This window comes from Nitratiruptor tergarcus DSM 16512, from assembly GCF_027946175.1.
Lineage (GTDB): Bacteria > Campylobacterota > Campylobacteria > Campylobacterales > Nitratiruptoraceae > Nitratiruptor > Nitratiruptor tergarcus.
The window spans coordinates 57,672-114,130 of record NZ_AP026671.1; the positions used below are offsets into that span (position 1 = coordinate 57,672).

Below are 56,459 nucleotides of genomic sequence, written 5' to 3' on the forward strand. Positions count from 1 at the left end.
GTTTATGATCTGATAAGACTCTTTGACATTATCAAGTTTTAGCTCTTGTGCTATCCAGTCTGGCATAAAAGAGAGTATATACTTTTGAGCACTTGCCCACCACATTTTTATTCTTGCGATACGGTGTGCAGAAATATTTATAAAGAGAATAAAAACAGCAAAAGCAATTCCCAATAAAAGTATAAAAAGCTTGAAACTCCTTCCAGCGAAAAAAAACAGAATCACAAAGGTAAGCCCAAGTACAATGACCTGTCCTATATCATTTTGAAAAATGGCAATAGAGACGGCTGCCAGGAGAAAAACAGTGAGATAAGGAATGACGAGAATTAATTCATGCAGAAACTTTTTTGGAGAATTTTTTTCAAATTTTCTTGAAAAGCTCCATGCTAAAAAGAAAACAAATCCTACTTTGAAAAACTCTACGGGAGCTAAAGAGAAAAAAGGAAACTTAATCCATCTCTTTGCTCCGCCAACTGCTGTGACTAAAGATTGAGGGAGAAAGTTCATTAAAAACATGAGTAAAAAAAAGATTATAAAAAGTCCTAGTCCCAGAGCTTTTGCATATTTTGGATGTAAATTTGCAATAAACCACATAACTCCAATTGCTGCAAAGCCAAAAAGTGCTTGGCGAATAAAAAAATGGTATTGGTCATATCCAAAATAGAGTGTTGTATAGACTGTAAGTGAATAAGATGTGAAGATACTTACTGTAATGATAGCTGTTGCGATAAGAAAAATCGATTTTTGCATAATTCTCTTTTAAGTCAATATTTATTGCACTAGGAGTATTATTTTAACCATATTTAGCCCAAAACAATGTTAAGAAACAATATATGCAGATTCCAACAAAATTCTATAAAATTATCGCTATCTTTTCCCTCTTTTTTTTGGGGATTCTCATTTTTTTAGGCGTTGTTTTTAAAATTATAGTTGAAAAAAGAAAGCTGCCGCGCCTGTACATAGAAGAGAAAAATAGAGCCTTAAGAGGATCGATTATAAGTGCGGAAGGCTATCAAGTAGCATACTCTAATAAGCTCTATAAAGTAGCAGTCAATACAAGATGTATTGATCCTCAAAAAAAAGAGCTTTTTGTACGCCTTTTTAGTATTTATAGTAAGATCCCTCCACACGAAGTTAGGCAAAAACTGCGGCAAAAAAGAGGGTATGTAGTTCTTTCATACACAATTGATACTAAAACTGCATATCAGCTCAAGATACTCTCTCGCAAACTCAATGCATTAGATATTTTTATACCATATAAGGTTGGGCAAAGAGTCATAAAACAGGGACTAACCATATTAGAGAGTGGAGAGACGCGTAATTTTCCCTATGGAGATACTCTAACTCCTGCTATAGGATATGTGAGTAAATATGAAGATTCTGGATATACAAAAATCAAAGGTATCAAGGGATTAGAGAAGTATTATGAGAGTAAAATATCTCCCAAGCAAGATGGAGTGATTCGAGGTAAACGAGATATAGGCAATAATATTATTCTCAATAAAGAGGCTTTTATAAAAAAACGTCTTGATGGATACAACCTTCATCTCAATGTCAATATGCTTTTGCAAAAAAATATAGAAAATATACTTGATACACAAAAGGCAGATCTAGAAGCTAAAGAGATAATAGCTGCAGTAATGGAGTCAAATTCAGGTAAAATTTTAGCTATAGCAAGTTCTAATCGCTATGATCCAAAAAATATACAAAAAAGAGATCTCCCCTCACTCAATCCAAAATTTACCGAATATCCGTTCGAGCCGGGTTCTGTTATGAAGCCTATGACTTTTTCACTTCTTTTAGAGCATGGCCTCGTTTCGCCACTTGAAGTAGTAAGAGGTTACAATGGACGTATGAAACTGGGGAGAAAATATATTACAGATGAGCATAAGTTTGATTGGTTGAGTGCTGAAAATGTCATTGTGCATTCAAGCAATATTGGTATTGCCCAACTGGCACAGAGATTGAGTTATCTGCAATTTTCTCAGGGCCTAAAGATGTTGGGATTTGGGAAGCCCACAGGAGTCGATCTTCCTTATGAAAAGGGTGGCAAATTGCTACCTCCATATAAACTTAAAAGTGAAATTTACAAAGCGACCGTAGGCTATGGATATGGGATGACAGTGACATTTATGCAGTTGCTCAGTGCTTATAATCTTTTTAATAATGATGGATACAAGGTAACTCCAAGAATTGCTGCATTTATCACTTTAGAAAATGGTAAAAGAATATTTTTGAAAAAGAGTAAAAAACGTAAAATTCTTTCGAGTAAAACAGTGGCCACTATGCACAATATCTTACAAAAAGTAGTCGAAAAAGGTACAGGGACAGTAGCAAAAATTGATGGATTAGAAATTGGTGGTAAAACTGGTACTGCGCATATATCACGGGGAGGAAGATACCAAAATGCATATATCACCTCATTTTTCGGTTTTGCAAATGATGCAAAACATCGTTATACGATTGGTGTCACTGTATTTGAGCCAAAGACAAAACATTTTGCTTCCCAAACTGCAGCGCCTATCTTTCGCAATATAGTTATTGAACTCATCAACGAAGGTTATCTCATTCCAAAAAACGAACAATAATTTTGATAAAATATCGGTTAAACTACTATAGAGGATTTCTATGGATATACGAAAAGCGTTTTTAGACTATTTTGCAAGCAAAAATCATACTATCTATCCAAGTGCCCCGTTGGTGCCAGAAGATCCAACTCTGCTTTTTACCAATGCTGGGATGGTACCATTTAAAAAGATCTTTACTGGTGAGATACCAGCTGAAGTTCCAAGAGCGACGAGCTGCCAAACCTGTATCAGAGCAGGTGGTAAGCATAATGATCTTGAAAATGTGGGCTATACCGCAAGGCACCATACCTTTTTTGAGATGCTTGGAAACTTTAGTTTTGGGGACTATTTTAAAGAGGAAGCCATTGCCTATGCCTGGGAGTTTGTGACAGAAGTTTTAGAGCTTCCGGTTGAAAGACTTTGGGTAACAGTGCATGAAAGCGATGATGAAGCTGAAAAAATATGGCAGAAGTTTGTAAAAAAAGATCGCATTAGACGCTTTGGAGACAAAGATAATTTTTGGCAGATGGGCGATACGGGCCCATGTGGACCATGTAGCGAAATCTTTTATGATCAAGGCGAAGAGCATTTTAATGGCCCAGAAGACTATCTTGGCGGAGATGGGGATCGTTTTTTGGAGATATGGAACCTTGTTTTTATGCAGTATGAGAGAAATGAAGCTGGCGAGCTTCTGCCGCTTCCAAAACCAAGTATCGATACCGGTATGGGGCTGGAGCGTATTACGGCAATCAAAGAGGGTGTTTTTAGCAACTACGATAGCTCACTCTTTATGCCAATTATCAATGCTATTAGCGAACTAGCAAATAAAAAATATATTTATAAAGAGGGTGCAAGCTTTCGTGTCATCGCCGATCATATTAGAGCTGTTACCTTTTTGCTCGCGCAAGGAGTGATGTTTAGCAATGAGGGGCGTGGATATGTTCTCAGAAGAATTTTGCGAAGAGGTGTACGCCACGGCTATTTGTTGGGACTTAAAGAGCCATTTATGTATAAACTCGCTTCCAATGTAGCTGATCTCATGGGCAAGCACTATGACTATCTTCCGCAAAAATTGCCAACTGTTCAAGAGCAGATACGAGCAGAAGAGGAGCGCTTCTATCAAACAATAGAAGCAGGAATGAAACTTTTTGAAGAGGAGTTATCTCAAACAAAAGAGACCTTTAGCGGTGATGTGGCATTTAAACTCTACGATACTTATGGTTTCCCGCTCGATTTAACTGAAGATATGTTAAGAGAAAAGGGACTAAAGCTTGATAAGAGCCGCTTTGAAGCGCTTATGCAAGAGCAGCGGCAGCGTGCTAAAGCAGCCTGGAAGGGAAGTGGTGATGTGGCTTTAAGTGGAGATTTCAAAGAGCTTTTGGGTCTGAAAAACGAGTTTGTAGGATATGAAAAGCTTAAAGCCCATACTATTATCACAGGCCTTTTGGATGAAAACTTTAAAAAGTGTAATGCTTTGCAACCTGGCCAAAAAGGGTGGATTTTACTAGAAGAGACTCCATTTTATGCTGAAAGTGGCGGACAGATTGGTGATAGAGGTGAGATTCGGCTCTATGAGGGTGAAACAGTCGCAAAAGTACTTGATACGAAGAAGTTTTTTGATCTGAATTTAAGCCTCGTAGAAGCTGTGAAGGAAGTGAAAAAAGATGAAGCAGTAGAGGCGATTGTGGATAAAAGCAGACGCGAAATTGCCAAACACCACTCAGCTACCCATATTCTGCATTCAGCGCTGAGAAGAATTTTGGGTGAGCATGTTACCCAGCAGGGAAGTTTAGTAGAGGCAAACAGACTTCGGTTTGACTTCTCTCATCCAAAACCATTAAGTGCTGATGAGATCCAAAGAGTGGAAAATTTTGTCAACGAAGTGATTGCCCAGGGGATTGAGGCAAAAGTAGAAGAGATGCCGATTGAAAGGGCTAAAGAAAAAGGAGCTATGGCGCTTTTTGGCGAAAAATATGGTGATGTTGTAAGAGTAGTTGAGTTTGGCGATGTGAGTGTGGAGCTGTGCGGTGGAACCCATGTGAAAAACTCTGCTGAGATTGGCTCATTTTTTATTACAAAAGAGTCCGGTGTGAGTAGCGGTGTACGAAGAATTGAAGCGGTTTGTGGTATGAGTGCTGTAAATCTTGCAAAATCATGGAGAGAAGAGATTAGTCTTGCAAGTGAAGAGGTAAAAAACAAAGATGTTGTAATTGGAATCAAAAAGCTCAAAGAGGAGATTAAAACACTCAAAGAAGAGCTAAAAAATGCAACAAAAGTGAGTGCAAAAGAGCTTAAAGCCCAAGAGATAAATGGAGTCAAAGTTGTTATTGATGAAATTGATGGAGGCGATATCAAAAAAATTATCGATGATCTAAAAAATGCATATGAAAAAATTGCAGTGATGCTTTTTCAAAAAAAAGAAAATAAAGTCTTAATTGCTGCTGGAGCAAAAGGTGTAGGACTCAAAGCTGGAGAGTGGGTCAAAGCGGTAGCTCCTATTGTTGGAGGTGGTGGCGGAGGACGTCCAGATTTTGCCCAGGCTGGAGGAAAAGATCCTTCGAAAATAGCAGAAGCAAAAGAAGCAGCGCTTGCGTATGCCAAAGAGCATTTGAAGGAGGCGTAATGCTTTTATATACAATTTTTTTCCATGTGCTCAGTGCAATTATTTGGATAGGTGGCATGATAGCAGTGCGTTTTGCAGTGCATCCAGCTCTTCAAAATATTCAAGATGATGGAATAAGGCTTGCTAGGACTCTTGAGATAACAGGAAGACTATTTGCACTTGTTTTACCATTTATTCTTATCTTACTTGGTACTGGACTCTATCTGGCTCATATGTTTGGATTTAGAGGACATACAGATTTGAGTATGATAGTGCATGTAAAAGAGGCGATTTGGCTTATTATGGCGCTTAACTATGCTGGTATGCTCTATCTTCGCTTTCGTGCACAAAGCTACTATTTGGCAAGTAACTATCTGATGGCGAAGAAGTTTTTAAAACCGATTGCTACATATATGCTTCCACTTAATATCTTTTTGGGTTTGGCTGCTATATATTTTGGCCTTGTTTTACGGGGATTTTGAAAGGATTGAAATGAAGTCACTGGGAAAGCATCTTCTTGCTGAATATTATCGATGCGATGAGAATGCGATAAATGATGTACAAAAAGTTGAAAATGCGCTTGTAAAAGCTGCAGAGATTGCAGGTGCTACAGTAATTGGAAAGTCTTTTCATAGGTTTGAGCCATATGGTGTAAGTGGGGTAGTGGTTATTAGTGAATCGCATCTTACGATCCATACCTGGCCAGAGTATGGCTTTGCTGCAGTGGATGTCTTTACTTGCGGCGATCATGTAGATCCTATGAAAGCGCATGAATACCTCAAAGAGGTTTTTGGTACACAAAACGCTACAGTTGAGACAATTTTACGAGGAGTGCTCAATATTCCAGATCTTCGCCATAAGCCTGGTGGCAGTTGCATCAAAGGTGAGTGTGGAGATAAAAAAATAGGATGATACGCCTTGCAAGTGGAAGTGAGACGCGAGCAAAGTTATTAAGAGATGCTGGTATTGAATTTATTCAAAGCCCTATAGAGTTTGATGAAGATTCTCTCTTAAAGCAATACAGTGATCCCAAAGAGTTTGTCTGTGCAGTTGCCCGTGGTAAATTGCAAAAAGCTATAGAGAAATATGGATTAGAGATCCCTATCGTTGTTGCAGATACTGTGGTAACAGCGAATAATGAGATTTTGCGAAAAGCCAAAAATGAAGCAGAAGCTAGGGAGATTTTGCAAAAGCAGAGTGGAAATAGGGTTGATATTATTACCTGTATGATCTATAAAGACAAAGGAAAAGAGGTAGAAGATCTTGATACTACAAGTTATCTTTTTGCCCCTTTTGATGAAGAAGATCTTAAAAACTATCTGGGAAGCGGTGAGTGGAGAGGTAAAGCGGGTGCTTGTATGGTAGAGGGCTTTTGCAAAAAGTATATTAAAAGTGTAAAAGGACGTGAGTCTACAGCAATGGGATTACAGGTAGAGAGGTTAGCTGAAATTGCAAAAGATATTTGAGGGAAATAGGGGAGAGATTTTTCTCATAGACTATTTTGGAAAAAAAGCAGTTCTCAAAAAGCATCGATTTGGTAAGCCAAATACTATTAAGCACGAAGCTTTTATATTGCAAAAGCTCCAATACCTTTCAGTTGTACCAAGGCTTTATGAAGCGGGTGAAGAGTATGTGATTATGGAGTATATTGATGGAATCTCTTTAAAAGAGGCTTTAAAAAAGGATAAAAAAGCAGCTCTCAAAGAGGCTCTTTATGCAAGTTATCTTTTGGATTTGGCGCATGTTAACCATAGAGAGCTTGGAAGATACTACCATTTTATTTTTACTCTCAATGGTGTAAAAATTATCGATTTTGAGCGATCACAAGTTACAAACAAGCCCCGTAATGTGTTGCAATTTATTGGATTTTATCTCCCTGCTCTTAAAACTTTTGCTAAATTCTACCAAAAGAATAAAAAAGCTGGTTTGCAAAAACTTTTTGAGGCAATCGATGTATTATGATAAAGAACTAAGAGCTTTGCGCCGCAGTGGACGCTTTCGTCAAAGACGAATCTTTTCTACTGAACTCAAAGATTTTGCTTCTAATGATTACTTGGGACTAGCCCATAAAAAAGAGCTCTTAGATGCTGCGTATAGAAGTGTAAGAGAATATCCAGTAAATAGTGCTAAAGCTTCGCAGCTTATTAACGGCTATACTCCTTTGCATAAAGAGTTTGAAGATCTTTTGTGCAAGCTCAATGGTTTTGAAGCAGGTATCGTTGTTGGGAGTGGTTTTTTGGCAAATGGTGCTCTCATTGAGGCGTTGGTGCGCAAAGGGGACAGTCTCATAATGGATGAGGAGTTTCATGCTAGTGGAGTACTCGCTGCAAGACTTGTAGAAAATGTAGCTTTTTTTCGCCATAATGATCCCAAAGATCTTGCAAAAAAACTCCAAAGTAGTGCAAAGCGTACAATTGTAGCAGTAGAGGGGATCTACTCTATGAGTGGCGATCTGCTCAATAAAGAGATATTTGATGTGGTAGGAGATGCACTTCTTATTGTAGATGAGGCGCATAGTGTAGGTGTAGTGGGGGAGCAATTGCAAGGGGTTTTTGATCTTTTTAATATAACTCCTCGTCCAAACCATATAAAAATGGGGACACTTGGTAAAGCCCTTGGAAGCTATGGAGCCTATATCTTAGCGAGCAGAGAGATTATAAGTTTTTTAGAAAATAGGGCTAAAAGTATTATCTATACAACGGCTCTTTCTCTTATGGATATAGCGCTTGCGCATGAAGGGATGCAAGAGATACAGAGAAATTTAACATTTTATAAAGAGCAAATTCAAAAAAGACAAGAGGTTATAAAAAGTTTTGGGTATGAAGCAGACTCTCTTATTATCGATATTCCTTGCAAAGATGTGCTGCAAAAGCAAGAAGAGCTTTTAGAGCAGGGTTACATAGTAGGAGCAATTAGGCCACCAACGGTAAAGCAGCCACTTTTGCGTATCATTGCTCGGCTTGGCGAAAGTATAGAAGATCTGCAAAGAGTTTTGGAGTTATCCCGTGATGTTTGTCTGTAAGAGGTTGCAAATTTTTGATACAAAAAAGCATAAAACGCTCGTAGATATCTCTTTTTCTCTACAAAGCTCTTTAGCACTTGTTGGACAGAGTGGAAGCGGTAAAAGTCTCACACTCAAAGCCCTTTTGGGACTGCTCCCTTCAAATTTAAAGTACTCTCTTGATTATACCTGGGAGTACACACTGCAAAGAGGAGAGACTGTCTCACTAGTACCACAAAACCCTTTTACATCTCTTAGCCCTCTTACAAAAATTAAAAATCAGTTTTTTGTACCAGTTGATGATGCTGCAAAGCTGCTGCAACTTGTAGGGCTTGATGAAATTTTTTTAGATCGCTATCCGCCACAGCTTAGCGGAGGGCAGTTGCAAAGGGTAGTCATTGCGATGGCGCTTGCAAAAAAGCCAAAACTTTTGCTTCTTGATGAACCAACCACAGCACTAGACCCCCATCTCAAAGAGAGTGTACTCAATCTTTTTTTACAGTTGCAAAAGGAGCTAGGTTTTTTAATTTTGTTTGTTACCCATGAAATTGCGAGTGCAGTGAAACTCTGTAGTGAGATGGCGGTTATCAAAGATGGTAAAATTGTGGAGAGCGGTTTAACACAAGAGATTTTGACACAACCAAAAAGTGAGTATACGAAGATTTTGATTGCTTCAGATTTTTCCCAAAGAGAGTTTCGTCAATGAAGATTGTAAAAGCATTTTTTGGCCTTTTATTTGTTATTTTTATAGGTGTAATAATCTATGCAGTTTTTTATTTAGGAGGGCTTTATAATGAAGCTATTCCAAAAGCAAAGCAGATTATTGAGTATCAACCAAAACTTACAACGAAGATTTATGATCGCAATGGAGAACTCATAGCAAATATTTTTGATGGGCAAAACAGGGAGTATGTTACATATGAAGATATTCCAGCACGAGCGATTGAAGCGCTTTTAGCGATAGAAGATACAAAATTTTTTGAGCATCACGGTATCAATCCCGATGCAATAGTACGTGCTATTATAAAAGATATTAAAGCAAGGAAATTTGTAGAGGGCGCAAGCACTATAACACAACAGCTTGTGAAAACTATGGTGCTCTCCCGAGAAAAAAAGATAAAGCGTAAACTTACTGAAATGCTTATTGCCATCTATATTGAGACAAAGCTTACAAAAGAGGAGATTTTAGAGCGCTATTTCAATCAAGTCTATTTTGGTCATGGATACTATGGTATCAAGACTGCAGCTTTAGGATATTTTCATAAAACGTTACAAAATCTCTCTCTCAAAGAGATAGCAATGCTCGTGGGACTGCCCCGTGCACCAAGCTACTACGATCCTACAAAAAACTATGAAGAGTCTATTAGGCGGGCAGACAGGGTTATTAATCGTATGTACGAGCTTGGTTGGATAGATAAGAGGATGTTTACGCAAGCAATAGCAGAGCAGCCAAAAGTTTATGATGATACACTCTCACAAAATAGAGCTCCTTATGTTGTAGATGAGATTCTGCGCCGTTTTGGTAAAAAAATGCCAAATTTTCGTAGTGGTGGGTATAAAATCTTTACAACAATTGATCTTTCAATGCAGCAGATTGCCAAAGAAGAACTAAAAAAGGGATATGAAAATATTCTTGCTCGTGGCAAGGACTATAACTACTCCAAACTTAATGGTGCAATGGTGGTTTTGCGTCCAAGAAGCGGTGAAGTTTTAGCACTTGTAGGGGGAGTTGATTATGCTACAAGCCCTTTTAATCGCGCAACACAAGCTAAGCGGCAGCCCGGAAGTGCATTTAAGCCATTTATCTATCAAATAGCGCTCAATCTTGGTTATTCACAGGTAGATAAAATTCCAGATGTAGCACGAACCTATGAGTTTAAAGAGGGGAATGAGACAAAAATTTGGCAGCCAAAAAATTATGAAAAGAATTTTGAAGGGACAATTACACTCAAAGATGCCCTCATACATTCTCGCAACCTTGCAACAATAAATTTAGTAGAAGATATTGGACTTGGACGAATGTATAAAGAGCTGCAAAAGTTTGGTTTTCAAAACCTCCCTCGAGATCTCTCCCTCTCCTTAGGAAGTATTGTTCTCTCACCTTTAGAGCTTGCTAAATTTTACTCTATGTTTCCTAATTATGGAGTGCAGATAGAACCACGTCTTGTCTATTCAATTACTGATGCAAAGGGCGAGAGCATCTATCAATCGACACTTATGAAAAAAGAGTTAGTCTCCCCTCAGCAGACCTTTTTGATGATAGATATATTACGTGATGTGGTCAATCGTGGAACCGGAAGGCGGGCGAAAGTGCCAGGCATAGAAGTTGCAGGTAAAACCGGGACAACCAATAGATATATAGATGCTTGGTTTTGTGGTTTTACTCCAGATATCGAAGTAATAACATGGTTTGGTCAAGATGATAACACTCCTTTGAAAAAGAGAGAGTCTGGTGGTCGTGCTTCTGCACCTGTTGTGGGAGCTTTTATTGAGAGGATCTATCAACTACATCCAGAGCTTAAAAAGAGATTTGATATTCCACAGGGCGTAAAAAAGATGCGATATAATGGTAAAATAATCTACTATACTGACATTTCTAGACCTTCCCATGAAGATGTAGAAGTAGAGGAGCAAAAAGAGGAGTTGCTCTTTTAAGTAGCATATTATAAAACAGAAGATATACTTTATATAGGTAAGCTTTTGCAAAGTTGAAGATTGTAAGAAATTCCTCTTATTCTCTTCTGGCCCCGTTACTTTAAAAGGCTTTGTATGCATAAATTCTTATTAATCCCCGCTCTTTTGTTGAGTATCTCATTTGCAGATGTACGCACATTTTTATTCTCTAAATCCTTTGCGAAGTCTGGTACCTTCACGCCATACGATTTTGCAGGAGTTTCAAACGCATTTGATTGGGTCTTTGTGCTCAATGATGGTAAAGTCTTTCAGCTCCAAGGTAATGCACCAAGTGTAAATAACGTTTTTGGTTGGAAATCTGTGGATGTAGATCCGCATATTGGTTCCAATGCTTGGAACATGATCTATATCGGTGATTTCGATAAGGATGGTCAGACAAAATTTGATTGGGTTTTGTATGCCAATCAAGATAAAACCACACAGATCTACAAGCTTGATGGTGTGAGTGCACAAGGAACTTTTGTCTATAAGAAAATAGATGGCATTCGAGCCATTATCGAAGGTATCAATGTTACATTTGAAGATATGAATGCTCAAAGTAGCTCTAGCAGTTCAAGCATAGACACCTTGGGTGATAAAGAGATGCTTGAAGTAAAAGATTCTCAAGATCTTCGAGGCTATATCTTTCAGACTAATGAATCAGTTTTGCATGCAGGTTCGATGACGATTAAACAGCAAATCACTCTCAAAATCGATTGCTCTGGACATTTTGACTATACACAGATTACTAAAAATAGTGGATATGAAAACAGAGTCCATGCTACGGGAGATAGTGTGAGTATCGACTGGAATAGTATCCATCTTGATGGAAAGAATGATGAAGGTCAGATGTTTAATGAAAACATTTTTGATATCAAAAACGACTATCTCGTTGCGGGAAAATCTTGTGTGAGCGATTTTGGATCTGGCAAAGAGGGTGAAAACTGCCCTAACCATATCTATTTGCAAAAGATTACCCGCTATCAAGTGTGCCAATAGGTGAAGTATTGCAAAAGCTTACCTATTAAACTTTCTGTTATATTGATTGTAAAAAAGTAAAATTATATGTTTATGCTAAAGCTGACAGTAAAAAAGCTGCTGGATCATCTCTTTTGAGAGGGTCTGTGTTGTGATAACGAGGCTTTTGATGTTAAGATCTTCAAGCACTTTTGCCTCCTTTTCATCTCGTACGCGAGCAACCACATGTGCATGAGGTGCAAGATCGAGAACCGATTGCGTAACGAGGCGGATCTTTTCGAGATTGTGAAATGTAATCACTATTGCGCAAGCATATTTGAGATCGAGGCTCTCTAATACTACTCTTTGTGCAGCATTACCGAAAAATGCCGGCTCATTGTTTGCAACTGCCTCTTCATAGAGTCGTAAATCATGCTCTATGACTACATACTCAAATCCTCTTGTTTTGAGATCTTTACATATATCACGACCTAATGGACCATATCCGCATACAATGATATGGTTTTTAAAGCCAGTTGAAGAGAGTTTGAGCTCCCGTATGGGCTCTTTGAAGATACGATCAGCCAAAGTTTTGAGGTGTTTGAGAATAAAGGGTGTAAGGATCATAGAGATGATAACAGCTGAAGAGAGAATTTGCATGCTTTTTTGATCTAAAAGATTGTTGCCTACAGCTAAAGTGAAGAGGGCTAAAGCGAATTCACCAATTTGTGCAAGAGCAAGAGCAGTTTTAAAGGCTGTGCGTTTTTGCTCACTAAACTGTAAAATCAAAAAGATAATGAAAGCTTTGAGAAGCATAACAGCTATTACTAAAGAGAGAATGAAAAAGATATTTTGAAAAACTACTGCAATATTAATACTATTGCCCACAGAAAAGAAGAATATTCCTAATAAAAGATCACGAAAGGGAGAGAGATCTGCCTCTATTTGGTATTTATAGTGAGATTCTGCAAGAAGCATACCAGCGAAAAATGCGCCAAGTGAATAGGAAAACCCAAAGAAATGCGCAATAGTTGCACTAAGAAGTATCACAAAAAAGACGGCAAGTAAAAAAATCTCTTGATTTTTTGTTGCAATAGCGTAATGTAAAAATTTATCTATTACATAGCGACCTAAAAGGTAGAGAAGCAAGAAAAAGAGGATCATATTCAAAAGTGTTTGCAAGAGAAGAGACTGAATAGGTACATCTTTTGTAAAGATCTCTATCATCAATAGAAGTGGTATTACTGCAATATCTTGAAAAAGTAAAATCCCCAGTGCTTTACGTCCAAAACTTGCGTGAATATCTCCTGTTTCGTTAAGAATTTTAAGCACTATAGCAGTAGAAGAGAGTGCTAAGGCAAATCCGATGATAATAGCTGATTTTTGTGGAATTGAAAAAAGAAGTGAACCTAAAAGTGCAAAGAGAAAACCAGTAATTACTACTTGCAGTGTACCGTAAACAAATACCTCTTTTTTCATAATTTTTAACTCTTGAAAGCTAAATTCCAAACCAATAGTAAACATTAAAAGCACAATGCCAAATTCTGAGACATATTCTAAAATTTCTGTATTATGGACATTGAGATGAAGAACATTAGCAATGACAATACCCGTTAATATGTAACCTATTGCAGTAGGGAGGTCAAATTTTTTTAAAATTATATTAAGCCCACTAGCCAGCAAAATAGCAGCTAATATTATCCATATCTGTTCCACAAAAAGCCTTTTGCAACAATTATTTCTTACTCTAATGATATACTATATTATATAAACTTCTAAGGAGATGTTATGGATTGGATGGAAATTATCAAAATTGGTGCACAATATATACAAAATAATGATGATGAGAGTACAAGTGATATCGATATAGACAATATTGCGCAGGCTTTGCTGAGAGTTTTAAGTGAAGAAGGCAGAATTGATCTCTCTTCTCTTCTTGCAAAAGCGCAAGAGGGAGGAGTAATGGAGATCGTCAGTAGCTGGATAGGGAGTGGAGAGAATGCTCCTATGATGCTGATACTGTGACGCAGCTTATCCCAAGCGATAAAGTCCAAGAACTAGCAGCACTTAGGAATCTTTGGAGAGAGTGCCAAAAAGGCTCTTGCTGATGCACTTCCAGCAGTTGTTGATGAAGCTACCAATGAAGATCCATTTTTGGCTGAGCAGCTTGTGTCACAAATAGGTGGGATAGAAGGAGCGATGAATATGTTGAAGAAACTCTTTTAAAAAGAGTGAGATATATAATTTGTGATTTTTTTTAACAATGTTTGGAGATTTGAAGGATTGTATAATTTTTATACAAGGATTTAAAAATGATTGAGATATAATATATTGACTTTCAAATTTAAAAAGGAGTGTATATGTTTCAAGTAGATGAGGCTAAACTACAAAAACTCTTCGACACTATCAAAGAAGAGGAGATCGAGTTTGTAGACTTTCGTTTTACAGATATTAAAGGAACATGGCACCATGTAACTTATAATGTCAAAGCGGTAAATGAAGATACATTTAAAAATGGTCTTCCATTTGATGGTAGTTCACTTCCAGCATGGCAGCCAATTAATAAATCTGATATGGTTTTGGTCCCGGAAGCCGGAACAGAGTTTGTTGATCCATTTACTGCAGATCCTACACTTGTTGTTATTTGTGATGTATATGATATCTATAAAAATCAACCATATGAGAAGTGTCCAAGAAGTATCGCAAAAAAAGCTCTGAAATATCTTCAAGAAAGCGGTATTGGTGATGTAGCTTACTTTGGTCCAGAAAATGAATTTTTTGTATTTGACAATGTTAAAGTCAGAGATGAGATCAACTGCCAGTACTACGAAGTAGATACAAGCGAAGGTGAGTGGAACAGAGGCGTTGATAGCCCAGAATATGATGTTTACAATATTGGTCACCGACCTGGTACAAAAGGTGGATACTTCCCGGTTCCTCCAGTTGATTCTATGATGGATCTAAGAGCGGAGATGAGTCAGGTGATGGAAGAGGTAGGTCTGGAAACTTATGTTATCCACCACGAAGTTGCACAGGGACAAGGTGAAATTGGTGTTAAATTTGGAACACTCATCGAAGCAGCTGACAATGTACAAAAACTTAAATATGTAGTCAAAAATGTTGCACACATCAATGGTAAAACTGCTACTTTTATGCCAAAACCGCTCTATGGCGATAATGGTAACGGAATGCATACACACATCTCTATCTGGAAAGATGGCAAAAACCTCTTTTATGATCCAAGTGGATATGCAAATCTCAGCCAATTTGGTAAATACTTCATCGGTGGAGTACTCAAACATGCTAAAGCTGTAGCAGCTTTCACAAATGCTTCTACAAACTCTTATAAGCGCCTCATTCCTGGATTTGAAGCTCCTTCAATCCTTGCATACTCAGCACAAAACAGAAGTGCAAGCTGTCGTATTCCTTGGGGAGCAGGAGAGAAAAGTGTAAGAGCAGAATTTAGATTCCCAGATAGCTCTGGTAACCCATATCTTGCGTTTACTGCACTTTTACTTGCTGGTATCGATGGTATTAAAAACAAAATCGATCCAGGCGATCCAATGGAAATGGATCTCTTTGAGCTTACTCTTGATGAGATTAGAGAAAAAGGTATCCAGCAGATGCCTCATACACTCAGAGAAGCGATCGAAAATATGCTTGCAAACAGAGATCTCTTCAAAGTTGGTGATGTTATGACTGAAGAGTTTATTCAGACATATCAGCACTACAAGTTTGAAACATCTATCTGGCCTTGGGAAGGTCGACCGCACCCATACGAATTCATTACTACATACTCTTGCTAATTATTGGGGCTTTGCCCCAATGTTAAAACTCTACAAACCCCCGCTCTTTATTTTTAAAAATAGCACATTTTGTATAACCAACCTCTTTTGCTAATTGCATAACTTCATCAAGTTTATATCCTACCTGTTCAGGTGCGTGTGCATCAGAGGCAAAGGTGATAGGGATATCAAGCTCATATGCCTCTTCTAAAAGCTCCTTGCTTGGATAAGGCTCTCCTACGGGTTTACGTAAACCAGCACTGCTGATTTCCAATACAAGATTGTTCTCTTTGATGGTTTTCAAAGCATTTTTGGCGATGAGACGCACATCTTTTTTTGGTTTGAAGTTGAATACTTTGATTAAGTCTAGATGTCCAACAATCTGAAAAAGTCCACTCTTAGCGAGTGCTTCTATAGCGCTGAAGTAGTCTTCCCAAATGGTATCGATATCTTTATTCTTATACTCTCCAATGAATTCTGGGTTATCAAATCCCCAAAGATCTTGATGGATGAGGATCTCGTCATGTTTACGGCTTTTTGGTAAAAAGTGGACTGAGCCTATTAAGTAATCTACATCTGCTTGTACAATGCGATCTTCCATAAGTCCTGGTAAAAAATCTACCTCGTATCCCAAGAGGATTTCAATTTTATTTTTATATTTTTCTTTCAGTTCTTGCACATCTTTTTCATACGCATCTACTTCTTCCAAACTCATACGATATTTTTGATCAAAATTCATTGGTGCATGATCACTAAATCCATATATTTCGATACCCTCTGCAATCGCTCTTTGCACATACTCTTCCATCTCGCCTGTAGCGTGGTTGCAGCGTTTTGTGTGATTGTGCAGATCTACGCGCATACTGCTCCTTTTGCTATAATACTTATTAATTATAGCACAGGGGGATGCGGTGGATATTTTTGAACAGATAAAAAGAGACTCTTTAGCAGGTGTAAAGAAAGCTTGCAAAGAGATTGATAATATTAACGCTATAAGAACTGAAAGTGGTGATTCAGTACTACGTAGTGCAATCAAAAATAAAGTGAGTTTAGAAGTATTTGTTTTTTTAGTTGAGCAAGGAGCGGATATCTATGAAATTGATGAGGAGGGAGTGGGCCTCATCGATGATGCGATAAAAAAGGGACGCCTTGATATTGTGAAATTTTTGGTAGAATCTGGCATCGATCCAAATACTACCAAGCGTAAATCTGGCTTTACGCCTCTCATGGCAGCGATGGCCTATGGAGATGAAGCAATAACGCGCTATTTGGTTGAAGAGTGTAATGTGGATACGGAGGTGCTTGATACATTTGAAAAGAGTGCAAGAGACTATGCAAAAATGACAGGGTATGAACACTTAATCGATATTTTGGAAAAAAGAGGGAAATAGATTGAAAAGGGTAGAGCTTCTAAGTCCTGCAGGCAATCTTAAAAAGTTAAAAATTGCTTTTGCATATGGGGCAGATGCAGTCTATGGTGGTGTGAGCCACTACAGCTTGCGTATTCGCAGCGGCAAAGAGTTTGACATGGAGAGTTTCAAAGAGGGAATCGAGTATGCACATACCTTAGGTAAAAAGGTTTATGTAACAATCAACGGTTTTCCATTTAATTCTCAAATAAAGCTCTTTGCCAAACATATTGAGTCGATGGCGGCAATGGAGCCTGATGCTTTTATTGTAAGTACACCGGGTGTTATAAAGCTATGCAAAGATATTGCGCCGCATATACCTTTACATCTTTCTACCCAAGCCAATGTGATGAACTATCTTGATGCCGAAGTTTATTATGATTTGGGAGTAAGACGCATAATTGCAGCACGTGAAATTGGACTAAAGGATTTAGAAGAGATCAAAAAGAGACTCCCAGATTTAGAGCTTGAAATCTTCGTGCATGGAAGTATGTGCTTTGCGTATAGTGGAAGGTGTCTCATTAGCTCTGTGCAAAGTGGAAGGGTACCAAATAGAGGAAGTTGTGCTAATGATTGCCGCTTTGAGTATACCCTCTATGCAGAAAATCCTGAAACTGGAACTCTTTTTAAACTAGAAGAGGTTGAGGGTGAAGGTACGTATATAATGAATGCAAAAGATCTTAATCTTGCAAGCCACATCAAAGAGATTTTGGATAGCGGGGTAGTTGATAGCCTCAAGATTGAGGGGCGAACAAAGAGTGACTACTACGCGGCAATTACCACAAAAGCATATCGCATGGCGATTGATGATTACTATAAAGGACAGTTTGAGCCAAGCAGATACCAAGCAGAGCTGCATACCACAAAGCATCGTGGTTTTACAGATGGATATTTGGTAAGCCGCCCTTATGAGAAAAGCGGTACACAAAAGCTAGATTCTTCCATTAGTGAAGGAACCCATCAGGTAAAAGCAGAAGTGCTTGAGGATGGATTGCACTTTTTGACAAAAGATAAAATCTGCCAAGGGGATGAGCTGGAGATTGTTGCGCCAAAAGATGCAAAGCTTCGTGCTTGCAGTAATGAGATTGGTGTAATCTTTGAAAGAGATGGCAAATGGTGGCTCAAGCTCAATAAAATTATTGCAAACAAAGAGTATGAGTGCATTCATAGTGGCAATATCAATCCTGTAAAACTTCCATGTCAACTGCCTCCATACACTTTTTTAAGAAAGAAGATAGCTGATAAAGTAGACTGAACTTTCTAAAAGAGTAGAAGAAGATGGTATTGATGCAGTTTTCTTAGTAGTCTCTTAATAGAATTACAATATAATTGCACATTAATTTTATTGTTGCAATTGTGATATAAAGGAGTCAGAATGCGATTTATCTCTATCATTATGGGGAGTAAAAGTGATTATGAAGTGATGCAAGAGTGTGCAAAGGTGCTTGATAAGTTTGGCGTACCGTATGAGCTTATCATCTCTAGTGCTCATAGAAGTCCTCATAGAACTAAAAGTTATGTGAGTGAAGCAGAAGAGAAGGGAGCTAAGGTCTTCATCTGCGCTGCTGGTATGGCTGCGCATTTAGCAGGCGTAGTGGCAAGTCTCACTGTCAAGCCTGTCATAGGGGTACCTATGAAGGGCGGTTTTATGGACGGTATGGATGCACTGCTTTCTACTGTGCAGATGCCAGCGGGAATGCCTGTTGCAACAGTAGCAGTAGGAAAGGCTGGAGCAGTGAATGCAGCTTATTTGGCAATGCAGATCCTAGCAATCGATGATGAGGAGCTGCGAGCAAAACTCCAAGAAGATCGCCTCAGCAAAGCAAAAAAAGTGGAAGCAGATTCAAGTGAAGTGGAAGTGATAATAGATGCTACTCAAGCCTGATTGTTTTGTATGTCTTTACAACCAGGCGCTGCGTGTGAGTAAGGCTTTGGAGTGTGATGAGGAGTGTGCTGATGCTATTATGCAAAGAAGTGCCGAGGTTTTAGCCTCAATCACACCAAAGCAGACTCCACCAGAAGCAGCAGCTATTCTCTATCCAGCTATCAGTAAAGTAGTAAACAAAGAGGATCTCTATAGCCAAAAAAAGCTAGAGTCTATCCAAAAAGCACAGGAGTATGTTCCTTTTGTGCAGGAAAAAATTGCACGAAGCCCTCAAAGGCTTGATGCAGCACTCCGTGCTAGTGTTGCTGGAAATGTGATCGACTTTGCTACAGAAGTGATGTTTGATATCCAAGAAGAGATTGCAAAGATATTTGAAGCTCCTTTTGCTATTGATAAAAAGAGCGAATTTATCCAAAAACTGCAAAAGGCTCAAAGACTCCTTATTATCGGAGATAATGTGGGTGAGCATCTTTTTGATAAGATTCTCATTAAAGAGATTAAAAAGGTGCTTGATATTAAGATCTACTACTTTGTACGGGGTAGGCCTATTATCAATGATGTAACACTGCAAGAAGCAAAAATGGTAGGGCTTGATAAAGTGTGTGAGGTAGTAGACAGCGGTGTAGATACGCCAGGGTTTTTGTATGAGCGTGCTAATGAACAAGCAAAAGCTATTTTTGATAGTGCAGATCTCATTCTTGCAAAAGGAATGGGCAATTTTGAGTGTATGGAGAGCTACCAAGATAGCAGAGTCTATTTTCTTTTTAAAGTAAAATGTAGTGTTGTAGCAAATCGTGTTAGTAAAAATATTGGAGATTTAATCTGTGCTACAAAGGAGGATCTATGAGTGAGAAGAAGCAAAAACGCGTAGTACTCTTTACAAGTCCAGGATGTGTCTGGTGTACACGGGCAAAGCAGTTTTTTCGCAAAAACCAGATAAAATTTAAAGAGATAGATATCAGTAAAGATCAAAAAGCTGCGCAAGACTGCATGCGCCACGGATGTAGAGGCGTTCCTGTAGTTCTTGTGGGAAGCAGGTGGATCTGCGGGTTTGATCAAGCAAAAATTGAAAAGGAATTGGGGCTTTCATGATTACATTTAGCGAACTACTTCTTAAACTACAAAATTTTTGGGCACAGCAGGGTTGCGTGATAATGCAGCCTTACGATATTCCAAGTGGTGCTGGGACATTTCATCCAGCTACGTTTTTAAAATCCCTCGATCCAAAACCTTGGGCAACAGCTTATGTAGCACCATCAAGGCGCCCTACAGATGGTCGCTATGGAGAGAACCCAAATAGACTTGGTGCATACTATCAGTTTCAAGTCCTCATCAAGCCAAGTCCGGCAAATATCCAAGAGCTCTATCTCAAAAGCTTAGAAGCTTTGGGGTTAAAGTGGCAAAAGCACGATATTCGCTTTGTCGAAGATAACTGGGAGAGTCCGACTCTTGGAGCATGGGGACTTGGCTGGGAAGTGTGGCTTGATGGTATGGAGGTAACGCAGTTTACCTATTTTCAACAGGTGGGCGGTTTTGAGTGCGAGCCGGTAGCTGTAGAGATCACCTATGGCACAGAGCGTCTTGCTATGTATCTGCAAGGCGTAGAGAGCGTTTTTGATATTGTGTGGAGCAAAAATGGCGATCAAGTTGTTACTTATGCAGATGTGCATAAGCGAGGTGAATTTGAGTACAGTAAATACAACTTTGAAGTAGCAGATACAAAGATGCTTTTTAAGTGGTTTGAAGATGCAAGAGAGGAGTGTAAGCGAGCACTCGAAGAAGATCTTCCATTGCCAGCATATGATTACTGCTTATTAGCTAGCCACATTTTCAATACCCTCGATGCAAGAAAAGCGATTAGTGTGACAGAGCGGCAAAATTTTATTTTAAAAGTGCGAGAACTTGCAAAAGGGTGTGCTGAGAAATATAGGGAGAGCCTCCTTGAAGCTTAAAGATATTTTAAAGATCCTAGATGAGATAAGTCCCTTCGAGTTGCAAGAGAAGTGGGATAATTCCGGATTGCAGGTGGGAAATTTAGAAAAAAAGATTAAAGATATATATCTTTGTATTGATGTTGATGAAGGGCTTGTAGAGAGTCTCCCTGAAGGCTCACTCATTATTACACACCATCCACTCATTTTTGGAAAACTTACTTCACTCGAGTATTCAAGCTATCCAGCAAAGCTTCTTGTAAAGATGATAAAAAAGGATATCGCCCATATTGCAATGCATACAAACTTTGACAAAACCCATCTCAATAGCTATGTAGCACAAAAAGTCTTAGGAGTAGAGCCAGAGTGTGAAGATTTTATCTGCTATTTTGACAAAGAATGCACATTTGATGATGCTCTTAAGTGGGTGAGCAAGAAGTTTCATCTCACATGTCCACGATATGTACAAGCAAGTGAACGCGTTTCGCGCATAGCTCTGACAACTGGAAGTGGAGGATCTCTTATCGATTTTGTCAAAGCAGATCTCTTTTTAACTGGAGATCTTAAATACCATGATGCAATGAAAGCGCAGGAAATTGGATTGAGTGTCATTGATATAGGTCACTTTGAGAGTGAGTGCTATTTTGGGGAAGCTTTGCAAGAGCAATTGAAAAAGAGAGCAATTAAAGCTATAATTGCGTCAATAAAAAAACCCTTAAAGGTCTGGAATGAAACAATATATTAGCCAGCTTGTAGAACTTGCTAAAATTGATAAAAAAATAGATGATTTTGGCCCAAAAATCGAAAACATAGAGCAAAAACTCAAAAAAGCTGCGCAAGAGAAAAGAAGCATTGAGCAGATGATCGAGCAGCTTAAAAACGAAATTCAAGAGTGTGAACTCAAAAAGAGTAAAAATGAGCTGCATCTCAAAGAGCTCAGCGAAAAATTGGCTGATATAGAAAAGAAGAGTGCGCAGGTTAAAACAGAAAAAGAGCTTAAAGCTTTGCAGCTTGAAGAGGATATCGCAAAAGAGCAGATAAATTTTGCAAATGAAGAGATTGCAAGACTTGAAAATATTTGCGAAACAAAACAGGATGAGATTAAAAGTTTTGAAGAACGATTACAAGAGAGTGAAGAGCAGTACAAAAAAATAGAAGATGAAGTGAAGCAAGAGCTCCAAGAACTTGAAAATGAGCGTGAAAAACTCTTTCAAATGAAAAGCGAACTTATAGCCAAAATTCCTAAGCAGATCCTCGTATTTTATGAAAAGATTCGCAGATGGGCTGGCAATACGGCTGTTGTACCTGTGAAAAAGCAGGCGTGTATGGGATGTTTTATGAAAATAAATGATAAAACCTATGCAAGTGTAATTAAAGGTGAGGAGATTACTACCTGTCCACACTGCGGAAGAATTTTATATTTAGAAGAGGAAAACGAGTAAAAAGCCTCAGGCTCTTTTGCAAGAAGATGTTTACTGCTATTTATACTCTTATTACCACATTTGCTTATATAGTTTCTCTACCTTTTCTATTTTTTTTGCAACTAAAAAGTAAGTATCGCAATGCTATTCCAGCACGTTTTTTTCTCAAAAACAATCCGCCTTTTGCAAAAAGGGCGGTACATTTTCATGCATGTAGTTTTGGTGAAACAAAAGCATTAGAGCCTTTGGTAAAAGAGTTTAAAGAGGCAAATATCAGCGTCATTACACAAACAGGATTTGAGGCAGCAAAGGTTTATAAAAACGCTGATGTGCGCTATCTTCCTTTTGAGCCACTTTTGTGGTTTTGGCTCAAACCTATGCCAGCACTTGTGGTAATGGAAGCAGAGCTTTGGTATCTGCTCTTTTATCTGAGTAAAAAAAGAGGTGCTACAACATTTTTAATCAATGCAAGAATGAGTGATAGAAGTTTTCCAAAATATAAGCGATTTTCATGGCTTTATAAAAAGATATTTGAAAATATCGACTATGTGTATGCACAAAGTATTGAGGATGCCAAAAGACTTAGAGCCCTCGGGGCAAAAGAGGTTGAAGTTCTTGGAAATATAAAGCTTTTGCAAAAACCAGTAGTGAGTAAAACTTATGAAAAACAAAAACCTATTGTGGTTGCAGCTAGCACGCATGAGCCTGAAGAAGAAATCATAGCTACTGAATGGGTAATGCATCTAAAAGATAAGACCACTCTCGTTGTTGTGCCTAGGCATCCAGAGCGCTTTGATGAGGTGGATGAGCTTTTAGAGCACATTGCAAAGAGAGAAGGACTCTCATACCATAGACTTAGTGAAAATCCAACGTTAAGTGGTGATATTGTATTGGTTGATAAGTTAGGTGAGCTTGTTAATATTTATACAGTAAGTGATCTTGTCATACTTGGGGGAAGTTTTATTGAAGGCATTGGTGGACATAATCCTTTAGAGCCTGCCTTTTTTCATAAACCTATCATCAGTGGTCCTCACTTTCATAACCATAAAGAGAGTTATGGGTATGTAAAAGGGATAAAGATTGTTGCACCGCAAGATCTAGCAGATGCATTGGAGCAAAAATGGCAGCCAACCTCTATTAAAGCATCTGTAGATCTCTCGCCTCTTGTTGAAAGGATCAAAAGTGTGGTATAAAATAGATGGAAACGTAGTGCATCTTTTTATCAAAGCGCAACCCAATGCTTCCAAAAATAAGATTGCGGGAATCCTCGGAGATTCACTCAAAATTGCAATCAAAGCGCCAGCAGTTGAGGGAGCTGCAAACAAAGAGCTAGTAAAATTTTTGAGTAAAACATTTAAAGTAGCAAAGAGTGATATTGTTTTTGCCAGTGGTGAGACAAGTAAAAGAAAACATATTACAATGCCTTATAACGAAAAAGTAGCAGCATTTATAAAGGAAATGGATGAAGGATAAAGCCTATAAAGTTTTGGCGCAGCAGCTTGGAATCTCAAACAAAAAAGCAAAAGAGCTTATCGATAGAGGCCTAGTCTATGTAGGTGATCGCAAAGTGCAAATTGCACGGGGTGAAATAGATACCAAGACAAAATTTCGCATAAAACAGCTTGAAAAGCCAGAAGTTCTCTATGAAGATGAGAAGATCTTAGCAATCAATAAGCCAGCACATATTACGAGTGAAGAGATTAAACGAGATAGTGGGTATGAGCTGCTTCATCGTCTCGATAAAGAAACAAGTGGAGTTTTGCTGCTAGTAAAAGATAAAGAGTTTCGTAAAAAGGCTATTGAGGAGTTTAAAAATCAGCGAGTCTATAAAGAGTATGTAGCTTGGGTGGAAGGCATAGTAGCAGAACCCTATGAGGTAGATCTGCCAATTTTGACAATCAAAAAAAATGGTAGAGCAAAAAGCCGGGTGTCTCGCTCAAAAGGCGCACCAGCTCATACATCAATTGAGCCATTGGAAATACATGGGAAAAAAACCAAAGTCAAAGCTATCATTACCACTGGACGTACGCATCAAATACGTCTCCATTTAGCACGAACGGACCATCCAATTTTGGGAGATACACTCTATGGTGGTAGGCCATGGAAACGGATTATGCTCCATGCTAAAAAGATTGAGCTTTTAGGATATAGTTTTACGGCACCAGAGCCAAAAGATTTTGTTATCCAATAAAAATTAAATTTAGCTAAAATTAATGTACTTTTAAGTAAAATTGCAAACTCAAAAACTATAAGGGGAGAGATTTGTTTGAAACGCTTTCAAACTCTTTTAGCAGTGCATTAAAAAAGATTCGATTCAAAGATGATGAAAAAGCACTGAAAAAAGCACTGGCTGAACTCAAAAAGAGTCTTTTAAAAGCTGATGTGCACCATAAAGTTGTCAAAGAGCTTTTACAGCGTGTCGAGCTTGATACCAAAGCTGCTGGTATTGGAAGAGACTCCTTTTTAAAAGCGCTTCAAAAAAATCTTACCCAAATCCTCACTGCTCCGGGGAAACAGGGCTTTGTCTATGCGAGTAAACCGCCTACGGTGGTTTTGATGACAGGTTTGCAAGGTAGCGGTAAGACTACTACAACAGGAAAACTAGCAAACTACCTCAAACTCCGTGGCAAGAAAGTTTTAGTTGTAGCTGCGGATTTGCAAAGATTAGCTGCAGTTGAGCAGCTAAGACAGATTGCGCAGCAGATAGATGTGGATTTTTTTGGAGAAGAGGATGAAAAAGATCCTGTAAAAGTAGTGAATGACGCGCTTAAACTTGCTCGCGAAAAGCTTTATGATGTGGTACTCATAGATACTGCAGGGCGGCTTGCTATTGATGAAGCATTGATGGAGGAGCTAAAACGCGTAAAAGAGGCAGCAAATCCAGATGAGGTCTTCTATGTAGCTGACTCTTTGACAGGACAAGATGCGGTAAGAAGTGCTGCAAAATTTAATGAAGATATAGGCATTACTGGTGTAATTCTTACAAAATATGATGGTGATAGCAAAGGTGGTGTTGCTATTTCTCTTGCTCATCAAATAGGTGTTCCTCTGCGCTTTATTGGTACTGGTGAAAAGATGCCAGATTTGGAAGTGTTTATTCCAGAGCGTATTACCAACCGATTGATGGGTGCAGGTGATATTGAGTCATTAGCAGAAAAGACAGCAGCTGTTATTGATGAGAAGCAGGCGAAAAAGATTAGCAAAAAGATTGCAAAAGGAAAATTTAATTTTGAAGACTTTCTTGAGCAGCTAGAATCTATGAAAAAGATGGGAAGCCTTAAAAATCTCATCTCTATGATCCCTGGTATGGGAAATATGGCAAAAGCCATTAAAGATTTGGATCTTGAAAACTCCAAAGAGATTAAAAAAATTAAAGCAATGATTAACTCCATGACACCAAAAGAGCGTAAAGATCCGGATCTCATACTCAAAAATAATTCTCGCAAGCGTAGAATTGCTCAAGGGGCAGGACTGAGTCAACAAGAGGTGAATAAGATCCTCAAACAGTTTAACAATGCAGCCAAGTTTGCCAAAAAGTTTGCTGGTAAAAAGGGTATGCAAGATATGCAAAATCTCATGAAGCAGATGGGTGGACAGGGAATGCCGCCAATTCGCTAATATTTTAGCCACTTTACATCCAGGTGTGAAGTGGTTAGAATATTAAACTTAAAAAGGAGAAAACTCAATGACAGTAATCAGACTTGCACGTTTTGGTAGAAAGAAAAAGCCATTTTATAGAATTGTAGTAACAGATAGCAGAAAAAGAAGAGATAGTGGATGGATCGAAATTATAGGCTACTACAATCCTCTTACAGAGCCATCAACTGCAAAAATCGATAAAGATCGCCTCAACTATTGGCTTAGTGTTGGTGCAAAAATGAGCGATCGTGTGAAAAAAATTAGTGAATGGGCGGAAGCTAAATAATGGTAAAAGATTTTGTAGAGAAATTTGCAAAACTTTTAGCGAATCATCCAGAAGATATAGAAGTTGTACTTAATCAAGTCAACGAAAATTACAGCGAAATCACCATCTATGCCAATAAAGCTGATGCGGGAAAAATTATTGGCAAAGAGGGTAAGATGATAGGTGCTATAAAAACGGTAATTTCAGGCTGTAAAGCGAAGGATGGAGTAAGCTACAAAGTTAATGTCCAGCCAAAGGAGTAGCGAGTGAAAAAGCTGGCTATAGCCAGGCTAGGGCGTAGTGTAGGTCTCAAAGGAGAGATGCGTTTTTTCGATCTCTCTGATTTTCCCGAGCAGTTTCAAGAGGGTGCTTCTTTTGAGAGCGATAGAGGAAAACTTACCATTGAGCGAATTAATCCACAGCGCGGAACTATTAAATTCGTAGGCATCAATACTCCAGAAGATGCAAAAAAACTGACCAACGCATATCTTTATAGTGATGAGCAAAAAAGCAAAGAGCAATTGAACCTCAATGAGGGGGAGTACTTCTGGTTTGAAATAATAGGGCTAGATATTTATGAAAATAGCGAGTATTTAGGAAAAGTCCAAGATATCCAAAGAATGCCACAGAGTGATTATCTTCTTGTGCAAACTGCACCAGATCTTATACAGAAGAATCTGCCAAAGAGTTTTTTGCTTCCCTTTAGCGATCCATTTATAGTAGATGTAGATCTACAAAAGAGACGCATTGTAGTTGCTGGGGCAAGAGATATTCTGGAAGCTTCATGAAGATAACCTATCTTACACTTTTTCCCCAGTTGATGGAGTGCTATTTTAGCGACTCAATTCTTGCAAGGGCTCTTGCAAAAAACCTCTTTTCGATTGAGTTTGTAGATTTTCGAAAATTTAGTAAAGACAAACATAAAAAAGTTGATAAGCAAAAAGTTGGTGGTGGAGCTGGTATGCTGCTAGAGCCAGAACCCATTGCCAGCGCACTCAAGGCATGTACAGATAAAAATTCATGGGTGATTTTTTTGACACCTGCTGCCAAGCCATTCAAGCAAAAAGATGCAAAGAGGCTTGCCAAAAAAGAGCACATAGTCTTTGTTTGTGGAAGATATGAAGGATTTGATGAGAGGCTTATTGAGATCTATGCTGATGAGGTTTTAAGTCTGGGTGATTTTGTGCTCACAGGCGGTGAGCTTGCTGCTCTTGCTATGAGTGATGCTATTGTGCGTAATATTCCAGGAGTTTTAGGCAATGAGGAGTCGCTGCAAGAGGAGAGTTTTGAAAAAGAACTCCTGGAAGCTCCAGCTTTTACAAAGCCAAATCTCTTTCAAGGTAAACATATAGTTTTAGAGTTCTTAAAGGGAAATCATAGTAAAATTAGCGCCTTAAAATATGATATGGCTGTAATGAGGACACGATATTATAGACCTGATAAAAGGATAGAGGATGAGAAATAAATATATCGAGCATTTCGAAAAAGCGCAACTTGAGCAAAAGAGTGTACCTGAATTTAAAGCAGGCGATACTGTAAGAGTGGCAGTAGAGATTAAAGAGGGTGACAAAAAAAGAATCCAGAATTTCGAAGGTGTCTGTATCGCTATTCGTGGTGAAGGTACTGGACGCACCTTTACAGTAAGAAAAATTGGTGCTAACAATATTGGAGTTGAGAGAATTTTCCCACTCTATAGCGATAGTATTAAAGATATCAAAGTAATTAGACGCGGACGTGTAAGAAGAGCAAAACTCTACTATCTCAGAGAGAGACGCGGAAAAGCTGCTAGAATTAAAGAGCTTGGCAGAAAATAGTTTCTGCCCTCTTTTAGTATTCTTGTGCCTTTCTAAAAATCCTTTCAAAAGTTGTTAATGCTTTTTTTGCTAAAGCATAGTTCTTTGCAAAATAGATTAGCTCATAATTTCTTTTAAAAGCAGAATTTGTCCAGTTAGCAGATCCAAAAACGAGTTTTTTATTGTCAAAAATAGCTAGTTTAAGATGCATTTTTCCATAAAATTCTCCTCGTTTGGAGTATTTTCCCCGAATGAGACGTACTTTGATGTTTTTGTATTTTGCAAGATAACCAATTTTAGAATATCTATCTTTCATGCTTTGCTCATAATCACTTACTAGACGAATTTTCACACCCCTTCTTGCAGCATTTTTGATATGTTTGGCAATTGTGCGATTGGTGAGACTATACATTGCTATATCTATAGAACTATGAGCTTTGTCTATCCATGAAAGAAGTTTTGTTTGTGCCTGTTTTGATTGGAAAGGCATAAAATAGAGATCATCCGCTAATAAAACCAGTGACAAAATCGATAATAACAGAAACTTTTTCATGCAACTCCTTTGTATCTGAAATTGTTATTAAAGCAAAAAAATATTAAAATAAAGAAAATCTGAAGGGATTGACGATGAAACTGTTGCTTATAAATAAAAACCCTGTAGTTTCTCGTATGATGCTTATGAGTGTACCAAAAGCAGGATTTGAAATAGAAGAGTGTGATAATGTGTATGATCTTCCAACTGGTCATTATGAAGTAGTGGTTATTGATGATGAGATGTATGATGAAAATTTTATGCATGATATAAAACAGAATATTCAATATCAAAAAATTGGTCTCATTACAGGAACCAAAAATGCAGCTATTGATGAGTTTGATTTTGTACTGCATAAACCATTTTTGCCAACAGATTTGATGGAAATTTTGCGAGAGGTGAAAGCATCTCTTGTTCCTCAAGAAGAAAAAGAAGAGGAGACTCATGAAGAACCTTTTAAAAAGTTTTTAGCTGCAGAAGAAGAGGAGATAGAAAAGGAGTTTATAAAAGAGTTTGAACCGAGTGCTTCTTTGACTACTGAGCCAATTGTAGAAATAGAAGAGAGCAAAGAAGAGTCACCATTTGTCAAAGAAGAGTTGGATAAAAGTGGGATTCTAGATGAAAAAGAGATAGAAAAAGTAAGTCAACTTCTCGAAGATAATTTTATAAAAGAGGGTGAGCCAAGTGATTTAGTAGCAGGTGAGATAACACCACTCAAAGAGGAGAGTGAGTCAGCACATTCGATGATGGGTGAGATTGCACCATTGAATGAAGAAAAGAGAGAACTTGAGCCATCTTTGCACTCTCTTGAAGATATTGTTCCTACCTCGAGCGAGTCTCCAGAGTCTATTCTCACTTCCTTACATGAAGAGCCTCAAGAGACACCAGAGCAACCATTTAAAGAAGAGGAAATTGTAAGTGCAGAGCAAGCAGCAGTTGAAGAGAGCACAGAAGAACAACAACAAAAAAGCAGTGAAGTTGAAGAAAGGGCTTCTTCTCAACCACAAGAGCAGAATATACAAAAAGAGCTCACTCAATTAGGCGTTGATAAGCTGCGAGAATTGCTTGATGGCATGCAAATCGATATTACAATCAAAATAAGTTTTCCGGATAAGCAATGATTTTTCACAAAGGAACTTTACTTGTGCTTTCTGGGCCAAGTGGTTCTGGCAAAAGCACACTTATTCATACAATACTTCAGCATATAGATAATGTCTACTTTAGTATTTCCACTACAACCAGAGCAAAAAGAGAAGGGGAAGTGGATGGAAGGGATTACTATTTTGTAAGCCGTGAGCAGTTTGAGAAAGAGATTGCAGCAGGAGAGTTTTTAGAGTGGGCAAATGTACACGGTAACTACTACGGTACATCCATAAAACCAGTCAAAAAAGCAGTAGAAGCTGGAAAACTTGTTCTTTTTGATATAGATGTGCAAGGTTTTATGAGTATAAAGAAGAGTCCATTTGCAAAAATACTCACCTCTGTTTTCATTACAACGCCTACTATGAGTGAACTTGAAAGGCGTCTTATTGCTCGAGGCAGCGATACAGAAGAGACTATCAAAAAACGTCTTGCAAATGCGCAAAAAGAGATAACATATATGCCTCACTATGATTATATTTTGATAAATAGTGATCTGCAGCAATCGCAAGAGCAGATTTTAGCTATCGCAAAGGCTGCACGCCTTAAACGAGCAGAAGATGAGATAGGAGAGTTTATTAATTATTGGAAAGAGCATTAATAATAATGCCACATTAAGAAAAATTTAGTATTATTTTGCATAATAAATAGTAAGGAGAAAAAATGGGTATGCCAAGTATGCCAGAGTTGTTAGTAATTTTAGCAATAGTTGTGCTGCTTTTTGGAGCTAAAAAGATCCCAGAACTTGCAAAAGGTCTTGGAAGTGGGATTAAAAATTTTAAAAAAGCGATGAAAGAGGATGAAGAGGAGATAGCTACTGATACAAAAAAAGAGATTGAACAAAAAAGTGAAACAGCCTCAACTTCACAAACTACTACAGAAAAAAAAGAAGCATAATTCTCTAAGCAGATGCTTTCTGCTTAGTTCCGCCATTTTATCTCAAAGGACATAGACTTGAAAAGACGTGTGCAGGAAGAGCTGCAAAAAATTGCAAAGAGATCTATTGTTTTAGAAAAGCCAAAAGAGAAAAAATTTGGTCACTATGCTACACCTATCGCATTTGCATTGGCAAAAGAGCTGCGAAAATCTCCTATGCAGATAGCTGACGAGCTTGCAAAAAGTTTTGAAGAATCCCCACTTTTTGAAAGAGTTGAGCCTATTAAAGGGTATGTCAATTTTAAACTGAGTGAACAGTTTATGAGTGACTATGCTACTTGGGCACTCAAAAATGAGGAACTTTTTGGAAGTGATGAACAAAGTGAGAGGATCTTACTTGAATTTGTCAGTGCCAACCCAACAGGCCCACTTCATATTGGTCATGCCAGAGGAGCAGTTATAGGAGAGGCTCTGAGCCGCATTGGACGCCATTTAGGAAATGATATATCTAAAGAGTACTATATAAATGATGCAGGAAATCAAATCTATTTGCTAGGACTCTCTATCTTTTTAGCAGCAAGAGAGCAACTTGGCAAAAATGTTACTTGGCCAGAGGAGTATTATAGAGGAGATTATATTAAGGACTTGGCAAAAGAGGCGATAGAGGAGTTTGGCGAGGAGTTTTTTGAAGAAGAGAGCAATATAGAGCAGTTGAGCGAGTGGGGAAAAGAGAAGATGATGGATCTGATTCGATCCAATCTTGCTGCTGTTGGCATCGAGTTTGATAGCTTTGTCAGTGAAAAATCCCTCTATAGCAAATGGGATGAGGTACTGCATATCCTCAAAGAGCATGGTGCAATTTATGAAAAAGATGGAAAAGTGTGGCTGCGCTCTAGTGAGTATGGGGATGAAAAAGATAGAGTAGTAGTACGAGAAGATGGCCGTCCTACCTATTTAGCTGGTGATATAATTTACCATTGGGAGAAGTTTCAAAGAGGATATGATCGCTATATCAATATCTGGGGAGCAGATCACCATGGTTACATAGCACGCGTGAAAGCTGCTATCAAGTTTTTAGGCTACGATCCTGATAAGCTTGAGATTATCTTAGCGCAAATGGTCTCTTTGCTTAAAGGGGGAGAGCCGTATAGGATGAGTAAGCGTGCTGGCAATTTTATACTTATGAGTGAAGTAGTCGAAGAGATTGGAGCTGATGCGCTCAAATTTATTTTTTTGAGCAAAAAGAGTGATACACACCTTGAGTTTGATGTGGATATGCTTAAAAATGAGGATAGCTCTAATCCCGTCTATTATATCAACTATGCCCATGCGAGGATCAATTCAGTATTAGAAAAGGCTGGTAAAAGTGTAGAAGATGTTATTGATGTAGATTTGACAAATCTCAATGAGGATGCAAAAGATCTCCTCTTCAATGCCCTATTACTTCCAGAAGTTTTAGAAGATGCTTTTGCTAAGCGGGAGCTTCAGCGGCTCACAGATTATCTCAAATCTCTTGCTGCACAACTGCATAGTTTTTATAATAAACACAAAGTAATAGGCACGCCATATGAAGAGAAATATCTCAAGCTCTTTTTGGTAGTAGCTTTATCAATACGTGTGGGACTGAGACTTTTGGGAATAGAAGCAAAATATAAGATGTAAGGAGAAGAATGCGCTCAATTGATGAAAGATGCAAAGATATCAAAGAGCTTCTCGAAAATAAAAAAGGAGAAGAGGTTACAGTTATTAATACTGAAAATGGAGACTATTTTGTACAGCGTGTGGTTATAGCTACCGCACTGAGCGATAAACATACAGCCGCCCTTCTAGATCATATGAAAGAGGAGCTCAAACCAAAGGGTGAAGAGTTTTTAAAAGTGCAAGAGGGGGATGAGTGGATTGTAGTTGATTTGGGAGATATCCTCGTGCACCTTATGACGCAAGCCTATCGCAATAAATATAAAATAGAAGATTTTTTACGCGATCTTATGAGTGGTAAAAACGTATAATCTCATTTGCAACAATTGGTGGCAAAAATCGCTTTATAGGTTTTTGCCGCAGTTGTGTTGAGCTAATTGGAATATCTACAAGTAATTTTTTGAAATCTCCTTTGATTTTGAATCCTTTGCGAGTAGCGACTACAAATTCTACCTCTTTTTTTAGCTTTTTATAACTTTTCCATAAATGGAGTTTTTCAAGGTTATCACTGCCAATGATGTAGTAGATCTTTTTTGGAGCAAAGCGCTTTTTGATATACGTAACTGTTTCAATTGCGTATGTAACGCGTCCTTGGCGAATCTCAAAATCGCAAATTTTTACTCTTTTTTGATAGAGAAAAATTTTTTTAAGCCAGCGCAGACGCAGTGTCGGAGGAGCGGCGAAATGGTGTTTGAATGGATTGAGATAAGTAGGTACGATTATAAGATAATCGATATCGAGCTGCTCTAGTGCTATTTTTGCGATTTGTAGATGTCCTTTGTGAGGTGGGTCGAAACTTCCTCCAAAAATAGCTATGCGCATTTAACTCCTTTTAACCAAAATTATAGTTATGTTTAGCTAAAATCTTTCAAAATATTTGAGGGTAGTTGATGGCGATTCGTTTGGCAATAAATGGTTTTGGAAGAATCGGACGAGCAGTAGTTCGTAATCTTGATGGCGATTTTGAGCTTATTGCCATTAATGACATTATGAGTACGCAAATGATGGCGTATCTGCTGCAAAATGATTCTGTGCATGGCAGATGTGCCAAAGATATACGCTACATCGATGAGCAAACATTGCAAATAGATGGTAAAGAGGTGCATATTTCCCATCACAGCGATCCCAAAGATATCGATTTTCTTGATGCAGATGTAGTGATAGAGGCTACTGGCAAATTTTTGAGCTATGAGCTTGCAAAATTTCATTTAAAAAGTGCTAGAAAAGTGATTCTTTCTGCCCCAGCAATTGACGATACACCAACGTTTGTATATGGTATCAATCATACTGAGTACAAAGGTCAAAATTTTATCTCTAATGCTAGCTGCACTACTAACTGTCTTGCTCCTATAGTGTGGCTTCTTGAGCGTGAATTTGGCATAGAGAAAGGATTGATGACTACAATTCATAGCTACACTATCGATCAAAACCTCCTCGATAGTGATCACAAGCGTGAAATTCGCCGTAGCCGTGCAGCCGCAGTGAATATTATCCCAACTACCACTGGTGCAGCGAGAGCTATTTTTAAAGTCTTGCCAACTCTAAAAGGCAAGCTTGATGGAAGAAGTGTGCGCGTACCTGTTGCAGATGTTTCACTTATGGATCTTGATATAGTATTAAAAAAAAGTGTGACAAAAGATGCAGTGAATCAGCTTTTTAAAAAAGCTGCTAGCCAAGAGTTAGCGGGAGTGCTACATGTAGATGAGGAGTATAGAGTCTCGCAAGACTTTTTGGGATCTGCTTATAGTTCTATTGTAGCAGCTGATCTTACGCAAGTGATTGATGGAAATCTAGTAAAAATTATGAGCTGGTATGACAATGAGTGGGGCTATGCCAACAGGCTTCTTGATATGGCAAAATGGATTACACAGTAAAGGAGAGATATGCATATAAAATCGATTAAAGAGCTTGAACTACAGCCTGGCGATAGTGTATTTATACGCTGTGATTTTAATGTTCCTTTGGATGAGTATGGCAATATTACAGACGATAGACGTATTCGCGCAGCGCTCCAAACAATTCGCTATTGTTTAGACAATGAGTGTAAGATTGTGCTAGCAAGCCATCTTGGAAGACCAAAGGGATTTGATGAGAAGTACTCATTAAAACCTGTTGCTAAGAGACTCCATACACTCTTAAAACATGAGATCATCATGGCAAAAGATGTGGTAGGTGAAGATGCACACCAGAAGTTTTCTCAGTTACAGCCAGGTGAAATTTTACTTTTGGAAAATCTTCGTTTCGAGCCTGGAGAGACAAAAAATGATCCTGCATTTGCAAAGCAGCTAAGTGAATTTGGAACATTTTATATCAATGATGCATTTGGTGTAAGCCACAGAGCACATGCTTCAGTTGAGGCAATTACACACTATTATGATGTAAACCATAAAGCGGCTGGATTTTTACTTCTCAAAGAGATTAAATATCTCTATAAACTTTTGCAAAATCCAACACGCCCATTTCTAGCCATTGTAGGAGGGAGTAAGGTCTCAGGCAAGCTGGGTGCTCTCATTAATCTCTTGCCAAAAGTGGATAAGATGATTATTGGTGGAGGAATGGCTTTTACATTTCTCAAAGCTCTTGGAGAGGAGGTTGGAAAGAGTCTTGTAGAAGAGGAACTTGTTCCAGAAGCTATGAAAATTATGGAAGAGGCTAAAAGACTTGGCGTTAAACTCTATCTTCCAGTCGATTTTGTTGTGGCTCCTGAGCTCAAAGAGGATGCCCCAGTAAAATTTGTGACATTCAAAGAGATTCCAAAAGATTGGATGGGTTTGGATATTGGTCTAGCCTCTACAAGACTCTTTCGCGAAGCACTCAATGATGTACAGACAATTCTTTGGAATGGGCCTATGGGGGTATTTGAGATAGATAAATTTGCACGGGGCTCAATCAAACTTGCAAATTATGTAGCAGAGAGCTATGCAACGAAAATCATAGGGGGTGGAGATACTGCAAGTCTTATTAGCAAAGCTGGTGTAGATGATGAAATGACATTTATCTCTACAGGTGGAGGAGCTAGTCTTGAGTTGCTTGAAGGCAAAGAGCTTCCTGGCATTAAGGCATTGATGGTGGAGGATTAGATGATTCTTGCAGCAAATTTTAAAATGAATCATACAAGAGCCTCTACAAGAGCTTATTTGCAAAAACTGGAATCGATTGATAAAGGTGACGTAGCACTTTACCTCTTTCCTCCTTTTACAGCTCTTGATAACTATGATACCGCAGTTGCAACTATTGGTGCGCAAAATGCCTATTGTGCCCAAAGTGGCTCTTATACTGGTGAGATAGGCTTAGAGCAGCTTGAAGAGTTTGGGATTAAAACCCTCATTTTAGGTCACAGCGAGCGGCGTCATCTTTTTGGAGAGAGTCAAGAACTTATTACTAAAAAATTTGCTTTTTTTAAAGAGCAGGGATTTACTATCTTTTATTGTGTTGGTGAGACGCAAGAGGTGCGTGAAAGTGGCAGTACGGAGCTGATATACTCCTACATCGAGCAGCAGTTAGAAGGTATCGATGTAGCGTATGAAAAACTTATTGTTGCTTATGAGCCTGTTTGGGCAATAGGAACAGGAAAAACAGCTACGACAGAAGATATAGCTACAATGCTTGAGTTTCTGCGTACAAAAACAAAACGACCGCTTTTGTATGGTGGAAGTGTCAAACCACAAAATATTGCGCAGATTTTACAAGTACCAGAGTGCGAGGGGGCTTTGATTGGGACAGCTAGTTGGAATGTGGATACATTTATGACAATGATTAACATAGCAAAGGAGCTTTAATGGGTTTGATGGAAGGAAAAAAAGGGTTAATTGTAGGTGTTGCAAATAATAAATCGATTGCATATGGAATCGCAAAAGCGTGCCATAGAGAAGGAGCCAAGCTTGCTTTTACCTATTTGAATGATTCAATAAAAAAGAGAGTTGATCCAATAGCACAAGAGTTTGGCAGTGACAATGTCTATAAGCTAGATGTTGCAAATAAAGAGGAGTTTGAAAAGCTTAAGAAAGCTTTGGAAAAGGATTTTGGAAAACTAGATTTTTTAGTACACTCTGTCGCCTTTGCTCCAAGGGAAGCTCTAGATGGACGATTTGTCAATACAAGCAAAGAGGCTTTTGAAATTGCAATGAATATATCAGTTTACTCTCTTATTGAACTTACTCGTGAGCTTTTACCACTCATGCAAGAGGGGGCAAGTATTGTGACACTGAGTTATTTAGGATCGGTACGGTATATTCCTCATTATAATGTTATGGGTGTTGCAAAAGCAGCTTTAGAAGCGAGTGTACGTTACCTTGCTGCAGATTTAGGTCCTCAAGGAATTCGCGTGAATGCAATTAGCGCAGGACCAATTAAAACTTTAGCTGCCAGTGGCATAGGAGATTTTCGTACTATTCTTAAATGGAATGAATTCAATGCACCTTTAAGAAAAAATGTAACAATTGATGAAGTAGGAAATAGTGCAATGTATCTGCTCAGTGACCTCGCTAGTGGTGTTACGGGAGAGGTACACTATGTAGATGCTGGCTATCATATCATGGGATTAGCCGAAGTAGAAGAGGTAGATGGTAAAACAGTGCTCGTTTGGGATCAAAATAAAGATTAAATGGCAAAAAAATAACAATAGTTTAAGGAAAGTTTGCTATAATTTTTCGTGTGAACCTATAAATTTGACAAAGGAGTAAGGATGAAACTGGCAAAATTGAGTCTTGCTGCGATAGTAGCGTTAAGTGTGAGTGCATTCGCTGATGTAGAAAATGTAAAATTTAGTGGTAATGCTAAATTGTATTATGGTACTACTGATATGGATCCAAATGATCTTTTTGATCAGAAAAGCTCTTATGGACAAGCAGCTGCAACTGTAGCAGTTACTGCAGATTTGGCAAATGGAGTAGCTGGAAAACTAAGTGCAGTTGGTCTTTCTACACTTGGTCTTGAAAACAACCTTGTATCTGGTCTTTGGGCAGGTGCAACTGATAGAAATGGTGCTCTAGTTGGTCTTGATTCTGAGTGGTGGGTAAATGAAGCGTGGCTTGCAAAAACTTTTGGTAACACAACTATCAAAGTTGGACGCCAAGAGCTTGACACTCCACTTGCATTTAGTGAAAAATGGAATATTGCTGTAAACAGCTTCGATGCTGCTGTAGTTCTCAATAGCGATCTTCCAGAAACTACATTGGTAGCTGCCTGGGTTGGACGTGGTAATGGTGCTCCTGGTCAAGTAGTTTACGGTGTATCTAATGGTTCAGATCCATTCAAAACTTACGGAAGTGCTATTGTAGATGCATATAATGGTGCTGTTGATGCAAATGGTGCGTATGCAGTTGCAGCAATTACAAAACTTATCCCTATGACTACTGCACAAGTATGGTACTACAGTGTTGTAAGCATTGCAAATGCATGGTGGCTCCAAGCAGATGTTGATCTTAAAGATGCAGTTCCTGGCCTTAAAGCAGGACTTCAGTATGCATACATCGATCCACAAGGTCATATTTCTGCACTTGATGAGTCTAGTGCATGGGCAATCAAACTTGGATATGGTATGGACAATGGTCTTAAACTTTGCGCTGCATACTCTTCAACTGATGAAGATGGTGTAATTCCTGTTGCAAACACTGCTACAGGTGTAAAAGCAGGTCCTGGTGGTTCTCAATCAAAACTCTATACTGAAGCATGGTGGAACTATGGATATGTTGGACAGCCAGATACTGATGCATTTATGCTCAGAGCTGCGTACAACATGGAAGATGTAGCTGATCTTATGGCTCAATATACAAGCACAAGCAATGATACTACAAATGTAGATATGAATGAATTTGCAGTTACTGCAAGTAAGTCTTTTGGTAATCTTGATGCAACTCTTGCATATATCTATACAGATGCAGATGATCAAAACGGAGCTGATAGCTACAACACTATCCAAGTATATCTTACTTATAATTTCTAATTTCCTTTCGGGCTTTTGCCCGAAAATTATCTCTTCTTAATCTTCTCTATATTACAATCTTCTTACCTTAATTATTTCAAAGGAATGGTATGAAACGTACTCTATTGTTTTTCACTATTGTACTGCTTTTTGCAGGGGAATATATTACACTTGATAATGGGAAGGTTATTGAACTTAAACCTGATGGTACTTGGCATGAAGTCAAAGTAATAAAAAAGGGAAGTGATACAATAGTCCTTAAACCAGATGGAACATGGGAAAAAGTTGAAGCTAAAAAAATAGAGGCAGCAAATAAACTTGAAACTGCTGTTGATAAAAAATACAAAGATGAGCCTTTAGTAAAAACTCTCCTTGGAAAATGGGAAGGAGATGGCATTTTTATGGAGTTTGAGCCAAGTAGTGCAAAAATCAAGATAAAAAAAGGGCATACAAATAGAGTTATAGAGGGAAAATGGATTGTAGAAAATCTTGATGAAAAAAACAAAATAGTAACTGTCAATATTGGTGAGGGTGCAAGGCTCGGGTTTTTGACATTTGGTGGAGAGATTAGAAAGATTAAAATTAAAGATAATAATACTATTGTAGATAAAACGGATGCTATAGAAGGAAAAGTGTATACACTCTATAGAAAAAGATGAAAAAAAAAGTAGTACAAAAAATCTTTTATCTTGTATGGATGCTGCTACTTATTTCGCTTATATCATTTTTTGCTATTCATCTAGCACCAAACTCTTTTTTAAGTGCAGGGGAGCTTAATCCAAATATCACAAAAGAGACACTTGAGCATCTCAAAGCAATATATGGGCTTGATAAGCCTCTGTGGCAGCAGTATATAAGTTGGCTTTGGGCGCTGCTCCATTTTGATTTTGGAATCTCTTTTGCCAGCGGTAAGCCTGTGATTGAAGAGATTATGGATCGTATTGGGATTACACTTGGTATAAATCTTGTTTCCATGGTGATTATCTTTGTTATCTCTTTTTATATTGGAATAGTCTCAGCACTTAAAGAGGGAAGTTTTATAGATAGATTTTTTAAAAATCTCTCCTTGATATCTTTTTCTATGCCATCATTTTACTTGGCACTGCTTCTTATTATTATTTTTTCTGTGAAGCTTGGATGGTTTCCAATTAGTGGTTTGCACTCTTTAGAGCCAAAAACAGGTTTTGCTTACTACATAGATCTTACATGGCATTTGGTTTTGCCTATTTTTGTGGTTGTTTTTGTAGGATTTGGAACACTAGCACAATATATTCGCTCACTCACGCAAGAGATTTTAAAGAGTGACTATATTTTCTTTGCAAAGGCAAGAGGAATAGAGCAGCAAGATATTATTAAATATTATATCATCCCAAATCTCAAGCCTCCAATTATTACTATGTTAGGCCTTTCACTTCCAGGAATCATTGGTGGGAGCGTCATTTTGGAATCGATTTTTTCTATCAATGGCATGGGATTGCTCTTTTATCAAGCAGCTATGGCCAGAGACTATCCTATAATACTTGGGATCTTGATAATTACCTCTTTTTTAACACTTCTTGGAAATATTGTAGGAGATTTGGTACTCTTGCGGCTTAATCCCTACGCAAGGTAGGGATTACTCTTTAAAAAGATCTTGGAGGGTTATTGTTGGTTTACTCTCTTCTTCTTCAGTTTCTTGAGTCTGTATAGTTGATCCTTTTTCTACTAGCTCTATCTCATAACCAGTGAGCATACTAGCAAGCCTTATATTGATACCATTTTTCCCTATTGCTTTTGATTTTTGATCTGCTGGAAGAGTGACAATAGCCTTTTCTCCTTCGATCTTTACAGATGTTATAATTGCTGGACTAAGACTTCTTGCGACAAAAATCTCTGGAATTGGTGAATACTCAATGCAGTCGATACTTTCACCTTTGAGCTCTTTGCTTACAGCATTGATTCTAACGCCTTTGACTCCTACGCATGCTCCGACAGGATCTATTTTTGGACTATGGGATGTAACGGCGACTTTTGCACGCTCTCCAGGAATTCTTGCAACTTTTTCTACTGTAATGAGACCGTCTTTGATTTCTGGCACTTCTAATTTAAGAAGCTCTTCGAGGAATTTTGGTGTAGTGCGGGAGAGTTCAAGGTAGATACCATAACTTCTATCTACAACTACGCGCTTCAATATCGCTTTGATAACATCTCCAGGCTTAAAAAATTCGCCTTTGATACGATTGCGTTTTGGAAGGACACCTTTGACCTCATCAATATCTACCCAGGTATTTTCCTCCTCATCTACTCTTGTAACGGTACCACTAATAATTGTTCCAACTTTTTGCTTATATTTATCAAAGAGTTGATCTTCGATGAGACGCTGGATATGATACTCTATTTCATTATGGAGACGCATTGCAGCTGTACGACCCTGCTTGGAGAGATCTATTGGATAGCGCAGTTCATCTCCTACTTCAATATCTGGATCAATCTCTTTGGCTTCAGAGATAGTAATATAACGTTCTGGCTCCTCTTTTGCACGCTCATCATCATCTTCTACGACGAGAATTTTTTGAAATAGTTGCATCTTTTTATTTTTTTCATCAAGTTCTGCTTCAAATTCGAGATCTTCACCAATAACTCTTTTTGCAGTATTGATAAAAGCTCTTTTGATAGCTTCAGTCACTTTTTCAACACTAAGCCCTTTTTCATGGGCAATAGAATCGATAATATCTACTATTTTCTCCATTATCAATAACCTTTTTATAATAATTTATGATTTTTTACAGCAAGGAGGATTTTGCAGTTGCATTATTTTACAAAAAAAATCTTGATTTAAGATTAATCTAGCTGTGTAAGTGGTTATCTTTTTTGATATAATTACCAATTACAAACACAAGCGCAAAAAGGGATGCAATGGAATTGAAACTGGCACGTGAAACGCTCAAAGCAAAACCTAAAACGATAGATCTTGAAAAAATTAAAACAGAAGTAGAAAAAGAGGGAAGTAAAATTTTCTATTTTGATCGAGAAAACTCCCATAAAGATTTGATGGATATGGTTGATAAATTGGAGAGTGAGGGTTTTAGTGTCTATTTTAGAGAAGTAAAATATGGCTTAGATGAAAACGACTATATTTATGAAGTTCATATTATAAAATAAGAGAAGTTATGGGAAAAAAACTCTATATAGAGACTCTTGGATGTGCAATGAATGTTCGTGATAGCGAGCATATTATTGCGGAACTCAAGGAAAAAGAGCAGTTTGAACTCACTGATGATCTAAGCAAAGCCGATCTTATTCTCATTAACACCTGTTCAGTGCGAGAAAAGCCTGTACATAAACTCTTCAGTGAGATTGGCTACTTTAATAAAAAGAAAAAGACTGGTGCAAAAATTGGGGTATGTGGTTGTACTGCTAGTCATTTGGGTGACGAAATCATCAAAAAAGCCCCCTATGTCAGCTTTGTATTGGGGGCGAGAAATGTCTCGAAAATTACTGAAGTAATACATAAAGAAAAGGCAGTTGAAGTAGATATCGATTATGATGAGAGCACTTACGCTTTTAGCGATTTTCGCAGCTCCCCCTATAAAGCATTTATCAATATCTCTATCGGATGTGATAAGAAGTGTACCTTCTGTATAGTACCAAACACAAGAGGCGAAGAGATCTCTATTCCTCCAGAGCTTGTAGTACAAGAAGCTAGACGTGCTGCACAAAATGGGGCTAAAGAGATTTTTTTGCTTGGACAAAATGTCAATAATTATGGTAGACGATTTAGCGATAGAGATCGTAAAATAGATTTTACTGATCTTTTGAAAATGGTAAGTGAAATTGGTGAAGTAAAACGTATCCGATTCACCTCGCCGCATCCTCTGCATATGGATGACAAGTTTTTAGAAGAGTTTGCAAACAATCCAAAAATTTGTAAATCGATGCATATGCCATTGCAGAGTGGAAGCACAAAGGTGCTGCGAGATATGAAGAGGGGCTATACGAAAGAGTGGTTTTTAGATAGGGCTATGAAACTGCGATCTCTTGTGCCTGATGTGCATATCTCTACAGATATTATTGTAGGATTTCCAGGTGAAAGTGAAGAGGATTTTGCTGATACAATTGATGTTGTCGAGCAGGTAAAGTTCGAGCAGATTTTTAGTTTTAAATACTCTCCAAGGCCATTAACACCTGCCCAAAACTACCCCAATCAAGTACCAGATGAAATAGCAAGTAAGAGACTTAGCTTCTTACAAGATCTGCATTTAAGTATGCTTGATGCTATCAGTCAAAAAGAGATGGGAAAAGTATATGAAGTCTACTTTGAAGAGCTTAAACCTGGTGGTTATGTAGCAGGCCGTACTGATAATAACTGGATAGTAAAAGTCAAAGGGAGTGAAGAGCTCTTGGGTAGATTTGTTGATGTCAAAATTACCAAGCCGGGTCGCCTCTCTTTAGAGGGTGAAGTGCTCGTGAATGAAAAAGTTTAAACGAAAAATACTTCTTCTACTTCTTCCGCCTCTTGGGGCATTTTTTATGCGCCTTCTTTTTTGGAGTTGCAAAAAAGAGTTCCATCTTCCACAAAATCTCCCTAAGGAGCCATTTATTGTAGCTTTTTGGCATGGGGAGCTTTTGATGCAGCCCTTTTTATATAAAAAAATCCGCAACTCCCATCCTATTGCAGTTATGATAAGTGAGCATTTTGATGGAGAATTGATTGCAAAAACAATAAAAAGTTTTGGATTTACGACAATACGAGGATCTTCAAGGCGGGGAGGAGCTAAAGTACTTATTGCTGCAGTAAAAAAGCTTCGTCAAGGTTATGATATTGCTATTACACCTGATGGTCCAAAGGGACCTAGGTTAAGTGTTGCATCTGGAATTGTAGCTCTTTCACAAAAGACAGGAGCAAAAATCGTCCCTTTTTCTTATAAAGCTTCAGCATTTTGGCAGCTTCAAAGCTGGGATCGTTTCATTATCCCAAAGCCATTTTCTACAATTGTGTTTCGAGTCGGTGAGCCTTTTGATGTAGCAGGATTAGATGAAGAGGCTGCTAAAGAGTTTGTAAAGAATCAAATGCTACAATACAGTAAAAACCGCTAAAGGCAAAGTTTGCAGAAGAGATATCTCTTTTTCGATGCAAAAGGGCAAAGTATTCATTTGCATAGTACTTATGAAAAAGCAACTCCTCTAGCGGTAGTACATGATGGATGGATAATTGAGCTTGAGCAAAAAGAGTTTAATAAATTAAGAGCAGCCGATACTACTGCTTCTATAATTTCTCCTTGGAGCTATCTCTACCTCCAATATATGAGGGAAGCCAAAGAGAATGCTCTATTTATAGCAATTTTGGAAGAGCATATATTTGCTATTACTTTTGCTAATACAAAACCTGTGTTTTGGCAAATTTATGAGAAACAAAAGAGCAATCTTACAGAGCTTATTGAGGATTTTCTCAAAAATTTTTATGCACAAGAAAAGAGCTATTTTATTGAGAGTATCTATATATATGATTTTGCTGGATCTGAAGTTGATGCGCAAGAGATTGAAGAGAAGCTCTTTATTCCAGTTACATATAAGCAGTGCAGCAGTGATGAACTTGATGCGGACGATATAGAGACATATGCAGTAAGTACAGAGGAGAGAAGAGAGAGTCTTTGGAAAAGATATAAAGCCCTCTTTGGTGTTGTGGTTGCACTCTTTTTAGTATTAATTGGTTATGAGTTTTATTTGCGTAATGCCATTGCATCGTATCAAGAAAAAATAGAGGAACTTGTCAAATTGCAGGTTGAAACTGCAAATACTAATAACGCTCTTACAGCAAAACTTATGCAACTCAAAAAACTAACCCCCTTTATTAATGAACTCAAACAGGTTAATCCATTGATTGTGGAGCGTATCCGCAGCGTTTTTGATCTGGTTCCAGAAAATGCTTACCTTACAAAAGCAGAGTTTAATAGTAATGAGCTTATTTTAGAAGGTATCTGTAAAGATAGAGATACGCTTCTACATTCTCTTCACGAAAAACTTTCTCAAACGTACAAAAAAGGAAAAATAAGTTTTAGCAAGAGGAGTGAGGGATTTTATTTCAAAGCACTTTACAAAGAGATGAGAGAAAAAAATGAGTAATACGAGAAAAAAAGATATAGTAATCCTTTTGATACTCTCTTTTATTGTTATTGGTGCGATGTATCTTTTCTTCTCTCTGGTCTTATCCAAAGATATGGCAAAACTTGAAGAGCTTAAAAACAGATATCAACTGCAAAAAACGGTCGCTTCCTATTTGCAAGAAAATCAAAAAGATTTACAAGAGGAAATAGAAAATAGTAAAGATCTTTTACAATTTGCACAAGCAAAAAATATTGATGCTATGCTAGACAAATTTCTTTCCAAATATTTTCTTTCACATACCCTCAAACTCATCTCTCAACATACACATGAGGGAGTTGTGCAAAAGAGCTTTTATGCAGAAGTTACCATGCAATCTCCTCAAGAGTTTTATACTTTTGTAGAGGATGCACAGCACAAGCATATACCTTTAGAGATAAATTATCCTCTCGTTTTTGAAAAAACTGCTCAGGGTATTAAACTCTCATTTTTTATAAAAGTCTATCAAATAGAGTAGGAGAAATACGCTCTGCGAAAAAATATCCTCGCAGTATCTTTGGAATTTTATGTTTGCGATATATTTCTCGTATCTTTTTTGGAATAGGGGTAATAATATAGGGCGCTACAATTATAAAGTGCTCAGTCAACACAAAAGCAAATTTTGATGCAATAACTCCCTCTTTTTGGCGAAAAATCTCCTCTTTTTGTGACGTTGAGAGAAGATATCCAAACCTTTTGAAAATCTTATCCAAAACTCTTTTATCCTGATAGGAACTACCTGTTCTTCTTGCAAAATAAAGCTCTTTTTGGCGAAAAATCTCATTTTCAAGTAGTTTTTTATCTTCAAGGAGATAATGAAAACTTCTCTTCACACCAGCAGCAAATTTTTTTATGAAGGGATCGCTAAAATTGTGACGAATAAAGTTACGCGTGAAGTTTTGATCGAAATTGGAAGTATCTGTGAAATATTTGATTTTGTGTTTTTGAAGATATAATACAATCTCATCGCGGCTTACAAATAGAAGAGGGCGCACAATGGTAAAATGCTCTTTCTCTGTACAAGGCTCCATCCCCAACAGCTCTACCACTCCTGCTCCTTTTGCAAACTGCATCAAAAACCATTCAAATTGATCATTAAGTTGATGGGCTGTAATGAGATTATCATACATCTCTTTTTTTATAATAGAAGAAAAAAAATCATAGCGTATCTTGCGGGCTTTCTCCTCTATACTAGGGGGTGTGAGTGGGGCTGATTTGATGTAGATTTTTTTATGATATTTTTGCGCAAGTTCTTTGGCATAAGCTATCTCTTGCTTGCTTTGCTGGCGCAATTGATAATCTACTATTGCAATATCAAATGAGATTTTATGCTGCATAAGAAGAAAAAAGAGTGCTGTGGAATCTGTGCCTGCAGAAAAGGCAAGGAGGTTTTTGCCTTGGCGCAGTTTATCCAGACACAAGAGTTCCAACGAGTTTATCTCCAACTACTTCATTGATATGGATTTTGTAGAGCTCTCCTATAGAGATTTTGTCTACTTGCGAGTCATTAATGAGAATTTCCCCATCCACTTCTGGTGCCCAGATCTTTTTACGTGCACTAAGAAGTAGATCACTCTCTTCGCTTGTGCCATCAAGATATGCTTCAACTGTTTTATCTCTATCATTTTCTAGACTTTTTTGTGTTTTTTCTTTTACTATAGTATCGAGGATTGCTAACCTCTCATCAATGATATGTTGCGGGATTTTATCGTTAAATTCGTAAGCAGATGTCCCCTCTTCATCACTATAGGCAAAGAGATTGATGCGATCAAAGTCAAACTCTTCTAAAAATGTTACAAGTTGGGCAAAATCCTCTTCACTCTCTCCTGGATGTCCTACAATGATACTTGTACGCAAAAAGCTCTCTGGAGCTTCTCGCATAGCATAGAGAAGTTCTTTTGTTTTTGCAGAACCTATGCCTCTACGCATTATTTTGAGCATCCTATCGCTTATATGTTGGATAGGCATTTCAAAGTAGTTCACAAATTTTTGTGATGCAGCTATAGTATCTATGAGGTGCATAGAAGTTGTAGAAGGATAGAGATAGAGGATGCGAGCGCTTTGCACTCCCTCAATCTTTTCTACCTCTTCAATAAGCCTAACAAGTCCATCTGCAATGCCTTGATCTCTTAGATATGAGCTACTATCTTGTGAAACGAAGGTAAAATCTTTATACCCTTTTGCAGTGAGGTTTTTGATCTCTTGTGTGATGTTTTCAAGAGGGCGCGATTGGAGTCTGCCTTTGAATGAAGGAATAGCGCAGAAGCTACAGCGCTGATTACACCCTTCGCTGAGTTTGATATAGGCATGGTAATTGGAGCCTGTAATGAGTCGCTCTTCATTGCGAATGAGATAGACTTGATCGCTAAAACTACTCTTTTTTTTCTCTATAAGTTTATCAATCTTTGCGTAGTCCCCTACGCCTGTAAAGATATCTACCTCTTTGAGCTCTTTTTGTAGCTCCTCTTTATACCGCTCGCTTAAACATCCTGCCATAACCAAAAGAGAGTCCTTTTTTCTTACGCTATGCAGCTCAAAGATTGTTTGTAGACTCTCCTCTTTTGCTGGTCCTATAAAACCACAGGTATTGACAATGATGAGATCTGCTTCTTGCGGATTTTGTGTCAATGCATACTCTTGGAGTTTTCCAAGCATAACTTCTGTATCAACGAGATTTTTTGTACAACCTAATGAGACAACATGTAACTTTTTCATTCAACCACCACTACTCTGTTTTTTCCACTATTTTTTGCATCATACATCGCTTTATCAACTCTTGCAAATATTGTATCAATTGTATCATCTGTTCTTACTCCTGTGACACCAAAACTAGCTGTAACACGGATCTCATCTTCAAGTGTAGAGAAGGTTCTTTGTGCGATCACATTGCGCAGCCTCTCAGCTACAATTTCACCCTCTTTAGCAGTTGCACCAGGAACAAGAATAGCAAACTCCTCTCCTCCTACGCGAGCTGCTATATTGTTGGCTCTAAGGAACGTTTTGAGTATAAGGGCAATCTCTTTGAGAACCTGATCTCCACTAGGGTGTCCATATTTGTCATTGATAGATTTAAAATTATCTATATCAAGATAGATAAGAGCGAAAGGATAGCCTCTATTTTGATAGTCGTTAATCATCTCTAAAAGAGCACGCTCAAACCTTCTTCTATTAACAAGACCTGTGAGAAAATCTATTTCTGCTTCTGTTCTAGCAGTCATAAGCTCGCCTTGGAGACGCACTACATCAGCATGGTATTTGCGTAGTTCGTTGGTAAGGAATTCGTTTTCTCGTCTTAGCATCTCTAGTTCATCAAGTATTTTTTTGAGTATATTTTTTGTTTTTTCATCTGTAATGAGCTCTTCATCCTGTACAATCTCATTTTTGTGTGAGTCAATTGAGTTATTATGTGAATCAAGAGTATTAATAACTTCAGAGAGCTTTTGCTCAATGATATCGGCGATACGGACAAGTTTTTTTACCATACCTTTTTGCTTGATTTCAACATCTTCGCCCGCTTTTTCTTTTATTTCATCATAGGGCGCATCGTAGATCTCTTTGAAAAGACCGAGAATCTCGAGATCATTGAGCTCCTTGTTGTTTTCAATGATATTACAAAAGACATAAAACCAGCGCTCATAGTTTTTGGGAGTAATGACGATATTATTTTTGATCATGAAGTTCATCTGTTTGCGGACTATATTCATGATCAATTTTATATCGTCACGAGAGAGCTTTATATCTTTTTCTAGCTTCTCTTTGAGTTTACAAAATTCCTTTTTCACTTTTTTTCCTTTGCAACAATCTTTTAAGATATTATCGGAAACAGGAGCAATTTAATAATTTTTCATAGCAGCTTTTGCTTCTCGATCCAAAATCTTCTTCTTCAATGTTTCACGTTTGTCATGAAGAGTTTTTCCTTTTGCCAAAGCGATTTCGAGTTTGGCTATATTTTTATTATTAAAATAGAGTTTCAAAGGTATAAGGGTATACCCTTTTTCACTCGTTTTTCCAATAAGTTTTGCTATCTCTTTTTTATGTAAGAGCAGTTTTCTTGGTCGCTTTTCATCTGGTTTGAAATGGGGGTTGGCACTATCAAGATGGCTTATATGCATGCCAAAAACATATGGCTCACCTTTGACAAACTTTATAAAACTATCTTTGAGATTGACTCTTCCAGCCCTTATGGCTTTTACTTCACTTCCGGCGAGTACTATGCCAGCTTCATATTTTTCTATTATTTCAAAATCGTGATAGGCTTTTTTATTTGTTGCCACTATTTTCATTTTCACTCCTAAAAAGGGTACTCCCACTACCACTAAGATACCAATTTTGTTTATATTTTGCAAGTGAAGGACACAGATTAATTGCACTTTGGTAGAGATCATTTGCTATAAGAGGGGTAAAATTCTCGAAGATTTGGCACGAACTCATCTGCGCCATTTTACTTGCTAGTTTTGGATCAAACTTGAGGTAGTTTTTACGGTAATGCTGATAGACTTGTGCAGTATCACAATGAAGAGGCAACAATTTTAACTCAAGAGGTGGTATGTCATCCATAAATTCTTCTATCTTCTCTCCAATACCGCTAACGTTTGCTGCTTTGTATCCGTAGATAAAAAAGGGTACGTCTGCACCTACCTTTGCACCTATTTTGGCGAGATCTTGTGGTTCAAGCTGCAGATCTACTGCTTTATTGGCCATGAGAAGAAACGTTGCTGCATCACTACTGCCACCACCTAGTCCCGCTCCCATAGGGATATTTTTGATTATATGAACTTTATGGTGATAAAAAAACTCCCCGAGCCTTTTGGATTTTGTATGAGCGAGGAGCTCTTTGTATGCTTTGTATATAATATTGTGCTCTTTTTTGATTGCAGACATTCCCTCAATAGTAAAATCTGTAAATGTACCTGGTACAAAAGAAATCTCATCATAGAGTGCATCGTAGCGTATGAAGCGGGAGCAGATTTCATGGTAGTTTCCACGAAGTCCTGTAATTTTGAGGAAAATATTGATTTTTGCTGGTGCTTTCATGCTTTGCTTTTTCTTGGAATTTGGTTGAGAAGATATCTGGTTTTTCCATCTTGTATACTGATAATAGCAAAAAATGTATCAAAAACAAGATGATAGATGCCATCTTCATGGTATTTGAGATCGTGCAACGAAAGCTTTGTCCCATGCCAAATTGCAGCAGCGGGTAGTGTGGTAAAATTTTGCTGCGTATTGAGATAGCAAAGAGGATCGAGAGGTTTTTCCTCTTCATATATAAATGCACCTTCGCGCACTCTTTCCAAGTAGCTCAGTGTTCCTCTTTGTCCTAATTTCTTTGCAATATACTCCCCAATACTTCTTATATATGTACCTTCGCTTACTGCCGCTTCAAAAGTGATAAAGGGATGATTGTATTGAAGAAGTTTTATATCATAAATAGTAGAGCTCACTTGTGGTAGCTGTACATCTTGTTTTTTTGCAGCTAATTTATATGCCCTGGTGCCACCAACTTTTTTAGCGCTAAATTTTGGCGGGGTATAGGTAAAAGTGCCATGAAGAGAATCCAGTATCTTTTCAATAGCTGTGCGTGATACCTTGAGAGGCGTTGTGATAGCGGTGATGTTTTCAAGATCGATGCTCTCACTACTTACTCCTAGCCAAAGAGTTGCTCTATAGACCTTGGGATACTTTTTTAAAAAGCGAAAGAGTTTTGTGTATGCACCAAATGCTATGATAAGGGTTCCACATGCAAAGGGATCGAGGGTTCCTGAAAATCCGGCTCTTTTGACGCGATACTTTTTTTTCAATTGATGTAAATATGCATTAGAGGAGATAAATGGTGGTTTATAACCCACAAAGAGTCTATTCATACTCTCTCCACAAAACTTGAGAGGATATCTCTTTGCTGACCTCCAAAGTTAATAGTGAGCTTAAATTCCTTGCCTGCTTTAGATACACCAATAACTCTACCAATACCAAAGATTTTATGTTTGACAAGATCACCTTTTTTAAACGCAGCCTTTTTTTCTATTTTGATACTGCTTTGCAAAAGTCCAGCTTCTCCTAAGAAGCGGCTCTTTTCAAGATGGGTTCTGCGTCCTTTATAAAAGCGTGATTTTACGTAACTTAGTGTTAGTTCTTTCTTGGCTCTTGTAATAGCTACATAGCCAAGACGCCTCTCCTCTTCAATATCGCACCCATCGCCTGTAAGTGGAAAGAAACCCTCTTCAAGACCAATAACAAAGAGATGCTCAAATTCAAGCCCTTTACTTGCATGGACACTCATTATAGCAACTCCCTCTCCACCTATCTGATCTTGATCACTTTGCAAAGAGAGCTCATTAATAAAATCATCGAGGGAGTTTTCTGGATTTTGCTTAATATAGTCTCGAAACATTCCATAAAACTCATCAATATTAGCAATGCGTTCAAATCCATCTGGGAGTGATGCATAATATTTTTTGAGTTCAACTGTTTTTTCAAACTCATCGATAAAATTATAGAGAGAATCTTGTGCTACATTTTGGAGATATTTGAGATTTTCTATGAATTGAAGGAGGGCTTTTGCGTTTTTTTTGCCAACAACTCCAAGGAGCTCACTCTCTTCAATCTCCCATAAAAACTTAAGTACCGATATATCTTTATCTTTAGCAGCTTTTTCAAGTTTTTCATATGTGGCTTTGCCAATGCCGCGTTTTGGCTTATTGATGATACGCTTGAGAGAAAAATCGTCATTTTGATTAGCAATAACACGAAGATAACTGAGAATGTCTTTGACTTCAGCACGCTCATAAAAGCGAATGGCTCCTACAAGTTTAAAGTTAATACCTAGACGATTGAAAGCCTCTTCAATGGAGCGTGATAGAGCATTGATGCGAAAAAGTACAGCAATTTCACTAGGGCGCACACCTTGTGAAATGAGCTGAATGATTTTTTCGCCAATTTTGTGAGCCTCTTCTTGCTCATCAGAGTTTTCAAGAACAACTATTGGCTCTCCCTCAGTTTTTGTTGCTTCAAGTTTTTTGCCAAGACGTGTACGGTTGTGTGCGATGAGGTTATTGGCAGCTTCAAGGATCTTTTTGGTTGAGCGATAGTTTTTTTCGAGTTTAACGATTTTGACATTCTCATAAGTATTTGGAAACTCCAAAATATTTTTTACATTGGCTCCGCGCCAGCCATATATACTTTGATCATCGTCACCAACAACGCAGATATTGCTATGTGTGGAGCAAAGCTGCTTGATAAGGAGATTTTGTAGTTCATTGGTATCTTGAAACTCATCTATCATTATGTAGTTATATTTTTTACTTGTCTCCTCTCGCAAATCTTCGTTTGTGTCAAGTATTTTATAAGTAAGTGCTAAGAGATCGTCAAAATCAACAAGATTATTTTCCAAAAGATACTCTTCATATTGTTGATAGAGGTTTGCGATTTTTTTAAAGTTAGGGAGCCTTGCGCTTGCAATAGCCTCAGATGGCGATATGAGTGAATTTTTATATTTAGATATTTCACTTGCTATTAAAGCAAGAGGCAGATCTGGTTTAAAGGATTTGAGTATACGCTTTTTATCATCTGTATCGATGATGACAAAGTTGCTATCACGCCCCAAACGGCTGATATGAAATTTTAAAAAGAGAAGGCCAAATTTATGAAAAGTACAAAGGAGCGGGGGATAGATCGCATTATCGATAAGAGCAAGAGCCCGCTCACGCATCTCTTTGGCTGCTTTGTTTGTAAATGTAAGTGTGAGAATTGAGGCAGGATCTATACCTATGCTAATGAGATAAGCTAGTCTAGTAGTAATAGTTTTTGTCTTTCCACTACCGGCTCCTGCTAGTATTAAAATAGGTCCATCAATGGTTGTAGCAGCATCTCGCTGCTCTTCATTAAGCTCTTGTAATATCTTCTTCATCTATAATCTTTCTTTATATTTACTTATATATTATAGCAAAAACTCCTTTGAACCTTCTTTTAAAGATTTATAGGTAAAGATTATAACTTTGAAATTCTATAAAACTTTGTTATAATTTTTATAAATGAATAACTAACATTAATAAAAAAGGCTTGCAGATGATCAAAGACTTTACCAAATTAGAGACATTTTTGGTAGTGATCAAAGAAAAAAGCTTCTCAAAAGCCAGTGCAAAATTAGGAATCTCTCAACCAGCAGTAACGCAACAGATTAAATATTTGGAAGAGCAACTTGATGCAAAGCTTATAGAGCGTAAAAAGAATGGTGTAAAACTTACAAAAGAGGGGGAAGAGGTTTATAAGATTGCACAAAAAATTGCAAAATGTATTCAAAATGCCGAGCAAGATCTTCTCAAGGTAATCAATAAACAGATTACATTTATTATTGGGTCCTCTTTTACTATCGGTAATTACATCCTTCCACAGATTATTAATGAAATTAAAAAGATTGTAGAAAATGATATTCTTATAAAGGTAGATGTAAGTGAGAATATCGTAGATAATGTTTTAGGAAAAAAATTTGATCTCGGACTCATAGAATCTCCGATTTTCAAAGAGGGACTCATCTATAGAGAGTGGATGGAAGATGAGTTGGTACTTTTTAGTAATACAAAGCTTCCTCGTTACGTACGAACAGAAGATCTCTATAAATTCAACTGGATTTGTCGTGAAGAGGGGAGCCATACAAGAAAATTGGTGGCAGAGACTTTTGAAAAACTAGGTGTAAGTTGTAAGAAGTTTAATGTAATTGGTGAAGTGAGCTCTTCAACTGCAGTTGTCAACTCTATCTTACGAAGCCCTGTGAACAAAGAGCATCCTACAGTCTCTATAATCTCTCGCTATGCTATTGAGGATGAGCTTCAAAGTGGCAGACTCTTTGAGGCAAAAATAAAAGGGGAAAAGATAAAGAGAAAATTCTATATCACATACCTCAAAGAGCGTAGAAACGATCCGTTTTTGATGAAGATTGTAGATCTTCTTTTAAAATTTAAAAAGTAACTACTCCTCTTTTTTGAGAAATTTTCTATTTTCTGGATTAGAGAGCAGTGCTTCCATGGAGTTTTTTGGCTGCTGCTTTTTAGCCAAAGATGCGGTGAGATTGACAAAAATCGGTGTTTCATCCACTATTATTTGTAAAACTGCTTCAATTGGAACAGTAACCACAGATCCAAAATTCTCTGCTCCAAATCCAGCTTCAAAAACCAGTTTTCCCTCTTCGAGTCTTGCGCTCTCATAGGTATAATTCATAAGCAAAAAGAGAGTAAATTCTGGCAGTTGCTCGTAGATATTTTTTGGAAGCGCAGGTTCAAATGTGACACTAGAAATCTCTACTAAAACTCCAAATTCTTGGTTTTTTTCAAAGAGGTATGTAATGATATCAATGGCATGGTTTTTGAGGATAACGGCAAACTCCTCATCTTGCAAAATATCATAAAGCATAATTATTCCTTTATGGAGAAGTTTTCTATAATTGTAAAATCTATCATAGCATTCATGATGGCCATTGTAGCAAATTTTTTTATATCTTTTACCTCTATATCTGCTGCTTTGAGTCTTTTTTTCTCAAGGAGTCTTGCACGTGTTGTACCTGGCAGCAGAGGTGTTTTGGGAGTAAGCCACTCATTTTTATAGAAAAATGCAATGTTGGCTATGGATGTATCGGTTAAAAGCCCATCTTTGACTATGATAACATCATCTGCTTCTTGGCGTAAAGTAAAGAGTCTCTCTATTTCACTTCGATCAAGATATTTAAAGCTATAATCGATAGGAGAGTGAATGAGTTTGAAGGTGTGAGGAATTCTTGGGGTATAAGGGTAGTATGCGATACCACGAATTTTAGTATCGTAAATGATTTTGCACCTATAGAGTCCAATTTGTGGAGGCTTAATAAAATTTGCAAGGTCTCTTTTTTCTTCTATACCAAAGATCTTTTTTTGTGTTTGCCAAAATCGCCGATTGTGAAAGGCGAGATGTTGCGCTTGGCCATTGATTATTTTAATTGTTTCAAAAAACTGCATTTTCATCGAAAGAGATCGGTAGAGAGGTAGCGCTCAGCAGTATCACACAAAACTGTGACAATTTTCTTTTCTGGATACTCTCTTGCTAATTTTCTTGCAGCTGCTACGTTTGCTCCACTGCTGATTCCTACCATTACTCCTTTAGTTTTTGCCAGTTCTTTGCTCGTTGCAATAGCTTCATCATCTTCAATTGTTACAATGCGTGTAAAGAGTGAGACATCTACAACTTTTGGAATGAACCCTGCTCCAATTCCTTGAATTTTATGTGGTCCCGGCGCTCCACCACTAAGCACTGGACTCTTTGCTGGCTCAACTGCTACGATTTGCACACCCTTTTTTCGCAAAACCTTTCCAACACCAGTAATCGTACCTCCTGTTCCCACACCTGCAACAAATATTGCCACATCTGGGAGATCTTCTAGGATCTCTTGTGCAGTAGTCTTTTCATGCATGGCTGGATTTGCAGGATTTTCAAACTGATTGAGCATATATGCTCCTTGTGCTACTAGCTCCTTTGCTTTTTCGATAGCTCCTTGCATCCCTTTTTCAGCCGGCGTTAAAATGAGCTTTGCTCCTAAAAACTCCATCAATTTTCGCCTCTCTATGCTCATAGATTCTGGCATAACGATGAAAACTTGAAGACCAAGTGCTGCACCCATCATTGCTAAGGCAATACCAGTATTGCCACTGGTTGGCTCAACTATAGGAGTATCTTTATCGATTTTGCCACTAGCAAGTGCATCTTGGATCATATTTAAAGCGATGCGATCTTTGACACTTCCTCCAGGATTTTTAAATTCGCATTTAGCATAGATATTCTTTTCAATGTGTAAAAGAGGAGTTTTGCCAATAAGTTGTGTAATATTGCTTGCTATCATCGTATGATCTCCGTTTTGGCAATATTTGTGGCATGGTAGACCACTTTTTTGTAGATTGTAGCATAATATTTTATTATTAAGTTTTGCAAGAGAGGCTCATACGATGGTACAAACCAGGCATTGTTGCTGATTGCTATGATATAGGGAGTAGATGTGTGATATATGAGGGGATGAGTAGCTTCATAGCAGATGGCATTTGTAAATGTTACGTCTTTGATGGAATATGTTTGAGGAGTTTTTGCTGCACTATAGTCATTTGCCCCATCAAAAAAGAGATTATTCATCCATTTTGCCAGCGGTTTTGGCAATGGGATCTCTTCTCCAAAAGGAACTAAAACCACTTTATCAAGAATTATGAAGCGTCCTTTATGAAAAACAAAAGTAGAGTTGAATATTTTTTGCCTTTCAGCATGGAGTGCGCCTGTAACGATTGCAATTTTATGACTTAATTGCAAGAGTTTGAGCAAAAGCGGAGTATTGTGATCCAAAAAGAGAGGAAAAGCACTCTCTGGGAGTACTACTATATCATATTTTTTTGTAATAGCATTGCGAATAGCCTGGAGATTGTCTTCAATAATCTTTTTGCGATAAGCTGCCTTCCACTTTTTATCTTGTGGTACATGGGTAGTTACTAAAGAGATTTTGAGTGGTGCTAATGGCTGTGGGGTGGAGTGATGAAGAGCTACAATAAGCAAAAAAGCAGCGATGAGAGATGCTAAAGAATGCAAGCTCAAAAGTAGCAGCAGGGCTAAAAGAATAAGTCCAAAAGAGAGCTTATCCACTCCAAAAGGGGTATGGAGCAGTGCAAGTTCAGGAATATACCAGTTGAAATGAAAGGGGTGAATAAAGCTTGCCAAAAAGAGAAAAAGAGCATTGATAAGGGGATGGATCTGCCAAGAAAAAGCTCTTTGTAGGAGGGATCCAACTGCTTCAGCAATTTTGAAAATTATCCCATAGACTAACCCAATAGCTATAATAACTAGTGGAATCATCCAGGTAAGATTATAGTAACGAAAACTCAGAGCTATCCACCAAAACCATATTACTCCAATAAAAAATCCTATCCAAAAGAGTCTCTTGCTTGTGATAATGAGATAAAAACCTCCAAGTGCCAAAACTGCCTGGAGATAGGGGTTGTGCCAAGAGAGTACCTCGAAGAGCAAAAAAGAGCTGGCAATTAGTGCTATGAAAAAGGATTTTATTAATAAAGTAATGCTAAAATATCTTCCAAATTTTTTGAATAAAGGATAATTAATGCAAGGACAAGGTGCAAGCATTTTGGGTTCTCTCCTCCCGCTCATTATTATTTTTGCGGTGTTTTATTTTCTTATTATACGACCGCAACAGCAACAAGCAAAAAAACATAAAGAGATGGTGAACAATC

65 protein-coding genes (2 of these 65 cut by a window edge) are annotated in these 56,459 nt (G+C 37.9%); 48 read left to right on the top strand and 17 right to left on the bottom strand.

Features of this window, described 5'->3' with window-relative positions; genetic code table 11:
* Nucleotides 1-750, bottom strand: partial view of an FtsW/RodA/SpoVE family cell cycle protein gene (locus NITER_RS00345; RefSeq protein ID WP_197685257.1) — the 5' portion only. Its footprint begins 405 nt before the window's first position; only the first 750 of its 1,155 coding nucleotides appear in the window; its start codon is at nt 748-750; its stop codon lies beyond the left edge, outside the window.
* Between the two features lie 83 nt (nt 751-833).
* On the opposite strand from NITER_RS00345, the gene NITER_RS00350 reads away from it, so the two are divergent.
* The 10 genes from NITER_RS00350 (at nt 834) to NITER_RS00395 (ending at nt 11,842) form a co-directional block, all read left to right on the top strand.
* Nucleotides 834-2,588 carry a peptidoglycan D,D-transpeptidase FtsI family protein gene (locus tag NITER_RS00350; RefSeq protein WP_084274623.1) on the top strand — a complete coding sequence of 585 codons (1,755 nt, stop codon included), beginning with the start codon at nt 834-836 and terminating at the stop codon, nt 2,586-2,588.
* A 40-nt stretch (nt 2,589-2,628) separates the two neighbouring features.
* Nucleotides 2,629-5,190, top strand: coding sequence for an alanine--tRNA ligase (gene alaS, locus NITER_RS00355; RefSeq protein ID WP_084274622.1), 2,562 nt, complete (start codon nt 2,629-2,631; stop codon nt 5,188-5,190).
* Entirely contained in the window at nt 5,190-5,651 is a 462-nt protein-coding gene (locus NITER_RS00360; protein ID WP_084274621.1) for a hypothetical protein, read from the top strand. Before alaS ends, NITER_RS00360 begins: the two co-directional genes overlap by 1 nt.
* 10 nt (nt 5,652-5,661) lie before the next feature.
* Complete coding sequence (gene speD / locus NITER_RS00365; protein ID WP_084274620.1) at nt 5,662-6,081, top strand: adenosylmethionine decarboxylase; 420 nt, start codon at nt 5,662-5,664, stop codon at nt 6,079-6,081.
* Nucleotides 6,078-6,635 carry a septum formation inhibitor Maf gene (gene maf, locus NITER_RS00370; protein ID WP_084274619.1) on the top strand — a complete coding sequence of 186 codons (558 nt, stop codon included), beginning with the start codon at nt 6,078-6,080 and terminating at the stop codon, nt 6,633-6,635. Before speD ends, maf begins: the two co-directional genes overlap by 4 nt.
* Nucleotides 6,619-7,131, top strand: a complete 513-nt coding sequence (locus tag NITER_RS00375) for a hypothetical protein (RefSeq protein WP_084274618.1) — start codon at nt 6,619-6,621, stop codon at nt 7,129-7,131. The genes maf and NITER_RS00375 overlap by 17 nt, the downstream gene beginning before the upstream one ends.
* Nucleotides 7,121-8,191 carry an aminotransferase class I/II-fold pyridoxal phosphate-dependent enzyme gene (locus NITER_RS00380; RefSeq protein WP_084274617.1) on the top strand — a complete coding sequence of 357 codons (1,071 nt, stop codon included), beginning with the start codon at nt 7,121-7,123 and terminating at the stop codon, nt 8,189-8,191. The genes NITER_RS00375 and NITER_RS00380 overlap by 11 nt, the downstream gene beginning before the upstream one ends.
* Nucleotides 8,178-8,876, top strand: a complete 699-nt coding sequence (locus NITER_RS00385) for an ATP-binding cassette domain-containing protein (RefSeq protein WP_084274616.1) — start codon at nt 8,178-8,180, stop codon at nt 8,874-8,876. The genes NITER_RS00380 and NITER_RS00385 overlap by 14 nt, the downstream gene beginning before the upstream one ends.
* Nucleotides 8,873-10,825: a transglycosylase domain-containing protein gene (locus NITER_RS00390; protein ID WP_084274615.1), complete on the top strand. Its 1,953-nt coding sequence runs from the start codon at nt 8,873-8,875 to the stop codon at nt 10,823-10,825. The genes NITER_RS00385 and NITER_RS00390 overlap by 4 nt, the downstream gene beginning before the upstream one ends.
* Before the next feature lie 114 nt (nt 10,826-10,939).
* Entirely contained in the window at nt 10,940-11,842 is a 903-nt protein-coding gene (locus NITER_RS00395; protein WP_084274614.1) for a hypothetical protein, read from the top strand.
* Nucleotides 11,843-11,917: 75 nt separating this feature from the next.
* Here the strand turns inward: NITER_RS00395 and NITER_RS00400 are convergent, their stop codons facing one another.
* Complete coding sequence (locus NITER_RS00400; RefSeq protein ID WP_084274613.1) at nt 11,918-13,516, bottom strand: cation:proton antiporter; 1,599 nt, start codon at nt 13,514-13,516, stop codon at nt 11,918-11,920.
* A 72-nt stretch (nt 13,517-13,588) separates the two neighbouring features.
* Between NITER_RS00400 and NITER_RS00405 the strand changes: the two genes are divergently transcribed.
* A complete protein-coding gene (locus NITER_RS00405; RefSeq protein WP_084274612.1) occupies nt 13,589-13,825 on the top strand; it encodes a hypothetical protein in 237 nt (78 codons plus the stop codon).
* A gap of 335 nt (nt 13,826-14,160) precedes the next feature.
* Nucleotides 14,161-15,606, top strand: coding sequence for a type I glutamate--ammonia ligase (gene glnA / locus NITER_RS00410; protein ID WP_084274611.1), 1,446 nt, complete (start codon nt 14,161-14,163; stop codon nt 15,604-15,606).
* Nucleotides 15,607-15,628: 22 nt separating this feature from the next.
* Here glnA and hisJ read toward each other — a convergent pair whose 3' ends face one another.
* The gene (gene hisJ, locus NITER_RS00415; protein ID WP_084274610.1) at nt 15,629-16,447 is read right to left on the bottom strand and encodes a histidinol-phosphatase HisJ; all 819 of its coding nucleotides are present in this window, start codon (nt 16,445-16,447) and stop codon (nt 15,629-15,631) included.
* Nucleotides 16,448-16,496: 49 nt separating this feature from the next.
* Between hisJ and NITER_RS00420 the strand changes: the two genes are divergently transcribed.
* The 17 genes from NITER_RS00420 (at nt 16,497) to rplS (ending at nt 27,949) form a co-directional block, all read left to right on the top strand.
* The gene (locus NITER_RS00420; RefSeq protein WP_159445277.1) at nt 16,497-16,976 is read left to right on the top strand and encodes an ankyrin repeat domain-containing protein; all 480 of its coding nucleotides are present in this window, start codon (nt 16,497-16,499) and stop codon (nt 16,974-16,976) included.
* A 1-nt stretch (nt 16,977) separates the two neighbouring features.
* Nucleotides 16,978-18,249 carry a peptidase U32 family protein gene (locus tag NITER_RS00425; RefSeq protein ID WP_084274608.1) on the top strand — a complete coding sequence of 424 codons (1,272 nt, stop codon included), beginning with the start codon at nt 16,978-16,980 and terminating at the stop codon, nt 18,247-18,249.
* A 120-nt stretch (nt 18,250-18,369) separates the two neighbouring features.
* Nucleotides 18,370-18,879, top strand: a complete 510-nt coding sequence (gene purE / locus NITER_RS00430; RefSeq protein ID WP_084274607.1) for a 5-(carboxyamino)imidazole ribonucleotide mutase — start codon at nt 18,370-18,372, stop codon at nt 18,877-18,879.
* Nucleotides 18,863-19,726 (top strand): damage-control phosphatase ARMT1 family protein, encoded by an 864-nt coding sequence (locus NITER_RS00435; protein WP_084274606.1) that lies wholly within the window; start codon nt 18,863-18,865, stop codon nt 19,724-19,726. The genes purE and NITER_RS00435 overlap by 17 nt, the downstream gene beginning before the upstream one ends.
* Nucleotides 19,723-19,971, top strand: coding sequence for a glutaredoxin family protein (locus tag NITER_RS00440; RefSeq protein WP_084274605.1), 249 nt, complete (start codon nt 19,723-19,725; stop codon nt 19,969-19,971). Before NITER_RS00435 ends, NITER_RS00440 begins: the two co-directional genes overlap by 4 nt.
* Nucleotides 19,968-20,831, top strand: a complete 864-nt coding sequence (gene glyQ, locus NITER_RS00445) for a glycine--tRNA ligase subunit alpha (protein ID WP_084274604.1) — start codon at nt 19,968-19,970, stop codon at nt 20,829-20,831. The genes NITER_RS00440 and glyQ overlap by 4 nt, the downstream gene beginning before the upstream one ends.
* Nucleotides 20,821-21,555, top strand: a complete 735-nt coding sequence (locus NITER_RS00450) for a Nif3-like dinuclear metal center hexameric protein (protein WP_084274603.1) — start codon at nt 20,821-20,823, stop codon at nt 21,553-21,555. The genes glyQ and NITER_RS00450 overlap by 11 nt, the downstream gene beginning before the upstream one ends.
* Complete coding sequence (locus NITER_RS00455) at nt 21,539-22,252, top strand: zinc ribbon domain-containing protein (protein WP_084274602.1); 714 nt, start codon at nt 21,539-21,541, stop codon at nt 22,250-22,252. Before NITER_RS00450 ends, NITER_RS00455 begins: the two co-directional genes overlap by 17 nt.
* Before the next feature lie 26 nt (nt 22,253-22,278).
* On the top strand, nt 22,279-23,424 hold the full coding sequence (gene waaA, locus NITER_RS00460; protein ID WP_084274601.1) for a lipid IV(A) 3-deoxy-D-manno-octulosonic acid transferase: 1,146 nt from the start codon (nt 22,279-22,281) through the stop codon (nt 23,422-23,424).
* On the top strand, nt 23,414-23,704 hold the full coding sequence (locus tag NITER_RS00465) for a DUF167 domain-containing protein (protein ID WP_084274600.1): 291 nt from the start codon (nt 23,414-23,416) through the stop codon (nt 23,702-23,704). The genes waaA and NITER_RS00465 overlap by 11 nt, the downstream gene beginning before the upstream one ends.
* A complete protein-coding gene (locus tag NITER_RS00470) occupies nt 23,694-24,422 on the top strand; it encodes a pseudouridine synthase family protein (RefSeq protein WP_084274599.1) in 729 nt (242 codons plus the stop codon). The genes NITER_RS00465 and NITER_RS00470 overlap by 11 nt, the downstream gene beginning before the upstream one ends.
* Before the next feature lie 71 nt (nt 24,423-24,493).
* A complete protein-coding gene (gene ffh, locus NITER_RS00475) occupies nt 24,494-25,849 on the top strand; it encodes a signal recognition particle protein (RefSeq protein ID WP_084274598.1) in 1,356 nt (451 codons plus the stop codon).
* 67 nt (nt 25,850-25,916) lie between these two features.
* Nucleotides 25,917-26,156, top strand: coding sequence for a 30S ribosomal protein S16 (gene rpsP / locus NITER_RS00480; protein WP_084274597.1), 240 nt, complete (start codon nt 25,917-25,919; stop codon nt 26,154-26,156).
* Complete coding sequence (locus tag NITER_RS00485) at nt 26,156-26,398, top strand: KH domain-containing protein (protein ID WP_084274596.1); 243 nt, start codon at nt 26,156-26,158, stop codon at nt 26,396-26,398. Before rpsP ends, NITER_RS00485 begins: the two co-directional genes overlap by 1 nt.
* A gap of 3 nt (nt 26,399-26,401) precedes the next feature.
* Nucleotides 26,402-26,923, top strand: a complete 522-nt coding sequence (rimM, locus tag NITER_RS00490) for a ribosome maturation factor RimM (protein ID WP_084274595.1) — start codon at nt 26,402-26,404, stop codon at nt 26,921-26,923.
* Nucleotides 26,920-27,600, top strand: a complete 681-nt coding sequence (gene trmD / locus NITER_RS00495; RefSeq protein ID WP_084274594.1) for a tRNA (guanosine(37)-N1)-methyltransferase TrmD — start codon at nt 26,920-26,922, stop codon at nt 27,598-27,600. Before rimM ends, trmD begins: the two co-directional genes overlap by 4 nt.
* A complete protein-coding gene (rplS, locus tag NITER_RS00500) occupies nt 27,590-27,949 on the top strand; it encodes a 50S ribosomal protein L19 (RefSeq protein WP_084274593.1) in 360 nt (119 codons plus the stop codon). Before trmD ends, rplS begins: the two co-directional genes overlap by 11 nt.
* Before the next feature lie 13 nt (nt 27,950-27,962).
* Here the strand turns inward: rplS and NITER_RS00505 are convergent, their stop codons facing one another.
* Complete coding sequence (locus NITER_RS00505; protein ID WP_084274592.1) at nt 27,963-28,481, bottom strand: phospholipase D-like domain-containing protein; 519 nt, start codon at nt 28,479-28,481, stop codon at nt 27,963-27,965.
* A gap of 74 nt (nt 28,482-28,555) precedes the next feature.
* Between NITER_RS00505 and NITER_RS00510 the strand changes: the two genes are divergently transcribed.
* From NITER_RS00510 to rsfS, 5 genes are all read left to right on the top strand, one after another.
* Nucleotides 28,556-29,581: a ring-infected erythrocyte surface antigen domain-containing protein gene (locus tag NITER_RS00510; protein WP_084274591.1), complete on the top strand. Its 1,026-nt coding sequence runs from the start codon at nt 28,556-28,558 to the stop codon at nt 29,579-29,581.
* Nucleotides 29,578-30,201, top strand: a complete 624-nt coding sequence (gene gmk, locus NITER_RS00515; protein ID WP_084274590.1) for a guanylate kinase — start codon at nt 29,578-29,580, stop codon at nt 30,199-30,201. Before NITER_RS00510 ends, gmk begins: the two co-directional genes overlap by 4 nt.
* A 62-nt stretch (nt 30,202-30,263) precedes the next feature.
* Nucleotides 30,264-30,497 carry a Sec-independent protein translocase subunit TatA/TatB gene (locus NITER_RS00520; protein WP_084274589.1) on the top strand — a complete coding sequence of 78 codons (234 nt, stop codon included), beginning with the start codon at nt 30,264-30,266 and terminating at the stop codon, nt 30,495-30,497.
* 57 nt (nt 30,498-30,554) lie between these two features.
* Nucleotides 30,555-32,138 (top strand): arginine--tRNA ligase, encoded by a 1,584-nt coding sequence (gene argS / locus NITER_RS00525; protein WP_084274588.1) that lies wholly within the window; start codon nt 30,555-30,557, stop codon nt 32,136-32,138.
* A gap of 8 nt (nt 32,139-32,146) precedes the next feature.
* Nucleotides 32,147-32,485, top strand: a complete 339-nt coding sequence (rsfS, locus tag NITER_RS00530; RefSeq protein WP_197685256.1) for a ribosome silencing factor — start codon at nt 32,147-32,149, stop codon at nt 32,483-32,485.
* On the opposite strand, the gene nadD is transcribed toward rsfS, so the two are convergent.
* On the bottom strand, nt 32,463-32,996 hold the full coding sequence (nadD, locus tag NITER_RS00535) for a nicotinate (nicotinamide) nucleotide adenylyltransferase (protein WP_084274587.1): 534 nt from the start codon (nt 32,994-32,996) through the stop codon (nt 32,463-32,465). The two genes, rsfS and nadD, sit on opposite strands and share 23 nt — an antisense overlap.
* A 68-nt stretch (nt 32,997-33,064) precedes the next feature.
* Here nadD and gap point away from each other — a divergent pair, with 68 nt between their 5' ends.
* From gap to NITER_RS00570, 7 genes are all read left to right on the top strand, one after another.
* Nucleotides 33,065-34,048, top strand: a complete 984-nt coding sequence (gap, locus tag NITER_RS00540) for a type I glyceraldehyde-3-phosphate dehydrogenase (RefSeq protein WP_084274586.1) — start codon at nt 33,065-33,067, stop codon at nt 34,046-34,048.
* A gap of 9 nt (nt 34,049-34,057) precedes the next feature.
* Complete coding sequence (locus tag NITER_RS00545; protein WP_084274585.1) at nt 34,058-35,254, top strand: phosphoglycerate kinase; 1,197 nt, start codon at nt 34,058-34,060, stop codon at nt 35,252-35,254.
* Entirely contained in the window at nt 35,255-35,953 is a 699-nt protein-coding gene (locus NITER_RS00550) for a triose-phosphate isomerase (protein ID WP_084274584.1), read from the top strand.
* Nucleotides 35,953-36,777 carry an enoyl-ACP reductase FabI gene (fabI, locus tag NITER_RS00555; RefSeq protein WP_084274583.1) on the top strand — a complete coding sequence of 275 codons (825 nt, stop codon included), beginning with the start codon at nt 35,953-35,955 and terminating at the stop codon, nt 36,775-36,777. The genes NITER_RS00550 and fabI overlap by 1 nt, the downstream gene beginning before the upstream one ends.
* 81 nt (nt 36,778-36,858) lie before the next feature.
* Nucleotides 36,859-38,118 (top strand): porin, encoded by a 1,260-nt coding sequence (locus NITER_RS00560; protein ID WP_084274582.1) that lies wholly within the window; start codon nt 36,859-36,861, stop codon nt 38,116-38,118.
* Nucleotides 38,119-38,207: 89 nt separating this feature from the next.
* Nucleotides 38,208-38,756 (top strand): hypothetical protein, encoded by a 549-nt coding sequence (locus tag NITER_RS00565; RefSeq protein WP_084274581.1) that lies wholly within the window; start codon nt 38,208-38,210, stop codon nt 38,754-38,756.
* The gene (locus NITER_RS00570) at nt 38,753-39,709 is read left to right on the top strand and encodes an ABC transporter permease (RefSeq protein WP_084274580.1); all 957 of its coding nucleotides are present in this window, start codon (nt 38,753-38,755) and stop codon (nt 39,707-39,709) included. Before NITER_RS00565 ends, NITER_RS00570 begins: the two co-directional genes overlap by 4 nt.
* A 3-nt stretch (nt 39,710-39,712) precedes the next feature.
* On the opposite strand, the gene nusA is transcribed toward NITER_RS00570, so the two are convergent.
* Nucleotides 39,713-40,825 (bottom strand): transcription termination factor NusA, encoded by a 1,113-nt coding sequence (gene nusA / locus NITER_RS00575; protein ID WP_084274579.1) that lies wholly within the window; start codon nt 40,823-40,825, stop codon nt 39,713-39,715.
* Between the two features lie 167 nt (nt 40,826-40,992).
* Here nusA and NITER_RS00580 point away from each other — a divergent pair, with 167 nt between their 5' ends.
* From NITER_RS00580 to NITER_RS00600, 5 genes are read left to right on the top strand one after another with little or no spacing between them, the layout of a single operon-like run.
* Nucleotides 40,993-41,238: an HP0268 family nuclease gene (locus NITER_RS00580; protein WP_084274578.1), complete on the top strand. Its 246-nt coding sequence runs from the start codon at nt 40,993-40,995 to the stop codon at nt 41,236-41,238.
* An 8-nt stretch (nt 41,239-41,246) separates the two neighbouring features.
* Nucleotides 41,247-42,560, top strand: coding sequence for a tRNA (N6-isopentenyl adenosine(37)-C2)-methylthiotransferase MiaB (gene miaB, locus NITER_RS00585; RefSeq protein ID WP_084274577.1), 1,314 nt, complete (start codon nt 41,247-41,249; stop codon nt 42,558-42,560).
* Nucleotides 42,547-43,173 (top strand): lysophospholipid acyltransferase family protein, encoded by a 627-nt coding sequence (locus NITER_RS00590; RefSeq protein ID WP_084274575.1) that lies wholly within the window; start codon nt 42,547-42,549, stop codon nt 43,171-43,173. Before miaB ends, NITER_RS00590 begins: the two co-directional genes overlap by 14 nt.
* A 9-nt stretch (nt 43,174-43,182) precedes the next feature.
* Complete coding sequence (locus tag NITER_RS00595) at nt 43,183-44,199, top strand: PilN domain-containing protein (protein WP_084274573.1); 1,017 nt, start codon at nt 43,183-43,185, stop codon at nt 44,197-44,199.
* On the top strand, nt 44,192-44,695 hold the full coding sequence (locus NITER_RS00600; RefSeq protein ID WP_084274571.1) for a hypothetical protein: 504 nt from the start codon (nt 44,192-44,194) through the stop codon (nt 44,693-44,695). Before NITER_RS00595 ends, NITER_RS00600 begins: the two co-directional genes overlap by 8 nt.
* Here NITER_RS00600 and tilS read toward each other — a convergent pair.
* Genes tilS through NITER_RS00635 form a run of 7 tightly spaced genes read right to left on the bottom strand, consistent with a single transcriptional unit; the run spans nt 44,670 to nt 52,120 of the window.
* The gene (tilS, locus tag NITER_RS00605) at nt 44,670-45,662 is read right to left on the bottom strand and encodes a tRNA lysidine(34) synthetase TilS (RefSeq protein WP_281847787.1); all 993 of its coding nucleotides are present in this window, start codon (nt 45,660-45,662) and stop codon (nt 44,670-44,672) included. The genes NITER_RS00600 and tilS overlap by 26 nt on opposite strands.
* Nucleotides 45,625-46,932 carry a 30S ribosomal protein S12 methylthiotransferase RimO gene (rimO, locus tag NITER_RS00610; protein ID WP_084274567.1) on the bottom strand — a complete coding sequence of 436 codons (1,308 nt, stop codon included), beginning with the start codon at nt 46,930-46,932 and terminating at the stop codon, nt 45,625-45,627. The genes tilS and rimO overlap by 38 nt, the downstream gene beginning before the upstream one ends.
* The gene (locus NITER_RS00615) at nt 46,929-47,999 is read right to left on the bottom strand and encodes a GGDEF domain-containing protein (protein WP_084274566.1); all 1,071 of its coding nucleotides are present in this window, start codon (nt 47,997-47,999) and stop codon (nt 46,929-46,931) included. The genes rimO and NITER_RS00615 overlap by 4 nt, the downstream gene beginning before the upstream one ends.
* 51 nt (nt 48,000-48,050) lie before the next feature.
* Nucleotides 48,051-48,500 carry an SsrA-binding protein SmpB gene (smpB, locus tag NITER_RS00620; protein ID WP_084274564.1) on the bottom strand — a complete coding sequence of 150 codons (450 nt, stop codon included), beginning with the start codon at nt 48,498-48,500 and terminating at the stop codon, nt 48,051-48,053.
* Complete coding sequence (locus tag NITER_RS00625) at nt 48,478-49,251, bottom strand: 4-(cytidine 5'-diphospho)-2-C-methyl-D-erythritol kinase (RefSeq protein ID WP_084274562.1); 774 nt, start codon at nt 49,249-49,251, stop codon at nt 48,478-48,480. Before NITER_RS00625 ends, smpB begins: the two co-directional genes overlap by 23 nt.
* A complete protein-coding gene (locus NITER_RS00630; protein ID WP_084274561.1) occupies nt 49,248-50,078 on the bottom strand; it encodes a pseudouridine synthase family protein in 831 nt (276 codons plus the stop codon). Before NITER_RS00630 ends, NITER_RS00625 begins: the two co-directional genes overlap by 4 nt.
* The gene (locus tag NITER_RS00635; RefSeq protein ID WP_084274559.1) at nt 50,075-52,120 is read right to left on the bottom strand and encodes an ATP-dependent helicase; all 2,046 of its coding nucleotides are present in this window, start codon (nt 52,118-52,120) and stop codon (nt 50,075-50,077) included. Before NITER_RS00635 ends, NITER_RS00630 begins: the two co-directional genes overlap by 4 nt.
* Nucleotides 52,121-52,278: 158 nt before the next feature.
* On the opposite strand from NITER_RS00635, the gene NITER_RS00640 reads away from it, so the two are divergent.
* A complete protein-coding gene (locus tag NITER_RS00640; RefSeq protein ID WP_084274557.1) occupies nt 52,279-53,178 on the top strand; it encodes a LysR family transcriptional regulator in 900 nt (299 codons plus the stop codon).
* Here the strand turns inward: NITER_RS00640 and NITER_RS00645 are convergent, their stop codons facing one another.
* Genes NITER_RS00645 through NITER_RS00660 form a run of 4 tightly spaced genes read right to left on the bottom strand, consistent with a single transcriptional unit; the run spans nt 53,179 to nt 56,352 of the window.
* Nucleotides 53,179-53,619 carry a hypothetical protein gene (locus NITER_RS00645; protein WP_084274555.1) on the bottom strand — a complete coding sequence of 147 codons (441 nt, stop codon included), beginning with the start codon at nt 53,617-53,619 and terminating at the stop codon, nt 53,179-53,181.
* Nucleotides 53,620-53,621: 2 nt separating this feature from the next.
* A complete protein-coding gene (locus NITER_RS00650; RefSeq protein WP_281847791.1) occupies nt 53,622-54,197 on the bottom strand; it encodes an aminotransferase class IV family protein in 576 nt (191 codons plus the stop codon).
* Between the two features lie 2 nt (nt 54,198-54,199).
* A complete protein-coding gene (cysK, locus tag NITER_RS00655; protein ID WP_084274552.1) occupies nt 54,200-55,075 on the bottom strand; it encodes a cysteine synthase A in 876 nt (291 codons plus the stop codon).
* Nucleotides 55,072-56,352, bottom strand: coding sequence for an apolipoprotein N-acyltransferase (locus tag NITER_RS00660; RefSeq protein ID WP_159445276.1), 1,281 nt, complete (start codon nt 56,350-56,352; stop codon nt 55,072-55,074). Before NITER_RS00660 ends, cysK begins: the two co-directional genes overlap by 4 nt.
* Between NITER_RS00660 and yajC the strand changes: the two genes are divergently transcribed.
* A protein-coding gene (gene yajC / locus NITER_RS00665; RefSeq protein WP_084276534.1) for a preprotein translocase subunit YajC crosses the window boundary here: on the top strand, nt 56,330-56,459 show its beginning. It continues 146 nt past the right edge of the window; 130 of the gene's 276 nt are visible here — the first part of the coding sequence; it begins with the start codon at nt 56,330-56,332; its stop codon lies beyond the right edge, outside the window. The two genes, NITER_RS00660 and yajC, sit on opposite strands and share 23 nt — an antisense overlap.

Bases quoted from the DNA above. Each gene is read 5' to 3' on its own strand.
- NITER_RS00600 (WP_084274571.1), top strand. From the start codon at position 44,192: ATGAGTAATACGAGAAAAAAAGATATAGTAATCCTTTTGATACTCTCT.
- NITER_RS00405 (WP_084274612.1), top strand. From the start codon at position 13,589: ATGGATTGGATGGAAATTATCAAAATTGGTGCACAATATATACAAAAT.
- speD (WP_084274620.1), top strand. From the start codon at position 5,662: ATGAAGTCACTGGGAAAGCATCTTCTTGCTGAATATTATCGATGCGAT.
- NITER_RS00550 (WP_084274584.1), top strand. From the start codon at position 35,255: ATGATTCTTGCAGCAAATTTTAAAATGAATCATACAAGAGCCTCTACA.
- nadD (WP_084274587.1), bottom strand. From the start codon at position 32,996: ATGCGCATAGCTATTTTTGGAGGAAGTTTCGACCCACCTCACAAAGGA.
- NITER_RS00505 (WP_084274592.1), bottom strand. From the start codon at position 28,481: ATGAAAAAGTTTCTGTTATTATCGATTTTGTCACTGGTTTTATTAGCG.
- NITER_RS00520 (WP_084274589.1), top strand. From the start codon at position 30,264: ATGGGTATGCCAAGTATGCCAGAGTTGTTAGTAATTTTAGCAATAGTT.
- rplS (WP_084274593.1), top strand. From the start codon at position 27,590: ATGAGAAATAAATATATCGAGCATTTCGAAAAAGCGCAACTTGAGCAA.
- purE (WP_084274607.1), top strand. From the start codon at position 18,370: ATGCGATTTATCTCTATCATTATGGGGAGTAAAAGTGATTATGAAGTG.
- NITER_RS00640 (WP_084274557.1), top strand. From the start codon at position 52,279: ATGATCAAAGACTTTACCAAATTAGAGACATTTTTGGTAGTGATCAAA.
- trmD (WP_084274594.1), top strand. From the start codon at position 26,920: ATGAAGATAACCTATCTTACACTTTTTCCCCAGTTGATGGAGTGCTAT.
- NITER_RS00590 (WP_084274575.1), top strand. From the start codon at position 42,547: ATGAAAAAGTTTAAACGAAAAATACTTCTTCTACTTCTTCCGCCTCTT.
- NITER_RS00440 (WP_084274605.1), top strand. From the start codon at position 19,723: ATGAGTGAGAAGAAGCAAAAACGCGTAGTACTCTTTACAAGTCCAGGA.
- NITER_RS00360 (WP_084274621.1), top strand. From the start codon at position 5,190: ATGCTTTTATATACAATTTTTTTCCATGTGCTCAGTGCAATTATTTGG.
- nusA (WP_084274579.1), bottom strand. From the start codon at position 40,825: ATGGAGAAAATAGTAGATATTATCGATTCTATTGCCCATGAAAAAGGG.
- glyQ (WP_084274604.1), top strand. From the start codon at position 19,968: ATGATTACATTTAGCGAACTACTTCTTAAACTACAAAATTTTTGGGCA.
- NITER_RS00570 (WP_084274580.1), top strand. From the start codon at position 38,753: ATGAAAAAAAAAGTAGTACAAAAAATCTTTTATCTTGTATGGATGCTG.
- glnA (WP_084274611.1), top strand. From the start codon at position 14,161: ATGTTTCAAGTAGATGAGGCTAAACTACAAAAACTCTTCGACACTATC.
- NITER_RS00380 (WP_084274617.1), top strand. From the start codon at position 7,121: ATGTATTATGATAAAGAACTAAGAGCTTTGCGCCGCAGTGGACGCTTT.
- rimO (WP_084274567.1), bottom strand. From the start codon at position 46,932: ATGAAAAAGTTACATGTTGTCTCATTAGGTTGTACAAAAAATCTCGTT.
- gap (WP_084274586.1), top strand. From the start codon at position 33,065: ATGGCGATTCGTTTGGCAATAAATGGTTTTGGAAGAATCGGACGAGCA.
- NITER_RS00630 (WP_084274561.1), bottom strand. From the start codon at position 50,078: ATGAATAGACTCTTTGTGGGTTATAAACCACCATTTATCTCCTCTAAT.
- smpB (WP_084274564.1), bottom strand. From the start codon at position 48,500: ATGAAAATAGTGGCAACAAATAAAAAAGCCTATCACGATTTTGAAATA.
- hisJ (WP_084274610.1), bottom strand. From the start codon at position 16,447: ATGCGCGTAGATCTGCACAATCACACAAAACGCTGCAACCACGCTACA.
- rpsP (WP_084274597.1), top strand. From the start codon at position 25,917: ATGACAGTAATCAGACTTGCACGTTTTGGTAGAAAGAAAAAGCCATTT.
- NITER_RS00650 (WP_281847791.1), bottom strand. From the start codon at position 54,197: ATGCAGTTTTTTGAAACAATTAAAATAATCAATGGCCAAGCGCAACAT.
- waaA (WP_084274601.1), top strand. From the start codon at position 22,279: ATGTTTACTGCTATTTATACTCTTATTACCACATTTGCTTATATAGTT.
- NITER_RS00390 (WP_084274615.1), top strand. From the start codon at position 8,873: ATGAAGATTGTAAAAGCATTTTTTGGCCTTTTATTTGTTATTTTTATA.
- NITER_RS00635 (WP_084274559.1), bottom strand. From the start codon at position 52,120: ATGAAGAAGATATTACAAGAGCTTAATGAAGAGCAGCGAGATGCTGCT.
- NITER_RS00565 (WP_084274581.1), top strand. From the start codon at position 38,208: ATGAAACGTACTCTATTGTTTTTCACTATTGTACTGCTTTTTGCAGGG.
- NITER_RS00395 (WP_084274614.1), top strand. From the start codon at position 10,940: ATGCATAAATTCTTATTAATCCCCGCTCTTTTGTTGAGTATCTCATTT.
- NITER_RS00560 (WP_084274582.1), top strand. From the start codon at position 36,859: ATGAAACTGGCAAAATTGAGTCTTGCTGCGATAGTAGCGTTAAGTGTG.
- rsfS (WP_197685256.1), top strand. From the start codon at position 32,147: ATGCGCTCAATTGATGAAAGATGCAAAGATATCAAAGAGCTTCTCGAA.
- NITER_RS00455 (WP_084274602.1), top strand. From the start codon at position 21,539: ATGAAACAATATATTAGCCAGCTTGTAGAACTTGCTAAAATTGATAAA.
- gmk (WP_084274590.1), top strand. From the start codon at position 29,578: ATGATTTTTCACAAAGGAACTTTACTTGTGCTTTCTGGGCCAAGTGGT.
- NITER_RS00350 (WP_084274623.1), top strand. From the start codon at position 834: ATGCAGATTCCAACAAAATTCTATAAAATTATCGCTATCTTTTCCCTC.
- NITER_RS00385 (WP_084274616.1), top strand. From the start codon at position 8,178: ATGTTTGTCTGTAAGAGGTTGCAAATTTTTGATACAAAAAAGCATAAA.
- NITER_RS00435 (WP_084274606.1), top strand. From the start codon at position 18,863: ATGCTACTCAAGCCTGATTGTTTTGTATGTCTTTACAACCAGGCGCTG.
- alaS (WP_084274622.1), top strand. From the start codon at position 2,629: ATGGATATACGAAAAGCGTTTTTAGACTATTTTGCAAGCAAAAATCAT.
- NITER_RS00545 (WP_084274585.1), top strand. From the start codon at position 34,058: ATGCATATAAAATCGATTAAAGAGCTTGAACTACAGCCTGGCGATAGT.
- NITER_RS00645 (WP_084274555.1), bottom strand. From the start codon at position 53,619: ATGCTTTATGATATTTTGCAAGATGAGGAGTTTGCCGTTATCCTCAAA.
- miaB (WP_084274577.1), top strand. From the start codon at position 41,247: ATGGGAAAAAAACTCTATATAGAGACTCTTGGATGTGCAATGAATGTT.
- NITER_RS00510 (WP_084274591.1), top strand. From the start codon at position 28,556: ATGAAACTGTTGCTTATAAATAAAAACCCTGTAGTTTCTCGTATGATG.
- fabI (WP_084274583.1), top strand. From the start codon at position 35,953: ATGGGTTTGATGGAAGGAAAAAAAGGGTTAATTGTAGGTGTTGCAAAT.
- cysK (WP_084274552.1), bottom strand. From the start codon at position 55,075: ATGATAGCAAGCAATATTACACAACTTATTGGCAAAACTCCTCTTTTA.
- NITER_RS00485 (WP_084274596.1), top strand. From the start codon at position 26,156: ATGGTAAAAGATTTTGTAGAGAAATTTGCAAAACTTTTAGCGAATCAT.
- NITER_RS00580 (WP_084274578.1), top strand. From the start codon at position 40,993: ATGGAATTGAAACTGGCACGTGAAACGCTCAAAGCAAAACCTAAAACG.
- NITER_RS00470 (WP_084274599.1), top strand. From the start codon at position 23,694: ATGAAGGATAAAGCCTATAAAGTTTTGGCGCAGCAGCTTGGAATCTCA.
- NITER_RS00625 (WP_084274562.1), bottom strand. From the start codon at position 49,251: ATGAAAGCACCAGCAAAAATCAATATTTTCCTCAAAATTACAGGACTT.
- maf (WP_084274619.1), top strand. From the start codon at position 6,078: ATGATACGCCTTGCAAGTGGAAGTGAGACGCGAGCAAAGTTATTAAGA.
- NITER_RS00660 (WP_159445276.1), bottom strand. From the start codon at position 56,352: ATGCTTGCACCTTGTCCTTGCATTAATTATCCTTTATTCAAAAAATTT.